Annotated in this window: 53 protein-coding genes; 33 read left to right on the top strand and 20 right to left on the bottom strand. The window is 37.6% G+C overall.

The genetic code is table 11. From position 1 onward, the window contains the following. Nucleotides 1–992 precede the first annotated feature (992 nt). Nucleotides 993–1,277 carry a hypothetical protein gene (locus tag ACI6MV_RS14905; protein ID WP_407271108.1) on the top strand — a complete coding sequence of 95 codons (285 nt, stop codon included), beginning with the start codon at nucleotides 993–995 and terminating at the stop codon, nucleotides 1,275–1,277. Nucleotides 1,278–1,742: 465 nt separating this feature from the next. Here the strand turns inward: ACI6MV_RS14905 and ACI6MV_RS14900 are convergent, their stop codons facing one another. The 3 genes from ACI6MV_RS14900 to ACI6MV_RS14890 form a co-directional block, all read right to left on the bottom strand. Next, the gene (locus ACI6MV_RS14900) at nucleotides 1,743–2,510 is read right to left on the bottom strand and encodes a CsxC family protein (protein ID WP_407271107.1); all 768 of its coding nucleotides are present in this window, start codon (nucleotides 2,508–2,510) and stop codon (nucleotides 1,743–1,745) included. 292 nt (nucleotides 2,511–2,802) lie between these two features. Continuing rightward, nucleotides 2,803–3,399, bottom strand: coding sequence for an adenylyl-sulfate kinase (cysC, locus tag ACI6MV_RS14895; protein ID WP_407271106.1), 597 nt, complete (start codon nucleotides 3,397–3,399; stop codon nucleotides 2,803–2,805). 16 nt (nucleotides 3,400–3,415) lie between these two features. Beyond that, nucleotides 3,416–5,185 (bottom strand): SLC13 family permease, encoded by a 1,770-nt coding sequence (locus ACI6MV_RS14890; protein WP_407271105.1) that lies wholly within the window; start codon nucleotides 5,183–5,185, stop codon nucleotides 3,416–3,418. Between the two features lie 431 nt (nucleotides 5,186–5,616). Here ACI6MV_RS14890 and wecB point away from each other — a divergent pair, with 431 nt between their 5' ends. The 8 genes from wecB to galU all read left to right on the top strand — a co-directional run bounded on the left by wecB (nucleotide 5,617) and on the right by galU (nucleotide 13,186). Further along, nucleotides 5,617–6,708, top strand: coding sequence for a non-hydrolyzing UDP-N-acetylglucosamine 2-epimerase (gene wecB, locus ACI6MV_RS14885; protein WP_407271104.1), 1,092 nt, complete (start codon nucleotides 5,617–5,619; stop codon nucleotides 6,706–6,708). After that, entirely contained in the window at nucleotides 6,701–7,687 is a 987-nt protein-coding gene (locus tag ACI6MV_RS14880; RefSeq protein ID WP_407271103.1) for a polysaccharide biosynthesis protein, read from the top strand. The genes wecB and ACI6MV_RS14880 overlap by 8 nt, the downstream gene beginning before the upstream one ends. A gap of 1 nt (nucleotide 7,688) precedes the next feature. Continuing rightward, entirely contained in the window at nucleotides 7,689–8,516 is an 828-nt protein-coding gene (locus ACI6MV_RS14875) for a dTDP-4-dehydrorhamnose reductase family protein (protein ID WP_407271102.1), read from the top strand. Further along, the gene (locus ACI6MV_RS14870; RefSeq protein ID WP_407271101.1) at nucleotides 8,513–9,412 is read left to right on the top strand and encodes an NAD-dependent epimerase/dehydratase family protein; all 900 of its coding nucleotides are present in this window, start codon (nucleotides 8,513–8,515) and stop codon (nucleotides 9,410–9,412) included. Before ACI6MV_RS14875 ends, ACI6MV_RS14870 begins: the two co-directional genes overlap by 4 nt. Before the next feature lie 67 nt (nucleotides 9,413–9,479). Continuing rightward, the gene (locus ACI6MV_RS14865; RefSeq protein WP_407271100.1) at nucleotides 9,480–10,226 is read left to right on the top strand and encodes a sulfotransferase domain-containing protein; all 747 of its coding nucleotides are present in this window, start codon (nucleotides 9,480–9,482) and stop codon (nucleotides 10,224–10,226) included. Nucleotides 10,227–10,267: 41 nt separating this feature from the next. Beyond that, entirely contained in the window at nucleotides 10,268–11,467 is a 1,200-nt protein-coding gene (locus tag ACI6MV_RS14860) for a glycosyltransferase family 2 protein (RefSeq protein WP_407271099.1), read from the top strand. A gap of 32 nt (nucleotides 11,468–11,499) precedes the next feature. Further along, complete coding sequence (locus ACI6MV_RS14855; RefSeq protein ID WP_407271098.1) at nucleotides 11,500–12,276, top strand: sulfotransferase domain-containing protein; 777 nt, start codon at nucleotides 11,500–11,502, stop codon at nucleotides 12,274–12,276. 31 nt (nucleotides 12,277–12,307) lie between these two features. Continuing rightward, nucleotides 12,308–13,186 (top strand): UTP--glucose-1-phosphate uridylyltransferase GalU, encoded by an 879-nt coding sequence (gene galU / locus ACI6MV_RS14850; RefSeq protein WP_407271097.1) that lies wholly within the window; start codon nucleotides 12,308–12,310, stop codon nucleotides 13,184–13,186. A gap of 297 nt (nucleotides 13,187–13,483) precedes the next feature. On the opposite strand, the gene ACI6MV_RS14845 is transcribed toward galU, so the two are convergent. Further along, a complete protein-coding gene (locus ACI6MV_RS14845; RefSeq protein ID WP_407271096.1) occupies nucleotides 13,484–15,328 on the bottom strand; it encodes a glycosyltransferase in 1,845 nt (614 codons plus the stop codon). Between the two features lie 141 nt (nucleotides 15,329–15,469). On the opposite strand from ACI6MV_RS14845, the gene ACI6MV_RS14840 reads away from it, so the two are divergent. Beyond that, a complete protein-coding gene (locus ACI6MV_RS14840; RefSeq protein WP_407271095.1) occupies nucleotides 15,470–16,216 on the top strand; it encodes a glycosyltransferase in 747 nt (248 codons plus the stop codon). Between the two features lie 57 nt (nucleotides 16,217–16,273). Here the strand turns inward: ACI6MV_RS14840 and ACI6MV_RS14835 are convergent, their stop codons facing one another. Then, complete coding sequence (locus tag ACI6MV_RS14835) at nucleotides 16,274–17,341, bottom strand: glycosyltransferase (RefSeq protein ID WP_407271094.1); 1,068 nt, start codon at nucleotides 17,339–17,341, stop codon at nucleotides 16,274–16,276. A gap of 330 nt (nucleotides 17,342–17,671) precedes the next feature. Between ACI6MV_RS14835 and ACI6MV_RS14830 the strand changes: the two genes are divergently transcribed. From ACI6MV_RS14830 to ACI6MV_RS14820, 3 genes are all read left to right on the top strand, one after another. Further along, the gene (locus tag ACI6MV_RS14830; RefSeq protein ID WP_407271093.1) at nucleotides 17,672–19,201 is read left to right on the top strand and encodes a glycosyltransferase; all 1,530 of its coding nucleotides are present in this window, start codon (nucleotides 17,672–17,674) and stop codon (nucleotides 19,199–19,201) included. 74 nt (nucleotides 19,202–19,275) lie between these two features. Further along, nucleotides 19,276–21,342 (top strand): glycosyltransferase, encoded by a 2,067-nt coding sequence (locus ACI6MV_RS14825; RefSeq protein ID WP_407271092.1) that lies wholly within the window; start codon nucleotides 19,276–19,278, stop codon nucleotides 21,340–21,342. A gap of 46 nt (nucleotides 21,343–21,388) precedes the next feature. Then, nucleotides 21,389–22,090: a glycosyltransferase family 2 protein gene (locus ACI6MV_RS14820; RefSeq protein WP_407271091.1), complete on the top strand. Its 702-nt coding sequence runs from the start codon at nucleotides 21,389–21,391 to the stop codon at nucleotides 22,088–22,090. Between the two features lie 199 nt (nucleotides 22,091–22,289). Here ACI6MV_RS14820 and ACI6MV_RS14815 read toward each other — a convergent pair whose 3' ends face one another. From ACI6MV_RS14815 to ACI6MV_RS14800, 4 genes are all read right to left on the bottom strand, one after another. Further along, nucleotides 22,290–23,543, bottom strand: a complete 1,254-nt coding sequence (locus ACI6MV_RS14815; RefSeq protein WP_407271090.1) for a BclA C-terminal domain-containing protein — start codon at nucleotides 23,541–23,543, stop codon at nucleotides 22,290–22,292. Between the two features lie 486 nt (nucleotides 23,544–24,029). Continuing rightward, nucleotides 24,030–25,661, bottom strand: a complete 1,632-nt coding sequence (locus ACI6MV_RS14810) for a collagen-like triple helix repeat-containing protein (RefSeq protein ID WP_407271089.1) — start codon at nucleotides 25,659–25,661, stop codon at nucleotides 24,030–24,032. Nucleotides 25,662–26,124: 463 nt separating this feature from the next. Next, the gene (locus tag ACI6MV_RS14805; RefSeq protein WP_407271088.1) at nucleotides 26,125–26,481 is read right to left on the bottom strand and encodes a hypothetical protein; all 357 of its coding nucleotides are present in this window, start codon (nucleotides 26,479–26,481) and stop codon (nucleotides 26,125–26,127) included. Between the two features lie 409 nt (nucleotides 26,482–26,890). Then, nucleotides 26,891–27,763 carry a glycosyltransferase family 2 protein gene (locus tag ACI6MV_RS14800; RefSeq protein WP_407271087.1) on the bottom strand — a complete coding sequence of 291 codons (873 nt, stop codon included), beginning with the start codon at nucleotides 27,761–27,763 and terminating at the stop codon, nucleotides 26,891–26,893. Nucleotides 27,764–28,022: 259 nt separating this feature from the next. Here ACI6MV_RS14800 and ACI6MV_RS14795 point away from each other — a divergent pair, with 259 nt between their 5' ends. Then, entirely contained in the window at nucleotides 28,023–28,835 is an 813-nt protein-coding gene (locus tag ACI6MV_RS14795) for a CsxC family protein (RefSeq protein WP_407271086.1), read from the top strand. 103 nt (nucleotides 28,836–28,938) lie between these two features. Here ACI6MV_RS14795 and ACI6MV_RS14790 read toward each other — a convergent pair whose 3' ends face one another. After that, complete coding sequence (locus tag ACI6MV_RS14790; protein ID WP_407271085.1) at nucleotides 28,939–30,189, bottom strand: hypothetical protein; 1,251 nt, start codon at nucleotides 30,187–30,189, stop codon at nucleotides 28,939–28,941. A gap of 111 nt (nucleotides 30,190–30,300) precedes the next feature. Continuing rightward, nucleotides 30,301–31,071: a CsxC family protein gene (locus tag ACI6MV_RS14785; RefSeq protein ID WP_407271084.1), complete on the bottom strand. Its 771-nt coding sequence runs from the start codon at nucleotides 31,069–31,071 to the stop codon at nucleotides 30,301–30,303. A gap of 229 nt (nucleotides 31,072–31,300) precedes the next feature. On the opposite strand from ACI6MV_RS14785, the gene ACI6MV_RS14780 reads away from it, so the two are divergent. Together ACI6MV_RS14780 and ACI6MV_RS14775 are read left to right on the top strand one after the other, a co-directional pair. Then, nucleotides 31,301–32,491 (top strand): ParM/StbA family protein, encoded by a 1,191-nt coding sequence (locus ACI6MV_RS14780; RefSeq protein WP_407271083.1) that lies wholly within the window; start codon nucleotides 31,301–31,303, stop codon nucleotides 32,489–32,491. A 5-nt stretch (nucleotides 32,492–32,496) separates the two neighbouring features. After that, the gene (locus tag ACI6MV_RS14775; RefSeq protein ID WP_407271082.1) at nucleotides 32,497–32,865 is read left to right on the top strand and encodes a hypothetical protein; all 369 of its coding nucleotides are present in this window, start codon (nucleotides 32,497–32,499) and stop codon (nucleotides 32,863–32,865) included. Between the two features lie 836 nt (nucleotides 32,866–33,701). Here the strand turns inward: ACI6MV_RS14775 and ACI6MV_RS14770 are convergent. Then, a complete protein-coding gene (locus ACI6MV_RS14770) occupies nucleotides 33,702–34,874 on the bottom strand; it encodes an ROK family protein (RefSeq protein WP_407271121.1) in 1,173 nt (390 codons plus the stop codon). A 149-nt stretch (nucleotides 34,875–35,023) separates the two neighbouring features. On the opposite strand from ACI6MV_RS14770, the gene xylA reads away from it, so the two are divergent. Together xylA and xylB are read left to right on the top strand one after the other, a co-directional pair. Continuing rightward, nucleotides 35,024–36,349 (top strand): xylose isomerase, encoded by a 1,326-nt coding sequence (gene xylA, locus ACI6MV_RS14765; RefSeq protein ID WP_407271081.1) that lies wholly within the window; start codon nucleotides 35,024–35,026, stop codon nucleotides 36,347–36,349. A 138-nt stretch (nucleotides 36,350–36,487) separates the two neighbouring features. After that, nucleotides 36,488–37,987, top strand: coding sequence for a xylulokinase (gene xylB, locus ACI6MV_RS14760; protein WP_407271080.1), 1,500 nt, complete (start codon nucleotides 36,488–36,490; stop codon nucleotides 37,985–37,987). A 118-nt stretch (nucleotides 37,988–38,105) separates the two neighbouring features. Here the strand turns inward: xylB and ACI6MV_RS14755 are convergent, their stop codons facing one another. After that, a complete protein-coding gene (locus ACI6MV_RS14755; RefSeq protein ID WP_407271079.1) occupies nucleotides 38,106–38,576 on the bottom strand; it encodes a nucleoside deaminase in 471 nt (156 codons plus the stop codon). A gap of 190 nt (nucleotides 38,577–38,766) precedes the next feature. Between ACI6MV_RS14755 and ACI6MV_RS14750 the strand changes: the two genes are divergently transcribed. After that, nucleotides 38,767–38,949: a cold-shock protein gene (locus ACI6MV_RS14750; protein ID WP_407271120.1), complete on the top strand. Its 183-nt coding sequence runs from the start codon at nucleotides 38,767–38,769 to the stop codon at nucleotides 38,947–38,949. Between the two features lie 89 nt (nucleotides 38,950–39,038). On the opposite strand, the gene ACI6MV_RS14745 is transcribed toward ACI6MV_RS14750, so the two are convergent. Then, nucleotides 39,039–39,488: an Lrp/AsnC family transcriptional regulator gene (locus ACI6MV_RS14745; RefSeq protein WP_407271078.1), complete on the bottom strand. Its 450-nt coding sequence runs from the start codon at nucleotides 39,486–39,488 to the stop codon at nucleotides 39,039–39,041. A 494-nt stretch (nucleotides 39,489–39,982) separates the two neighbouring features. Here ACI6MV_RS14745 and ggt point away from each other — a divergent pair, with 494 nt between their 5' ends. The 3 genes from ggt (at nucleotide 39,983) to ACI6MV_RS14730 (ending at nucleotide 42,779) form a co-directional block, all read left to right on the top strand. Continuing rightward, a complete protein-coding gene (gene ggt, locus ACI6MV_RS14740; protein WP_407271077.1) occupies nucleotides 39,983–41,602 on the top strand; it encodes a gamma-glutamyltransferase in 1,620 nt (539 codons plus the stop codon). Nucleotides 41,603–41,673: 71 nt separating this feature from the next. Then, a complete protein-coding gene (locus ACI6MV_RS14735) occupies nucleotides 41,674–42,249 on the top strand; it encodes a chromate transporter (protein ID WP_407271076.1) in 576 nt (191 codons plus the stop codon). Further along, the gene (locus ACI6MV_RS14730; RefSeq protein WP_407271119.1) at nucleotides 42,249–42,779 is read left to right on the top strand and encodes a chromate transporter; all 531 of its coding nucleotides are present in this window, start codon (nucleotides 42,249–42,251) and stop codon (nucleotides 42,777–42,779) included. The genes ACI6MV_RS14735 and ACI6MV_RS14730 overlap by 1 nt, the downstream gene beginning before the upstream one ends. Here ACI6MV_RS14730 and ACI6MV_RS14725 read toward each other — a convergent pair. From ACI6MV_RS14725 to pxpB, 3 genes are all read right to left on the bottom strand, one after another. Further along, a complete protein-coding gene (locus ACI6MV_RS14725) occupies nucleotides 42,755–43,411 on the bottom strand; it encodes a hypothetical protein (protein WP_407271075.1) in 657 nt (218 codons plus the stop codon). The two genes, ACI6MV_RS14730 and ACI6MV_RS14725, sit on opposite strands and share 25 nt — an antisense overlap. Before the next feature lie 334 nt (nucleotides 43,412–43,745). After that, a complete protein-coding gene (locus ACI6MV_RS14720) occupies nucleotides 43,746–44,717 on the bottom strand; it encodes a 5-oxoprolinase subunit C family protein (RefSeq protein WP_407271074.1) in 972 nt (323 codons plus the stop codon). Continuing rightward, nucleotides 44,708–45,409, bottom strand: a complete 702-nt coding sequence (gene pxpB, locus ACI6MV_RS14715; protein ID WP_407271073.1) for a 5-oxoprolinase subunit PxpB — start codon at nucleotides 45,407–45,409, stop codon at nucleotides 44,708–44,710. Before pxpB ends, ACI6MV_RS14720 begins: the two co-directional genes overlap by 10 nt. 393 nt (nucleotides 45,410–45,802) lie before the next feature. Here pxpB and ACI6MV_RS14710 point away from each other — a divergent pair, with 393 nt between their 5' ends. Next, nucleotides 45,803–46,621 (top strand): hypothetical protein, encoded by an 819-nt coding sequence (locus tag ACI6MV_RS14710; RefSeq protein WP_407271072.1) that lies wholly within the window; start codon nucleotides 45,803–45,805, stop codon nucleotides 46,619–46,621. 25 nt (nucleotides 46,622–46,646) lie between these two features. Here the strand turns inward: ACI6MV_RS14710 and ACI6MV_RS14705 are convergent, their stop codons facing one another. Next, nucleotides 46,647–47,684, bottom strand: coding sequence for an aromatic acid exporter family protein (locus ACI6MV_RS14705; protein ID WP_407271071.1), 1,038 nt, complete (start codon nucleotides 47,682–47,684; stop codon nucleotides 46,647–46,649). A gap of 271 nt (nucleotides 47,685–47,955) precedes the next feature. On the opposite strand from ACI6MV_RS14705, the gene ACI6MV_RS14700 reads away from it, so the two are divergent. Both ACI6MV_RS14700 and ACI6MV_RS14695 read left to right on the top strand, forming a co-directional pair. Continuing rightward, nucleotides 47,956–48,399: an IDEAL domain-containing protein gene (locus ACI6MV_RS14700; protein WP_407271070.1), complete on the top strand. Its 444-nt coding sequence runs from the start codon at nucleotides 47,956–47,958 to the stop codon at nucleotides 48,397–48,399. Nucleotides 48,400–48,996: 597 nt separating this feature from the next. Then, nucleotides 48,997–49,989 (top strand): Gfo/Idh/MocA family protein, encoded by a 993-nt coding sequence (locus tag ACI6MV_RS14695; RefSeq protein ID WP_407271069.1) that lies wholly within the window; start codon nucleotides 48,997–48,999, stop codon nucleotides 49,987–49,989. Nucleotides 49,990–50,095: 106 nt separating this feature from the next. Here the strand turns inward: ACI6MV_RS14695 and ACI6MV_RS14690 are convergent, their stop codons facing one another. Then, nucleotides 50,096–50,686, bottom strand: coding sequence for a class D sortase (locus ACI6MV_RS14690; protein WP_407271068.1), 591 nt, complete (start codon nucleotides 50,684–50,686; stop codon nucleotides 50,096–50,098). A 455-nt stretch (nucleotides 50,687–51,141) separates the two neighbouring features. On the opposite strand from ACI6MV_RS14690, the gene ACI6MV_RS14685 reads away from it, so the two are divergent. Continuing rightward, complete coding sequence (locus ACI6MV_RS14685) at nucleotides 51,142–51,291, top strand: hypothetical protein (protein WP_407271067.1); 150 nt, start codon at nucleotides 51,142–51,144, stop codon at nucleotides 51,289–51,291. Between the two features lie 46 nt (nucleotides 51,292–51,337). On the opposite strand, the gene ACI6MV_RS14680 is transcribed toward ACI6MV_RS14685, so the two are convergent. Continuing rightward, the gene (locus ACI6MV_RS14680) at nucleotides 51,338–51,970 is read right to left on the bottom strand and encodes a YigZ family protein (RefSeq protein ID WP_407271066.1); all 633 of its coding nucleotides are present in this window, start codon (nucleotides 51,968–51,970) and stop codon (nucleotides 51,338–51,340) included. 276 nt (nucleotides 51,971–52,246) lie between these two features. Between ACI6MV_RS14680 and ACI6MV_RS14675 the strand changes: the two genes are divergently transcribed. From ACI6MV_RS14675 to hpf, 7 genes are all read left to right on the top strand, one after another. Beyond that, nucleotides 52,247–52,921: a response regulator gene (locus tag ACI6MV_RS14675; protein ID WP_407271065.1), complete on the top strand. Its 675-nt coding sequence runs from the start codon at nucleotides 52,247–52,249 to the stop codon at nucleotides 52,919–52,921. Between the two features lie 150 nt (nucleotides 52,922–53,071). Then, nucleotides 53,072–53,917, top strand: coding sequence for a DegV family protein (locus tag ACI6MV_RS14670; RefSeq protein ID WP_407271064.1), 846 nt, complete (start codon nucleotides 53,072–53,074; stop codon nucleotides 53,915–53,917). 247 nt (nucleotides 53,918–54,164) lie between these two features. Next, the gene (locus ACI6MV_RS14665) at nucleotides 54,165–54,344 is read left to right on the top strand and encodes a hypothetical protein (RefSeq protein WP_407271063.1); all 180 of its coding nucleotides are present in this window, start codon (nucleotides 54,165–54,167) and stop codon (nucleotides 54,342–54,344) included. Beyond that, complete coding sequence (locus ACI6MV_RS14660; RefSeq protein ID WP_407271062.1) at nucleotides 54,344–55,486, top strand: ATP-dependent helicase ComFA; 1,143 nt, start codon at nucleotides 54,344–54,346, stop codon at nucleotides 55,484–55,486. The genes ACI6MV_RS14665 and ACI6MV_RS14660 overlap by 1 nt, the downstream gene beginning before the upstream one ends. Next, a complete protein-coding gene (locus tag ACI6MV_RS14655; protein ID WP_407271061.1) occupies nucleotides 55,486–56,169 on the top strand; it encodes a ComF family protein in 684 nt (227 codons plus the stop codon). The genes ACI6MV_RS14660 and ACI6MV_RS14655 overlap by 1 nt, the downstream gene beginning before the upstream one ends. A gap of 121 nt (nucleotides 56,170–56,290) precedes the next feature. Then, the gene (locus ACI6MV_RS14650) at nucleotides 56,291–56,617 is read left to right on the top strand and encodes a hypothetical protein (protein WP_407271060.1); all 327 of its coding nucleotides are present in this window, start codon (nucleotides 56,291–56,293) and stop codon (nucleotides 56,615–56,617) included. Between the two features lie 160 nt (nucleotides 56,618–56,777). After that, nucleotides 56,778–57,335, top strand: a complete 558-nt coding sequence (gene hpf, locus ACI6MV_RS14645; protein WP_407271118.1) for a ribosome hibernation-promoting factor, HPF/YfiA family — start codon at nucleotides 56,778–56,780, stop codon at nucleotides 57,333–57,335. Nucleotides 57,336–57,671 lie beyond the last annotated feature (336 nt).

Raw genomic sequence — 57,671 nt, 5'->3', positions numbered from 1 at the left:
TGTGCATAAGCGAAATGAAAAGGAGCAGCATATTGGAAAGTAGTTCAAAAAATTAGCTAATTGTTCTTAAAAATCAACGTGTTTCAGTCTATAAATCTACAACTGAAATTGATCCTTCGTCATAAGATAAGGCTGTTGTTGCTAATTGCATAAGATATCTAGTATCCGACGTAAGATTAGGTGCTCGCTGATCTTAGATGTACACCACTCCGTACCTACATTTTGCTTTCCGCGGTGCTGAAGATCTCATGAATATCCCATATGGAGGACGATTTGAGTTACTTCTTGACGGCCACCGCGGACCTTATTTCTGACAGAATGGACATTTTAAGAATTGTGCGGCCATCAGTAAGCTTATTGAAATAAGGTTCTCTGTGGCCGCAAAGTTTATTAGCACCTCAACTACCCACAAACATACTAATTAATTTAAAGATTAAAAGAACGGTATCGTTTTTTTCAATCAACATCAATTTGTCCTCATTTAGAGCTCTAATTTTTTGAAATTTCTACTGCTTTATATAAAAATCCTCTATTTATTTTCATTAGCATCCTTATATGATTCAATTTCATACTACTGTTTTTTCAGCTAGCTGTATAAGGTAAGTCTGAAATTGACACATATATTTGAAAAAAATGGAATCTTACTATGTGAAAATGTCTATAATTTCACACAGTAAACGAGACTAGATTCTGTTTGAGAAGAATTATTATATTTAGGACAACAAAAGCTAGTTATATGAATCATATTCTCTTATTTAACGATAAACAGGCTTATTAATAGGGAAGGCTTAGGATTATTCATTATACAAAATAATATACCTCTACATAAGATAGCTAATAAGAGAGGGGGTGTCTGTAAGTGGGTAATAGTAATTTAGATAATTTTAGTAATTGTGGTTGTAATAAGAGAGAGCATAAAGAAAAATGTTTTATTATTTGTTGTAAAAAAGTAGAGTGTAAAAGTAGTTGTTGTAAGAAAAAAGAAAAGGAACATGAATGCAGCTGCCATAAGAAAAAAGACTTTGAATATGAGTGTTGGTATTGCAAGAAAAAAGAACGAGAACATGAATGCTGTTACCACAAGGAAAAAGACTGGGAATATGATTGCGGTTGCCATAAGAAGAAAAGACATGAATATGACTGCGGATGTTGTGAAAGAGATGGTTGGAAGCATGAGCATAGCTGTAATGAATTTAAGTGGTTCAAGTACGAATGCTATTAATATAACAAGTCATATTATGCCAAATAAATGGACTAGTTTTTTACCTAGTCGCTAATAATTTGCATACTATTAGTTTCCTCTATCTGGGATAGCTTAAGTAAAGGGTTCATAAACTTTAAGAAGAGAGCATTCTTAAATTATGAAAACACATGGACTATTTTAGAGAAGTTAGCGCTTTATGTAGAGAAGGCAACGCCATCATTCTTGAAATGATATGTTACTGCCTTCATTGTATATCAGTTTTCTGGTTGTATAGGAAATTATAAAATATACTAAATGTGGATAACATTAAGCATTAGCCAAGGCCAGCTCCGAGCGCCAGCGACTAGCGAGACTTCCCTCACCTCATGACACGATAAGTCAACATCGGTTCAGGTTTTATGGAAGGTCGACTAAAAGCGGACTTGTCGTCCAACGTCGACATACCCCTTATGCAGGGGCATGTTTCCTTTATCTCCTACGGTTCAGTCCAGTCCGTACGTCGCTAACCGGCGCTCTGCGCTTTTGTTCTTGTATAAAGTTATAAAGCGTTAACTTCTATTTGTTGATTTTGTAGAATTTTTATAGTAAATCTTAAGAACATTTTCTCAACTATTTCCTGAAATGTACCTTCTTCAAATGATTTGTGACCAGGAAGTGGTTTGCGATCAATCGCTTCATCGAATTCGGTAATATGGCTATTTAGTAGCTCACAATATGGTAGTTGATTATAGAATTGAGCGCTCTCTTGATGAAACTGAGACAGATCGCTAGACAAAAGATGGTCTTTTTCAGGGAAGCCTTTGCCTAAATCTTGCTCTCTAAAAAAATCAAATTCACTTCGAGTATTCACCTGAGGTAGTAGAACTGGTGAAAGAAAGTTATCTGTTTCAATTCTTGTAACACACTGAAATGGTATATCGACTGTAAATGATTTCATTTGTGAAGACACAGAATAATCACTTGAATCTGGGCAAGGTGATGCATATTGAATATTTTTACGCACATACCCCTTTAGAAATAACGACAATGGTTCTGTTGAAAAATCTGTACCATTTGAAGCTGGATTTGTTAGTAAACGACATTGAACTAATTTTAAACGTTTTTTGATGTCCTTAATTTCAAGAACAGGATCTGGAAAATGAATATTTGCAACCAAGTTAGAATTTACTTCTACTTCAGCTAATGTTACGGGAACTCGAAGGATTCTGGTTCCTGCTGGAGTTGTTACTGGATCAACATTTGTAACTTCACATTGCTCAACGGAAGCTGACTTATTAACACTTACCCAATTCTTATCTTTGCTCATTATGCTCCTCCTCGGAAATTATGATTCAATCTATCCTATGCCTGCTTAGGGATAAATGTAGTAGTGAAAACGTGGAATTTTGATAGTTTTTTAGATAATGATAGGCATTGGTATATGAGCAATCTATCATCATCGGTACAATTGTCTATTTGAATTTTTAAAAAACAAAGCAAAAGAAAGATGCCGATTTTAGAAATCGGCATCTTTCTTTTGCTTTATACTATTCATTTGCGATTTGATTATTCAAGACAGGACATATATTTGTGAACGCTGAGTGTTCACTCCTCTTTCGTTAAATAATTTCATTATCGATAAGGTAAGTTAAAAGAATCTCCACTGATTCTTCTATAGACATGTTATCCGTGTCGATCGTTATTTCTGGAACTCGAGGGGTTTCATAGCTTTGATCAACACCAGTGAACTGTTTGATTTTTCCTTCGTGAGCTTTTTTATAAAGTCCTTTTGGATCCCGTTTCTCGCAAGTTTTTATTGAACATTTTATATACACCTCAATAAATTCCATCTCGTCGAACAAAGCTCTGGCGTCTGCTCGATCAACTTCAAAGGGAGAAATAAGTGCTGAGAGGACAACAACACCAGCATCTACGAATAGCTTGCCGATCTCAGCCACTCTTCTCACATTTTCTTTACGGTCCTCTTGTGAAAAAGAGAGGTTTTGATTTATACCATGTCGTAAATTATCACCATCTAATAAATAGACGTTAATACCCTTTTCGAATAGTTTCTGTTGTAGAGCGTTGGCGATGGTTGATTTACCTGAACCGGATAAGCCTGTAAACCAGATCATGACACTTCCATGACCATGCAGCTTCCTGCGATCATCTTTTCCTATCAAGGATTGATGCCAAGTAACGAGTTTTTCATCCATTTAAACAGTCTCCTTTCTATTTGATCCATTTTAAATAAGCAACTACTATAGTGATAATCATACATAATAGACTTAATGGAAGCCCTACCTTAAAATAATCAGAAAACTTATAACCTCCTGGACCATATACTAGCAAGTTAGTTTGATAGCCGATCGGAGTTAGAAAACTACACGAAGCAGCGATAGCTGTAATCATACCGAACATCAAAGGGTCTAATTGCAGTTGCTCTGAAATAGAAAAACCGATTGGGAACATTAATGCAGATGTAGCGAGGTTATTAAGTAATTCAGTGAAAAACAGTGTGATCAGATAGAAAAGTATAATAGTACCCATTAGCCCCAATGCAGGCTGAAAGTGAATAAGCAGGTTAGCAACAATTTCTGCTAGCCCTGTTTTCTCAAACGCTTTTCCAATTCCAATTGCACATCCCATCAAAATAATGATGTCCCAGTTAATCGACTTTATTGCATCTGATAAAGTCATTACCCTCGTTAAAATTAATAGTACAGTTGCAAGTAATACCAATTTAAAAATTGATAAAATCTGAAAAGAAGAACAAATAACAATGGAAAGTATAATTCCGATTATTATAAATTTTTTATAAGTTAATCTAGTTTTCTTCCTATTTACTGGAGAAATGAAGTAAAAGTCTATTGTATCCGCCCACGACTTAACAAAATCTTTTTTTGCAAGTACCAAAAGGATATCTCCCGGCTTTAGTACAAATCTACCGATTCCTGAATAAATAACTTTATCTCTTCGTTTAATGGAAATAATAGACGCATTATATTTAGAACGAAAATGACTTTCCTTAATTTTTTTAGAAACTATTGGTGAATTTGTGGATATCCCTACCTCGTAAAGTGATGTCAAATTATGATCACTGTTATGTTTCCCATCTGGAATATAAGGACTAAGACCTAATTGATTTTCTAAGTGACAGATTTGTTCTGGGTTACCGGAGAACACTAAAATATCATTAACTTGAATCTGATCCTCATCTGGATTAGGAATAATGGCATGCCCCGTCCGAACGATTTGAACAAGAAATAATTGGTCTAGTTGACGGAGCATAGCTTCGTTAACCGTTTTACCAACTAAGGGAGAGTCATTATGAACAACAAATTTGTGAATGTAATCTTTTTGTTCTCTTTGAAAAGTTTCTGTGTATTGATCTCTACTAGGTAAGATGAAGTGGCCTATGGTTACAAAATACAGAAAGCAACAGATTGTTATTGGCACACCGAAATAGGCAAATTCAAAAAAGTGAAAACCTTCTAAGCCTTTCTCAACTAGGAATCCCTGGATCATTAAATTGGTGGATGTCCCAACAAGTGTTATGGTTCCCCCGGTAATAGCAGCATAAGATAGTGGAATGAGTAATTTTGATGGTTTAACATGATTGATATTCGCCAAATTTTGAAGCGTTGGAATTAACATGGTTACAATCGGTGTATTACTCATAAAAGCAGACATTGTACTGATTGGTAACATGATTCGAGCAAGCAAATATCGAATATTTCTTTCCTCTCCTAAAGCTTTCTGTATAAACGTATCCAATATCCCGCTTCTGGACACCGCAGAACTTATAATAAAGAGTAGAGCTACCGTGTGAACTCCTGGATTTGAGAATCCTATCAGCGCAACAGATGATTCTAATATCCCAGATAGAATGATCACAACTAATACAAGAAATAGGGTGAATTCAACAGCAAGCCACTCCTTTATTAAGCAAACAAACATAAAAGCGAGAGTTATACATAGAAATAGTGCCTCTAAATTCATAAAAATTCTCTCCAGTTAGTATACATTTTTCCTTTTCATATATGGTTATGTAAATTTATTTTGCCTGTACATAATATTAGCCCTACTCACCATCCATTTTATGGAGCGTATTTAAAAAGTAGTCAATTTTAACTTGTAGCAATTCACAGCCCCATATAGCTATGTAAGCCAATGAAGCATCGACTCAAGTGAAAATAGATTATAGTCCTAAAATAATAGAAAAAGCATAGACAAAATGTTTGGGGCAAAAGCATTAAACAAGATTAAATCCTTTAGTTATAGGCAATTGAGGATAATTTATTTATTCAACAATTCTAATAGTGTTGCCTATAGCAAGTAGAGAAATATAGCATATTGATATAACTAAGGTCGGAATTAAAAAAAAAGAAAAGTAGGACTATAAGCTATGACTTGGAGGGTGTGATTAATAGGTGAAAATCATGACAATATTAGGCACACGGCCAGAGATTATCCGCTTGAGCCTAATAATTGAAAAATTAGATCAATTTGCTGATAAGCATATTGTTGTGCATACCGGTCAGAATTTTACAAAGTCACTAAATGATGTGTTCTTTAAAGAGCTGAAAGTGAGAAAACCAGACTATATCTTGGCAAACAGCCAACACACTTTAGGAGAACAATTGTCTATTATGTACAAAGAATTAGAAAAGGTAATACTAAAGGAGAAACCAGACAAAGTGCTTGTGTTAGGGGACACAAATAGTGGTTTAAGTGCCATATTAGCAGAAAGAATGGGAATTCCAGTAGTGCATATGGAGGCTGGTAACCGATGCTTCGATTTAGAAGTTCCTGAGGAAAAAAACCGTCGTGTAATCGATACTGTATCAAGTCTTAATCTGCCATATACACCTAATAGTAAAGAGAATTTAATACGAGAAGGTTTTTCACCAAACCGTATTATTGTATCCGGAAACCCAATTAATGAAGTGTTACAGCACTATATGCCTGCTATTAATGAAAGCAATATTCTTAAACAGCTTAAATTACAAAAGGGGAACTATTTACTCATTACTGCGCATCGAGCAGAGAATGTTGATTATGAAGAGCGGCTGGAAGAAATCATAAAAGGATTTAATCTCGTTGCAGACACTCATCAGAAAAGGATGATTTGCAGTTTGCATCCACGGACGAAATCGAAAATCAAGGATAACGCAAAACTTAAGGTACATCCTTTAGTTGAATTTCATGAGCCATTTGGATTCTTTGATTTTGTCAAACTAGAGAAAAATGCTTTATGCGTGCTAACTGATAGCGGAACGGTACAAGAAGAGTGTTGCTTATTTCACATTCCTACTGTAACCATTCGTAAGACAACGGAAAGACCTGAAACAATCGCATGTGGAAGCAATATGTTATCTGGAATTGATGCTAATCAAATTGCCAGTTGTGTTCAGGTGATGATTCAACAGGAGAAAAATTGGGCTTATCCTATAGGCTATGACGACAACGACGTGTCAGATAAAGTATTAAAAGTAATACTAGGAGGTATGAAACTTGTTTAAGGATCAAGTCATTTTAGTTACTGGCGGAACTGGTTCCTGGGGATATGAGTTGGTGAGGCAGCTATTAACATACGAACCGAAAGAAATCCGAATATTTTCTAGAAATGAATCAAATCAATTTACGATGCAGCAAGAATTTAATAATAATCCAAAATTGAAGTTCATCATAGGAGATATTAGAGATAAGGATGCCGTTATAGAAGCTTGTCATGGTGTGCAATATGTTTTTCATTTAGCTGCCTTAAAGCATGTACCTGTTTGTGAATATCAGCCAATCGAGGCGTTAAAGACGAATGTGCATGGTACACAGAATGTAATAGTTGCATCGATGCAGTGTAATGTAAAACGTGTTGTCTATATCTCCACGGACAAAGCATCGAATCCATTTAATTTCTATGGTCTATCGAAAGCCATGGGGGAAAGGTTAATTATTCATGCGAACACCTTAGACACAGCGACCAAATTCGTATGTATCCGTGGTGGAAACGTTTTAGGGACCAATGGCAGCGTCATTCATGTATTTAAGAAACAAATTGAAGAGAATGCTAAAGTTGGTATTACTGATATGAGAATGACACGCTTTTTCTTAACGCTAGAAGATGCAATTAGTTTGGTATTTAAAGCAACCTTTGAAAGCGTCGGTGGAGAGATCTTTGTAATGAAGATGCCGGCTTGCAAAATTATTGATTTTGCGAAAGTGTTAATTGATGCCTCGAGCAAGGATCATGTAGATATTGAGATTCTAGGAATAAGACCAGGGGAAAAGATTCATGAGCTATTACTCTCTGAATATGAAAGCGCGAAGGCCATTTCGTATGATGATGAATATTTTGTCATCCTCCCCTTTATTCATATTGACGGACTTGAGGAACGTTATGCAAAATATAAGCCTACCAACTTAGATAATTACAATTCTAGTAAAGAATTAATGTCGAAGGAAGAAATCAAAACAATCCTTCAAAAAGGAGGGTTTATATAGCATGAAGCTATTAATTCTCGGAGGAAAAGGGATGGCTGGCCATGTTATAGTTAGATATTTTCAGCAGAAGCCAGAATATAACGTCTATTACACATCACGAGATAAGGAAGACTTAGGTAGTATTTATCTTGACGTGACAGACCCAACGAGATTAGAAGAAGTCCTAGAAAACATAAAGCCAGACATCGTCGTAAATTGTATAGGGATATTAAATAAACATGCTGAAAATCATCCAAAGCTTGCCTTTCAGGTAAACAGTTTATTACCTCAACAGTTAGTAAAATTAACGGAACGAAATCAAGGGAAATTAATTCACATAAGTACAGACTGTGTTTTTTTAGGAGAAAAAGGCGATTACAAAGAAAATGATACACCAGATGGGACTTCGTTTTATGCGCAGTCTAAGCAATTGGGAGAAGTGATAAGTGATAAGCATCTAACCATTCGAACATCAATTATTGGTCCAGAGCTGAAAGAAGATGGGATTGGATTATTTCTATGGTTTATGCAGCAAAAAGGAAAAATATATGGCTATGATCAAGTATTTTGGAATGGTGTGACCACTTTGGAATTGGCTAAAGCGATTGAAGTCATGTTGAGAAAGGACGTAACGGGTTTATATCACCTTGCCTCTGAAGAGAAATTATCCAAATACACATTATTAAAATTAATCAAAGATGTATTTCATAAAGAAGACGTGGAGATTGTTCCAGATTCAGAAATTTTTCAAGATAGATCGATTTGCAGTACAAGGACGGATTTCCATTATCAGGTTCCCTCATACGAGGATATGCTACAAGCATTAAGAAGCTGGATGGAAGAAGCATGAAGCACGCATTACCTAAAATACTAATAACTGGCGCTAGTGGATTTACGGGACAACATGCGTGTACCCACTTTTTACAAGCAGGATTTGAGGTAATTGCAGTTGCACGAAGTCACTTTCATGCAGATCAAATTCAGATAGAATCATGTGACCTAACAGAAAAAGAAGCTGTAAGAAAGTTAATCCATAAGACGAAACCTCACTATGTACTCCACTTAGCAGGACAAAACCATGTAGGGCAATCGTGGGATGATCCCATTTCCACCATGGAATCGAATGCCTTATCAACTTTATTTTTACTAGAAGCGGTCAGACGAGAAGCACCGAGTGCCAAGGTCGTAGTGGTTGGATCTGCTCTTGAATTCGATACAACAAATATCGCTACGCTAACCCATCCTTATAGTCTAAGTAAGACAATCCAGTCAATTATTGCCCAAGCATGGCAAAGACTGTATGACATGGACATTGTAATCGCAAAGCCTACTAATCTCATTGGACCAGGAGTTTCTACTGGTGTATGCTCTGTCTTTGCCAAAAAAATAGCGGGTATGGAACTCGGTGTCGCCCCCACAGTTCTTAAGGTAAATAATTTGCAAGCACAGCGTGATTTTTTAGATGTTAGAGATGCTATTCGTGCCTATGAATCTTTACTACGAATGGGAAGGGCTGGGGAAATTTATCCGGTATATTCTGGCGAAAATAGATCGCTTGAGGAAATAATTTTCGCGTTTAAAAAACTAACATCGATTGAATTTAAGGTGCAAGCAAAAGTAGTTAATCAACAAGAGCACCCAGAGGAAGTTATTTCGGAAGCGCTCATGCAATTAGGATGGAGGCCACTAATTCCTCTAGAGGTAACGCTACAAGAAATACTAGAATATTGCCGTAATTCAAATTAAACAGAATTAAAGAAGGGTGATTTCCTAAAGATATGCTTCAACAAAGGAAAATAAGGGGGATAGCATGATGGAGAACGCCGTGATACCAAAAGTGTTCATTAATTCAGTACCAAAAAGTGGAACAAATTTATTAGTACAGATCATCCAAGGAATTCCCGGGATTGAAAGGGTGGAGGAATCTGCCTTATTAGATTTGCAAAGTGGTCAATTTACGACTGGGCACCTACATTATAATGAAGAATTATCTAAGCAGCTGCATAGTAAATCTATTAAACAGCTGTTTATATACAGAGATTTACGTGACGTTACCGTATCCTTACGTCACTTTATTAATGATAAATTCCAAGATCATCCACTGTATAAAGTATTTCAGAATCGATTAGTCACAAAAGAGCAACAGCTAAATGCATTAATAGCCGGCACAGAACTAATAGGTGAAGAGAAGAATAATAAATGGGGGCTTATGTCTTATCCTGGCGTCTATGAGGAATTTAAAAACATCTATGAATGGCAAGAAGACCCGAGCATATATAGTATGCGCTATGAAGACTTGATGGAAGGTGAAAATAAAAGGGATGAAGTAATCCTTAAAGCCATCCAATTCTTGGGCGAAGAGTCAGAATTAAAAATGGGACAGCAGCAACTATTAACGCTAATGACGCAGAATATCCATCCCGAAAAATCCTGGACTTTTCGCAAGGGTACTTGTGGCGGCTGGAGGGAAGAATTCAGCAAATCAAATATAGAAACATTTAAAAGTATTGCCGGGAATCTCCTTATTCAATTGGACTATGAAAAGGGAGATGAATGGTAACGAAGGAACGTAATTAATCTGGGTGGTGAAAGGAGATTGTTATGAAAGACGTAGGCGTTGTAATGCCAGTCTACAAGCAGAACCCTGTTTATCTAGAACTAGCTTTGCGATCAGTTCTACAACAAAGTTATCGGGATTTCCACTTTGTGATTGTTTCAGATGGCGCACCAGCAGAAACTGTAGATGTAATTAAACGTGTTACAGCAGGAGACGCAAGAGTAAAGCTAATCATAAAAGAAAAAAATGAAGGTGTACCACCGACATTAAATCTTGGATTTGACTACCTGATGAAGCTTCCTGAGGTGAAGTATCTCACATGGGTATCCAGTGATAATATTTATTATCCGGCATTTTTAGTGAAATTAAGGGCTGCTTTAGAGAAGGCACCAGCCAATGTTGGGCTATCCTTCAGCACGTTTACGCACGTTGATCATAATCGAATTCCGTTACAAGGAGATCAATATAAATACTTTAATAAATATCAGAATCAGCCAAAGGAAAATTTACTAGAGGTTTGTTTTATCGGAGTATCCTTTATGTACAAAAAGAGTGCTGCAGCTAAAATCAGTGGCTACAGACTAGCTCCTGTCGAAGATTATGATTATTGGCTACGGATAACAGAGCATTGTGAAATTGTTTTTGTCCCAACCGTGTTAATGGAATATCGTACCAACTCTCCTGATAGTATATCTGCTCAGCTTAAGAGCTCAAAATCTGAACATCGCAGGTGGCGATATGCGTTTAATTTAGCAAAGCTTGAAGCAAGAAACAGAAGGAATATTCCATTCAAGGTGACCGTGATTTATCCTGTTCAAGATGCATCCGAACAAGTAATGAATAAATTAGATGACTTATATGAACAAACCTTTAGTGTTTTTAAAGTCATTATTATCGATAGAAGCATCAATCAAACAGCAACAAAGCAAATACAAACCATATCTGATCCCCGGGTGAAGATTATTCCATTACCACAGGCAGGGAAACGACAAGCCATTTTAGAAGGACTGAAAGAAGCAAATACCCCTTATACACTAGTCTATGGAGAAGGAGCATTCCCATCTACCCAATTTGTATTAAGTAATATGGTAACGAACTTTGATTTACAGAAAAGAAATAATATTATCTCTCTTTTTGAATTTGGTGGAGGGAATGTGACAGGTCGCTATACATTACAACAAAATGAGCCATTAGCTGGCCATTTATATAGAACGATTAAGCTTCGTGAAATGATGCATGGATAATGCTTGAATATGTTATGGAGGATGTGTGAAAAATGAGTAAGGCACTATTACCCCCTTTTTTGATGACTTCCGTGCCAAAAAGTGGGACCCATTTACTACACCAAATTTTAACTGGAATGCCTACAGTTTCTATGGATATTAAAAACTTACAAAAAAAATTTTTTATGGATAATAAATATGTAGTTGGCCAAGATAAGGCCTTTCAAGATCACTTCCAACGATTAAAGGCACTACCTAACAATCAATTTGGTTTGGGGCATCTTTGGTATACAGCGAATTATAAACAGTTTTTAAAGACATTAAACATGAAGCATATATTTCTCCATCGAGACCCAAGAGATGTACTTGTGTCTATGTCCTATTTTATTCCTAGTTTGTGGCCAGAGCACCCGCTTCATCTCCCATTTCAAACGGTGTATACTACACCAAAGGCGAGAATGATGGCACTTATCTCTGGGGTGAAATGGCCAGACTTTTATCACTATAATATGCCATTCTATGAGTGGCTAATTGATTCAGAGACTCTTCATATCTCTTTTGAAGAATTAATAAAATCAGAGGCTTCCAGAAGATCAGCATTAGTAAAAATAGTGAATTTTTTATGGGCTGATGTAAGCATGCCGTGTTCTGTGGAAGAAATGGTGAATCAAATGGTAGCAAATATTGATAACCAAACCTCTGGAACCTTCCGTAAAGGTGCTATTGGATCATGGAAGCATGAATTTGATGAGGAGGTTAAAGCTGCATTTAAAGCGAATGCAGGAGATATGTTAATACGATTTGGATATGAGAATAATAACGATTGGTAGTATGGTATAAATCCTAGAGGGGGGTGACGTTATGGCAATCAGGAAGGCAGTGATCCCAGCAGCTGGCTTAGGTACCAGATTTTTGCCAGCAACGAAGGCGATCCCAAAAGAGATGATCCCGATTGTAGATAAACCTGTTATCCAATATATTGTGGAGGAAGCAAGTAAGTCTGGAATAGAAGAAATCATCATTATTACTAGTCGAGGTAAAAATACAATAGAAGATCACTTCGATCGCGCATATGAGTTAGAAGAAGCATTGCTTAAGAAAAATAATATTCCATTATATGATGCTGTAAGACACAATGCTGAACTGGCAAATATTCATTATATCAGACAACAGGAACCAAAGGGTCTCGGACACGCTATTTATTGTGCAAAGAGCTTCATCGGGAAGGAACCATTTGCAGTTCTTTTGGGAGATGATGTTGTTGCAGCTAAAACACCAGCATTGCAGCAGTTAATTCAACTATATAACCGTTATCATACGAATGTAATCGGTGTGAAACAGGTAGCGGAGGAACAGGTATCGAAATATGGAATGATAAAGCCTAAAGAACAAGTATTAGAAAAAGGGCTTTATAGCATTGAATCATTAGTGGAAAAGCCAAGGATTGAGGAAGCGCCCTCTAACATGGCAATTATGGGACGATACATCCTAATGCCAGAAATATTTGATATATTGGAGAATTTACCAGCTGGGTCAGGGGGAGAAATACAGCTTACAGATGCTTTAAACATGCTAACGGATACTCAGTCGGTGCTAGGTTATCAGTTTCAGGGAAGTCGATATGACATCGGGGATAAAGCTGGATTCATACGAGCAAATGTAGAATTTGCTTTGCAAAGAGCAGATCTCCGCGACAATGTGTTGAAATGGATGATGGAATTAGTAAAAAGAAATGAATAGACAATTAACGCAAAAGTAGTAACCATAAAGGAATGGTCACTACTTTTTTGTTGCCGGGAAATTACAAAATATACTAAATGTGGATAACGTTAAGCATTAGCCACGGCCAGCTCCGAGCGCCAGGGACTAGCGAGACTTCCCTCACCTCATGACACGAGAGCGAGTAATCGCACTAAGGAAAGCTGTAATGAATATACACCGCAGAAACAAGTGATTTTATTGTATCGAGTCCCAGTCCGTACGTTTCTAAACGATGCTCTGCGGTTTTCTTAGGACTATGGTTGTTTAGTTTGTGTTTTAGTTGTTAGGTGATAATTGTTTCAACATGTTCAAGAAATTTTCTGCATAAGCTTCTGAAGAGAAATGTTGTTCTATATGCTTAACAGCGTTTTTAATAATTGTTTTTCGTAATCCTTTGTTCGTTATAAGATCCTTACCTTCATTAAAAGCTTCATCTATATTGCCGAAAGCATAAAATTTTCCTGTAATGTTATGTGTGAGGAAGCTACGGACACCGTCTGAATCAGTAGACAGAACAGGACACTTACAAATCATCGCTTCTAGCACCGCATAACCAAATCCTTCTACCTTCGATGTTGAGCATAAGAAGCCACCAGAGTCGCCAATTATAGAGAAATGGTCAGCCATTTTAGCATGGGGTTGATTAGTATAAACCGTAAGATTACTACCTAAATGAAGTCGCTTCGTTTCAGCCTTAAAAGCAGCTCTTTCTTCCTTCGTAGACAACGTTTGGTCTTCAAACATCCATAGTTGAATAGTGGGATTATCTTGGATCATTCTAGCACCAATCGCTAGGAAATCCCTCCAGTTTTTATTTTCTTCTAGTCTTCCTACCCATCCAATAATTGGATGGTCTTGTTTCGGAAGGGGACGATAGTGAAACTCCTTCGTATTGAAGCTGTTGTGAAAGCTAAATTGTTTTTTGTTCGGAAAGTATTTGCTAAAAGCCTGGACTAGGTGAGGGGTTTTGGGATATAGGATTGCATCACAGTAATCGTTTATAATCGGATAACCGTGCGTTTGAATATATTCTTCTACATATTCTTTGTTTAAGCCTAACCCTTGGTTTTCATAGATGAGGATCCCTCTGTAACCAAATTCACGTATTTTTTTTAGCAAAGTAAGGTCCGAATTAACGATGATAGCGGAATAGTTACCCTTTACTATGGTGTTTTTGATTACTTTGTCCTTGTTCGTAACAAATACGGGGATATTAGTATTATTTTGCAGACCAGTGCCGGATTGTGTATAAAGGAAATGACAATTAACGCCTTGCTCTTTAAGAGCATAATAGCGTTGCCTATTTAATGTTTCCACACCACCACTTGGAATGAAAAAAGTAAATAAGATATTCATCTGGTTATTCGCTTGATTGTTAGGTGTAGTAGCATTTAGGAGTGGAGCAGGTGTATGATTCACCGTCTTTCTATTTCGTCTCCTTCTTGGCTGAGTGGCTGGATTTGGCGGTGGTACCGGGTTAGGTGCAGCACTCCTTACTGTAATCGTTCCATTATTTTTATTTTTCGTTAGGTCAAAAGCCTTTGTCCCATTTCCTTCATTAAGCCTCCAGTAACCAAATAAGCCAGGTTCACTTCCGGTGAAAATACGATGCATGTTTTGGGCAAGTTGCTCGTGTGTTCTAGCTGTATTCCATATCCGTATTTCTTTGAGATCCCCCATGTAGAAATTATCCGGATCCATTCCGCCAAAGACAGCAGAAGGTACTACTGTATTGTTTGTGCTCGCTGTACTCGTTTTCACAAATTGGCCATCCATATAGAGAGAAGGTACTTTTTCTTGATATACAACTGCGATATGTGTCCATAGTTTTATTGAAGCGGGATGAATCAATGTATGAGACAAACCATTGGTGGTGTGTTCATACACGGTGACCCCGTTTGTGCCGACAGATACACCCAGTTCAGCAAGTGAAGCATCGCCGCCAGATGCTGGTGATATCACAAATCGTCGTTTAAAAGCACCAGCAATACTAACGGCATGAGAGGCTTCTGGCCGTGCCCAAAATTCTATGGTGAATGTATTTTGAATGGTTGAAGATATATGTTTATTTGTAACAATTTTGTCATTGTTCTTAAAGGAATAAAAATCATTGCCAAACATCGTCATAACCCCCTATGAGCTTTATTACTAATATATGAAGGAATGGGGCAGATGTTAACAACAAACAGTCACTCGTTCGAATATGGTGAACTATAAAGCATCGTTATCAAGAATGGATATGACATGTAGGAGGTTTAAATAATGACAGATAACGAAAGTCCTTTTCGAAGCAAGGTATCGATCATCATCCCGTTTTATAACTGTAAATATGTAGGGAAAGCAATAACGAGTGCGCTGCAACAGACCTATCAGAACATTGAGATCATCGTGGTTGATGATGGATCGACGCGATACGTGGATAAAATTGCTCCCTTTAGGAATTTCATTACTTATGTAAAAAAGAGCAATGGTGGTACCGCCACTGCGTTAAATGAAGGGATCAGACGTGCGGCGGGGGAGTACGTGGTATGGTTAAGCTCTGATGATGAATTCCTTCCTGAAAAGGTGGAAACGCAACTAGCTTTCATGAAGAAGCAGGATGCTCAAATATCTTATACGAATTTTAGTCTCATTAATGGTAGAAGTCGCGTAACGATGTCTAAATGTAACGTTAGCTTTCCAAATAAGTTAGCATTTTACAAGAGCCTTAAAGCAGGATGTACAATTAATGGCTCAACGATAATGATAAAAAAAGCACTATTTCAAGATGTGGGCATGTTTGACGATTCATTACGTTATGCGAATGATTATGATTTATGGATAAGGATGATATTAACGTATGCTATTTCCTTCTTAGATCAGCCGCTTACACGGTATCGTGTTCATCGTAATATGGGGACGAACAATTATGCTGCAGAAATTGAGAAGGAAACGCTTCTTGTTCAGCAACGTTATAAAAAAAGCCTAGATGATTTAATTGCGAGGGAGCAAGGTAATCATGGAGCATAATTTGTGAGAAAAATCATGAAGGGGATAAGCTTATAAATCCCCTTCTATTACATATAATTAGAGCTTGCTTTTTAGTAACTGCTTATTGTGTAACACATCCTTATCCTCAGGGCGGAATTTTCGAGCGACCTCATTATGGTCATATGCTTTTTGGAAATCGCCTAAATAATAGTAGCAAATACACAGGTTTATATGAGGCAGCCAGGTGGCATATGCCTCATGGAAAAATCCCCAATTCCCTTCAGGCTTTTGGAATTTTACAGCTTGTTCATACCAAAATATAGCTAAGTGGTATTGTTGTTTACTAAGAAAAATATAGCCTAAACGACAGCAATGCTCTGGGCGTGGTACATCGTAATCAAACGATTTGAAGATAGCGTTTTTCTGTTTTTCAAATTCTCCGACTTTACTGTAACAGTCTGCTAATTTTCCACACGCAGCAATTTTATCCTCCATCCATCCTTCCTCCATGCTGAGAAAGGTATGATACATTTTTATCGCTTTACTATGATGCTGGTTATCAAATAACTCATTTGCATAATAATAGTAATCTCTAGGGGTGAATTTTTCCCCTTGGTCCAATTTACTTTCATATATCTGTAGATTTCTTCCGGATGAATGGTGAATGCGCTTGTGGGTAACGTGAATGTCAGGGTCAATTATTTCCCCCCGCACCGCTAAATATTCATGTACATAGCCATGCCATTTGAATTTTTGACTTCTTTTTACTAAGCGGTTTCTTCGCAGGCTTAATGTCACATTTCCGAATTCATCAAAGCTATAATCGTATATCATTGTTACGGAATCGACAGCGCTGTCTAAGTCCTTCTTAAGCGCAAGAAGCTTCTTTTGGTCATCCTCAAGTAACACATCATCTGCATCAAGCCAGAGGATATAATCCTTTGTTGCTTGTTTGAAGGAATAGTTTCTAGCAGCGGCAAAGTCATTAATCCATTCAAAGTCATACATTTTATCGGTGAATTCACGAGCAATTTCCTTTGATCGATCCGTTGAACCAGTGTCGACAATTATCATTTCATCTGCAATATCCTTAACAGAATGCAAACAGTTTCGTAGGGTATCTTCTTCATTCTTCATAATCATACATAGACTAATTGTTATCACAACATCACCTCTTTTTAAATATAATAATTAGTTATCATTGCTAATATATGACTAGTAAAGGGATGAGTGATTGGTAACGCGTAAATCAAACTTTATCCCATTTATAGAAGCAACTATCCGCTAGATTGCTAGGCTAGCGACCAGTTGTATTAGGAAGACCATCAATGGCAAAAACGGGCTTTCGCTTGCAACACTTATGGTGGGGGCGCTTCATATAATAAAAAAACCACGTGTAAACTAATGAATATCTATCGATAGAATGTAGTAGTAGAATTTTAAAAGGCACTTTTATATAGTTTGGTGACTTTTTTTAAAAGGAGGATCTATGAAATGCGTATTGTTCAAGTATCGACGGATGCTCTACCAGTCCCACCGACTAAATACGGAGGGATTGAAAGAGTGGTATATTGTTTAACGGAAGAGTTGGTGGAGCGTGGGCATGAAGTCTATCTTTATGCGCCTAAAGGAAGTAGGTCAAGCGCCACCGTTATCCCTTATGAGCATGAAGGATCAAATCCTGAACAGATAGCGGATTTTGTGCAAAATACGTTACCCCCCTCCATTGATATTATTCATGACCATACACAATTTTCCGAGCTAGATAAGCTCACCTTATCTGTCCCGACAGTAAGTACGATTCATATCAATTACAGTACATTTCCCCGTTATCCCGTTTACATTAGTAATCGCGCACTGGAGGATGTTGGCAAGGGTAAGGGATATTGTGTGTATAACGGCATTGATTTGCAAGAATATAGCTTTCATGATAAGAAGCAGGATTATCTGCTTTTCTTAGGGGAGGTTAGTGAAAAAAAGGGAATCCATCATGCTTTAGAGATCGCGGTCAAGACAAAGAAGAAGCTCATCATAGCAGGACCAATTTTTAATACGGAATATTTCTCATTAAACGTAGAGCCGGTGATGAAAGCAAATAAAAATATTCACTACATTGGAGAAGTTGGAGGATTAGAAAAACAAGAGATATTAAAGAACGCCAATTGTCTCTTGTTTCCTATTGAATGGAGAGAGCCATTCGGTCTTGTTATGGTGGAAGCAATGGCATGCGGAACACCTGTTGTTGCTTTTAATAATGGCTCTGTTTCCGAGGTGCTAAAGCAATTTCCAGAACTTATTTGTGATAACACGGATATGATGACAGAAAAAGTGCTAAAACAGTCTTTTCCAGAACCGCAAGAGCTTCGTGACTATGTTGCTAAACATTTTTCCAGGGAAATCATGACAGATCGATATGAAAGCATTTATGAAAAAATTGTTAACGAAAAAATCCCGCCCATTTATGATAAATCTTCTGTTCTTGGTTTAGAAAAACAAATCAAAAATGGGGAAAAAGTAAGTTTGAAAGATCGGTTTAGCTATGCGGAATTAATGAGGGATTATAATGAAATGGAAAAATCGGTCGAGCAATTTGAGTCTTGCTTGGCATTAGCTGACAGTAGTTCGTTATACAAGGTAAGAGCATGTTTCGAACTAGCAAAGCTTTATCAACATGCGGGGAATACTAAGAAAGCGATCGATTACATCTTTCGTTCTTTTCTCTATGATATTCCGAGAGCAGAGAGCTGTTGCTTTTTAGGATATTGTAATCGGCTAGAAAATAAGCTGTATCAAGCAATTTTCTGGTATGAACTTGCCGCGGATTTAAATAGACCCACCGAAAAGGACGCCATGTATGATGAAGATAGCTGGACATGGATCCCTCATTTAGAGTTGTGTGTCAGCTATTATCAGGTAGGCGACTTTAAGAAAGCATACAGTCACAACGAGTTAGCACGCCAGTTTGTTCCAAATGATAGCAAAATATTACACAATAAAGTGCTACTTGAGCAAAGATTAATGTGATTTAGTCAATTTCATAATCCTGATTTTGGGTAATTATGAAATTGACTCGATTGGATAAAGAAAGAGGTGTAACTTTGAAAGTTTCTAAAATAACGGCAATGATCGTAATCGATGAAATATCCAATAGCTATCTAGATGATGTAATGGAACATTTAGACCAATATGTCGATGAGATTATTATCGTTCATGACGAAGGTACTAAGCCGAGCATTTCCAGTGAAAAAGTAAAAATAGTGCCCTTTCAAGATAAGTCATTCCAACCTTATTCAGCAAGAAGAAAGCTATGCTGGGAAGAAGCGATGAAGACGAATCCAGACTGGCTTCTAGCGATCGATCCTGATCAAGTATTTGAAGAGCGTATTTTTAAGGAAATAGACAGCTTGATACAGAACGAAAAGATAGATGTATGGGCATTTCGCTATGCTGATTATACGAAAGATCAGGATGACTATCGTTTTAGTAGATCCATCTATCATTGGCCACATCTTATTCGAAATAAAAAAATGTCTGCAGAGTGGTTGGAAACATCATTGCCTATTGGACAACTGCCTTTATATATTTTGAATCTTGAATTTGGCTATAGTGATATTAGAGTGGTTCCTTGTGTATGCAAACAATGGGGAAAGGATCAGGATGGGGCGGCCGCTCTTCCTAATCAAGGAGATTGGGCAAATGAGATGTTGCCACAAGAGCTATACAATCATGCTAATGAACTATATGTGAGAGGGGAGTATGAAAGGTCTATCAAGCTATTTGAAGCATACCTTCTCCAACAGTCAGAGTCGATAAACGATAAACGAGAAGCAACCTTTAGGCTAGCAGATGCGCATGCCTTAAGTGGTAATAGTGAAGAGGCAATTTGGACTTTGCTGCAATCTTTTTATGATGAGCCTCCACACTCTGATGTCTGTTCTATGATTGGCTACTTATGGATGAAGGGCAAGGATTGGAAGAAGGCTGTTTTTTGGTATGAGCAGGCTGTCAAAATGGAGAGCAAGACAAGTGAGAAGGGCAATACGATTTCATTATGGTTTCCGTATTTCCAATTGTTTATTTGTTGTGAGCATTTAGGAGACTCCGAGAAAGCAAAGGAGTATTTTGAAATAACAAGGTACTTCCTTAAACAGGTGCCCGAGACTCCATTGATGGAAAGCTTTCGATCTAGATTCAAGCCGCTAACCATTGTTCAAGTAGCACCAGATATTTATCCGGTTCCTCCCATGGATTATGGTGGTGTCGAAAAGGTGGTTTTTGATTTAACCGAAGAGCTAGTGAGGCTTGGACATCATGTCTACTTGTTTGCACCGAAAGGCAGTAAAACGAGCGCAACGCTCATCCCCTATCAGCACGAGGGAATCTGGAGATTAGATGAAGTGATTAAACAAGTAAAGCTTCTACTACCTCAATCAGTGGATATAATCCACGATCACACGCATCTATCCTCTATAGGAAAAGAAGACTTCAAGCTTCCAACAATTTGTTCCCTCCACAATTACATGAATAATGGTACAAAATATCCTACTTATGTGAGTAATCGTATGCTGCAAACAATAGGCGGTGGAATGGGCTATTATGTACACAATGGAATAGATTTAAAGGAATATCAATTCTCGGAGCAAAAGGAAGAATACTACCTTTATCTTGGTCGACTGGCGAAACAAAAGGGATTGCATTTTGCTTTAGATGTTTGTGAAAAAGCAAATGTGAAGCTGAAAATTGCAGGACCAATCTCCACAAGCAAGGAGTTTGTGGAGGAGTTTCAAGATAGAATAATGAAAAATCCAAATATCGAGTACGTAGGGGCTGTTAGTGGCCAACAGAAGCAGGATTTGCTTAAATATGCGAAATGTGTGCTGTTTCCAACAAATTGCCAAGAAGCATTTGGATTGGTTATGGTGGAGGCCATGGCTTGCGGAACGCCGGTGCTTGGACTTGATAATGGTGCTGTTTCAGAGGTGTTGAACGGCTTTCCAGAATTAGTTTGTAGCTCCGTAGATGAAATGGTAACAAAGGTCTTACACGCACGTTATCCACATCCAAAGCTTCTTCGTGAGTATGTAGCAAATCATTTCACATCAAAAAGAATGGCTTTGGCATACACACAAATATACCGTGATGTTATTAAGGATTACAGAAGCTAGCTAAGATCTCAAAGTGGTAAAAATCGTTAGGTGATAGGAGGAAGGCATGAGTATACAACGAGAAGCGGGACTTGTTAGCATTGTGGTGACAAGCTTCAATAGAGAGCAATATTTAGACGAGTGTCTTGATAGCTTAATAGCGCAAACGTATCAAAATGTCGAAATTATTTTAATAGATGATGCATCAAGTGATAACACGATGAAAGTCTTCGAAGCATTTAGAAGTAAAGTAATAAAAGAAAATGATGGGATGAAGGACCGAATAACTGGTATAGCATTACCTTGGAATATAGGTCATGAAGGCGCAACTACTTTTGGCATGTTCCTGAGTAGGGGTGAATTTATTGCATTACAGGATTCTGATGATCTTTCGCACTCTAAACGAATAGAGAGAGAAATATCTTTTCTTAAAGAAAATCCAAACGTGGATATGGTTGGCGCGCAATATGCTGAATTTATCGATGTAAAAGATGGTGTCCTTCAAGGGTTGAGTGATGCTTCTAACTGGATGCAATATGGAGATGCTATTTTAGAGGTATATAAAAAGGGGTGGCATTGCATGGCCCATGGAACCTTGCTATTTCGCGCACATGCTTTTGATCGTTTAGGTGGCTATACAAGGAATTATGGGAAAGCAGCAGATTATGAGTTTATTAGAAAGTTTATTATGAATGGAGTGAAGGCGGACAATATTCCAGAGGTGTTGTATTATTACCGTAGGCATCATTTGCAGATGTCGCAACAGTAATTGTTAGATCATTAATTCAAATAATCTTATAGTTTAGTCAATTTAATAATACTGATTCTTCGCAATTTATATTCACAATAGTTGGGTTAGAACTTTCCCAAACTATATGTGGCTCTAAACTGATTAATTAAGTAATTATGAAATTGACTTAGTTGAGAAAATAGACCTAAACGCTGCAGTAGCGTTTAGGTCTATGGTCTTAAGGAGTGTCATCAATTTTAATAATTGATAGAGTAGCTCCAGCGCCAGTTTGTAAGGTAGCGGCGCCTAATAATCCGAATAGTTCTAGTGAAACAGTATCGCCGGCTGTAAGTGGTTCAATAAAGCTGCCGCTAAAGCTTGAAATAGAAATAACGGGGTTTATTACTGAAGTGTCAACAGGAGTCCCGTTTACTAGAATTCTAGATCCTAGTAGTAGGCTTGCTGTTGTGTTGATATTATATGATATATAATATCTTCCAGTCTCTGGCACAGTAAACTCCGTATCAGCACCGTTTGCTGTAAACCCATCTAGAGATTGCTCATCAGGTAACGGAACTTGTGTACCACCTAATACAACAGCTATCACAGCTCCACCAGTATTTGCCGCGAAAGCAGATGTTTCCGTAACAGCAGGTCCGGTAGCGCCTTGAAGCCCAGTAGCGCCTTGAAGCCCAGTAGCACCTTGAGGTCCGGTAGCACCTTGAGGTCCGGTAGCGCCTTGAGGTCCGGTAGCGCCTTGAAGCCCAGTAGCGCCTTGAAGCCCAGTAGCGCCTTGAGGTCCGGTAGCGCCTTGAGGTCCGGTAGCGCCTTGAAGCCCAGTAGCACCTTGAAGCCCAGTAGCGCCTTGAAGCCCAGTAGCACCTTGAAGCCCAGTAGCGCCTTGAGGTCCGGTAGCGCCTTGAAGCCCAGTAGCACCTTGAGGTCCGGTAGCACCTTGAGGTCCGGTAGCACCTTGAGGTCCGGTAGCGCCTTGAGGTCCGGTAGCACCTTGAGATCCAGTAGCGCCTTGAGGTCCGGTAGCGCCTTGAATCCCAGTAGCGCCCTGAAGCCCGGTAGACCCTTGAGGTCCAGTGGCACCTTGAATCCCAGTAGCACCCTGAGGTCCCGTAGGTCCAATATCTGATCCCAATAGTTCATCAGAAACAAGACGATGCGCAGTTACTAATTGTCCGGATGAATTTTGCCCCCAAACGGAAATCTCTGTTTCATCTTCAGCCAATCCACCAGTAGTAAATACGAATTCAAGTGCATTGAAGTTTGCGTAATAATTTTTGGAAATAACCTGATTCGGATTAACTACAATTAATTCACTGACATACAAAGACCTAGAACCATTCAAGTAATAACCCTGAATCAATACTGTGGAAGGATTCGTTGCACTTCGATTATCAAGCTTAACCGTCAACTGAGTAGTCGGTCTCACTCCACTTACAGGGTTGTTTTCAATGGGGCCAGTTGATAAAATTGCCAATTTTTTTCTGCCTCCTTTTTGTAATGTTAATTCATACTTATTCTAATGATCAGGTGTATGGGGTTTGTGATGTTTGCGTCGTGTGATGATGCAATTATAGAATTAAGTGAAAACAGATATAATTATGCTAGGTTATGGAGTTCATATAGAATAAGGATGATTTATAAAGATGAGCGAAGATCTTTATTAAAATATCTATCGTTCACCTTCCTTTTTATAATATTAAATATAAATGTTATTGATTGTACATGCGTCCCCGATTATCTGCGGATTTTCTTTTGAGGAATGGTCTAAAAAAAGATTTAATTAATTGCTAATCATTATTACGATTTGATAGCTTAGATTCTATAAACTTTAATAATGGAGAGATAATTTTGATTCTAGTGAATTTAATGATAGAGGCATCCTGTTAGAAAAACTAGGATGCCTTTCAATTAATTGTAAAATTATTAATGGAGTTGTAAGATTGGGAGATAACTTTTGTTATTATCGTTGATCTGAAATATCTGCTAAACTGTTATTCTCGCTTAATTCTGTTAACGGATCATAAGGTGCGCCTGTTGTTGTACCAATTAATAAAGCAATATCGGTAGCATTATCTGGGATACCCCATGAGTTTCCAGAAAAAGTGAAAATCGCACTATCAACTACATATCCTCGGGTGTTGTAAACCACATTATCTACGATAAAGCCTGTGGTATTGGGATTTAAATATGCTGGCTGACGCAATGAATAAAATATGTTGTTTTGAACTAATAAGTTAGTCATATTGCCAGCTTGCGTTACAAACCCCCTATTTACAACCCAACCGGTAGATGGTCCGGCTTGTGGTGGGCCAAAAATAACGTTGTTTGTGATTTTGTGGTTTGTTCCCCCTATTTGAATAAATTCCACTGCATATGGATTATCACTAGTGATTGTCAAGCGATCAATAGTGATCCCATTTCCAGTTACTAAAAAGGCGATAACTGCTGCTTGTAATTCAATAAATGTTCCTGAGTAACCTTGTAAGGTAATACCTGGCTTATTTACTGCTATCGTAGAAGAAATGGGATAAGTTCCTTGTAAAATATGAACTGTTCCGGTTTGTGATACCGCAGCAATTCCTTCTTGAATTGTTGCGAAAGGATTAGCCTGAGAACCATCACCACTTACAACATCAGATTTTACATATACTTGAAATGGATTCGGCTCTACAGATCCCTGAGGACCCGTAGGACCTTGAGACCCAGTAGCGCCTTGAGGTCCCGTGACGCCCTGAGGCCCGGTAGCACCTTGAATGCCAGTGGCGCCTTGAATACCCGTAGCGCCCTGAAGTCCCGTGACGCCTTGAGGTCCAGTAGCACCTTGAGGTCCAGTAGCGCCTTGAGGTCCTGTGACGCCCTGAGGCCCGGTAGCACCTTGAATGCCAGTGGCGCCTTGAATGCCCGTAGCGCCTTGAGGTCCCGTGACGCCCTGAGTCCCGGTAGCACCTTGAATGCCCGTAGCGCCCTGAAGTCCCGTGACGCCTTGAGGTCCAGTAGCACCTTGAGGTCCTGTGGCGCCTTGAATGCCTGTAGCACCTTGAATGCCCGTAGCGCCTTGAGGTCCTGTGACGCCCTGAGGCCCGGTAGCACCTTGAATGCCAGTAGCGCCCTGAAGTCCCGTGACGCCTTGAGGTCCAGTAGCGCCCTGAAGTCCCGTGACGCCTTGAGGTCCAGTAGCGCCTTGAATGCCCGTAACGCCTTGAGGCCCGGTAGCGCCTTGAGGACCAGTAGCTCCAATGTCAGAGCCTAGAAGTTCTTCCGATACAATGCGGTGAGCTGTCACTAGCTGTCCAGACCCACTTTTCCCCCAAACAGACACTTCCGTATCCGCTTCGGCAGCGCCACCAGTAGTGAAAACAAATTCAAATGCGTTAAGATTAGCAAAATAATTTTTTGTGATCGATTGATTAGGTGAAACTGCAATTAATTCACTAACATATAAAGACCTAGTCCCATTTAAACTATAGCCTTGGATTATCACAGTAGAAGAATTCAAGGAATTTTGATTATCAATCTTCACAGTTAATTGCTGAGTGGGTCTCACCCCACTAACAGGACTGTTTTCGATTGGTCCTGTCGATAGTATTGTCATAATTAATCTTTTCCTCCTTTACTATTTTTTGAAAAAACTACTTTATTCGCAACGGATTAATGCTCCTTTTATAAATGAAAAAAGTAGTCTGATCACTTTTTCGGTTATACTTGGACATTAACTATAAAACTGCAAAAGGTATAAACATACTTATAGTGAAAGTTCTCAGTGTTGTCCAATACCGATCTTTAATAGTTTATTCTTGTTTGTGGCTGAACGATTGAGTGTGCGTCCTATACTTTAGAGGGAATTTTATGTTTTTAATTTATTGTTAATTTCTCAGAGACATACTTAACAGCATTAAAGGAATAATTTATGAATAGAAATAAAGAATATAAGGAAGATGTATCGTTAGTATTCGCAAACGATACATCTTCCTACTTTTTATTATATGAACAAAGAGCTAGATAGACTAACTGACTATTTCATAAAAAATATTCAGCGATATCCTCCATACGTAATCCTACTGGCTATCTTCAATCTCATCAGCTACAAGACGGTGTGCATCTACAAGTTGACCAGATGCATCTTTACCCCAAACTGAGACTTCCGTATCAAATTCAGCTGCCCCTCCTGTTGTAAACACAAATTCAAATCCATCAAAGTTTGCAAAATAATTTTTTGAAACAACTTGATTAGGAGCTACTACAAATAACTCACTTACATACAAGGTTCTTGAACCATTTAAATAATATCCTTGTATTAAAATGGAAGAATAATCGACCGTATCCCGATTATCAATCTTAACCGTTACCTGTTGAGTAGGTCTAATACCATTTACGGGATTGTTTTCAATCGGGCCAGTTATTAAAAGTGCCATAAAAAATTCCCCCTTTAATTGGCGTGTAAAAGCACTGCGTTCTATTTGTTTTGTAATAGCTTATTAAATAAACGGCTGATCAATAGGAACAATAACCTGAGATTTGTCCAAAGTTTATGTTAGGAATAGAATGGAGGCGTATATTGAAACATTTGTTGGAAATTTGTTTAATCATTCAATAGACTAGAAAAAAAAGATTTGAGAAATAGTCGCTCTTTGTTCTGTATATACTATTCTTGTTTGAAATGATTGATTGAGTATAAGCCCTATGCGATAGTGGAATTCAATTTTGGAAATTAGCTAGTTGTACACTGCATTATAGTTTCGGAAACGTTTTGCTTCCTTCTTATAGGAAAAGGGAAAGAGAGTGAAGGATAATAGACTATGATGAATGGATATTTTAGTCTTGTTAGAAACTAATTTGAAACCTTTGAAAATACCAGTCATCATCATATTTCCGTTTTTGAAAGTAGACCTCTCGCTGCCGCAATACTCCATCCTTTACTAATTGATTTTCGATCCGGGTTTTCCTCCGAGATTGGATAAAGCTTTTGCATTTTTGTATACGATCGGCATTAAAATGTAAGTAAGCCATTCTTAGTAAATTGTAATAAATATCGTTATTACTGATCCTATAAGGATGACTTTTTCGGAATAAATGTAGGATGGTCACGTCCGGCTGTACATGACAACGGAAGCCAAATAACCATAGCTTTATAGAAAGCTCTACATCCTCATGCCCCCAAGTTTTAAACCTTGTTTCAAATCCTCCAACTGCATCGAAGACTTCTCTGTGCATAGCCAAACAGCCTCCAGGTAATACAGCTGTTTCAAAAAGGCTGGGCTGCTTCTTATTCCATATAGTTCGCAAAGCGCTGGTTAATGTTTGTCCATAGCCAATAACATCTGGCGACTGCATATCCGCTATTGCAGGTGTAACGGCATCTGTCTTTCCAGTAATTAACGGATCAATTAACCGATCAATCCACCAATTCTCAAAATTTAAGTGCGCATCACAAAAAATAAGATGCTCTCCTAAAGCTTTAGCCGCACCTAAGTTTCTTGCGTTAGCCGCACCGATACCATTTGTCTCGATAAGTTGAATTTTTTCTTTATAGGGATAGGTAGGAATAAAGCTACAGCACTGATCGTCTGATGCATCATTCACAATAATTGCTTCAAACAAATAATTCGATTCACATGAAAATAATGAATGTAAAGTACTTTGGACATTTTCCCCTTCATTCTTAACAGGGAAAATTATAGAAACACTTGGTTTCATCAATTTTCACCCCTTTTTTGTTATTTTAATAATGTATGGAAATAGTGAAATATTGTGTATCAGAATAGGTATAAATACTAGTTTAATAGTAAAGAGAAGGTTATTTGTAAAAAAAGGGTGATAGTCTAAGTACACTAGTCCATTCCACATAGTCATTTTTTACATATACCATTATTAGGTCAAAAGAAACCGTACTGATATCTACGCCTAGTAGAATTTGGGGACTTTTGATAATTAAAATTACTAAGGAGTGGAGTATATGAAGAAAAATACGGGCTGTGGCTCGAATAATTATGGTTGTCCACCTGGACCAAAAAATGATGTAGCACATTCAGAAAGCTTATTCAGTGAGTCAGAACAGTTTGCGGTTGCAGATACACTAGAGGATAGAGTTGTTCTTGGAGATGTGTTGATTCAAACTCTGGCAGAAGCAGAGATTCACCTTCCGACATATGCAACTGATATTAAACACATTAGAAAGAATGTACGTCTAACTCAGTGTAAAGCATTGCCTGTTGCAGGAAATCCAAATTTCGTTAAACTATTTGTTAAAGGATTCGTTCACAAAAATATCCAATACGCTGAAGATGGTGCTGGAGTAATTAAAGACTACAGTGTAGATGTTCCATTTGCAGCTTTCCAACAAGTAGAGCTAGCTAGTCCACTAGTATTCCCGTTTGGTGAATTTAGTGTGAAGGGTAACGTTCTTGAAAGAAGAGAAATCTCTAAGGATGGTATGGGTGCGGACCGTTGTAATTTTGGTTCCCTAACATTTGAAGTAAATAATGAGCCAGTAAAATGTAAATTACTTGCTTCTGCAGTAAACCAATGGGATATTCTTGAGCATTTTGATAATTGGGGTCGCTTTAATCAAATTACGGAAAAAATGGAAGTTATTCTTGTTCTTAAATTAACTCAATTACAACAAGATCCAGGAGTACCATTCCCAACTATTCCTCCAACTGGAAATGGTAATGGGGATGACTCTGATGATACAGCATTTTCATCTTCAACAGGAGCAATGTCAGAAACAGTCTATGACAGATTCAGAAGAATTGTCGGTGGACAATAAACAGTTATTAGACTAGTAAGTTAATATTTTCCTTTATAGACAGTTTATCCTGGGTAAAAAGGGTGTCTCAATGAGAGGCACCCTTTTTAAATTTTTTACACATTTAATGTAGTTCATCACCTAAGATTAAAGCAATATTCTGGCACTGCAGTAAATCAATTACTAATGACATACTCCCTTGAATATCTAACATGGATATACCTTTTTTAGTTTCCATTTTTTCATAAGAGACCACGTTAATGTGCTGGAGATTGAATTGAATATCCTGTGCATATTCTTCCGTATATTCGTAATGTGTTGTTTCATTACCGCCTGTAGAGAAGGTATATTCTTTTTCGTGTTTACTAGGCAGATCAGGTTTGTGGATCCAATCAATTTGTTTTGTAGCATCCCAAGGTACATGTAATTGAATCGATTCTAGTTTATTTTTCACATCCTCTGATACGTTATCAATGGTTGCAACTAAGATCCCTTCTAGAAATGCTGTATTAGATGATGTAGGCACATGCACGTTTAAAGAATGAAGTTTCCAACTAATTTTTTCTGCTTTTGAGACTAGTTTACCTAATGGATGGGAATCAAAGATATCGACAGTAACATGTAATTTAGCAAGTGAAATCGGGAGTTTTACATTAATTATTTTGTCTAGAATTTCATTTTCATTCTCAAACTTGTTTTTTTCCTGCTCTGTTTCTCCTATTTGTCCATTAGTAGATACAGCAGTTTCTTCCTCTTCTTCATGATTCATTGTTGCAGGTGGATTTTCCGCATCAACCGGATCATGCTCGCTGAATTCAACCTCGTTTTCCAAATCATCTTCATCTTCATAGTGATTAAATTGTGGTACTTCGTATAAATCGTCTCTGGTTTTTGCATCAGAAGTTATATCTGGCTCGATTTCTTGTTCATCTAATGTAGAATGATCCATTATGGTAGCGTCCTTATTCTGTATCTCATCAATATCATCATCCTGTGTAATGGCCGATTCCATTTCTTCTTCTGTTTGTAAATGAGGATCCGAAAACTCATTTTCTTTAAAATGTTGATCGGACAGGCCATCGGTTTCTTCTATATAATCCTCTTCATCGCTATAACCATTGGGGCAATGACATTCTTCCTGTTTATGTTGAAGAGTTGGATTTTCTGCTTCATTAACCTTAGCTTGTTCTTCTGTATAGGACTCTTCCACACTATACTGGCGGTCATCGACTTTAGGAGGAGGAAAAATTATCGGATTGGACACCTTTTTTTTTCTGCGCTTTTTAAAAGAAGGACAGGGGCGTGGTTTCCTCCTTACCATGTTATCAGTCTGCTGATTACCTCGATATATTTGTTGATTGCGATTTTTCTTCATAAACGTAATGAAAGGCGACGCTATAAGGGTGTAGCTCCCTTTCAAATTCCTCCTTCCTTAAGTCTTGTTTGACCTTATAAAGAGTGGACCAAAATAGTGGATAGTATTTAACTATTCCTCTTCTATATCATGATTATTGCAACAATCATTTGTAGAAGAAGATACGCGTGCTTGCTGATTTTGCAATAATCGTACTTTCAGATCAATTACCATTTTTTCCTCTACCTTTGTGAAATAGCCTTCCCCAACTGGAGCGTCTTTGTGGAGCGAAACACGATCAACTGCTTCATCCCACTCAATGATCTTGCTTGAAATTAACTCGCAAAACGGCAATTCGTTGTAAAATTGTGTGCTTTCCTGATGGAATTGTGAAAGGTCACTTGTTAGCAGTTCATCCTTTTCTGGATAACCTGAAGGCAATGGCTGTGCTACAAAAAAATCAAATTCTTCACGGCTGTTCACTTGTGGCATAACCGGCTTAGATAAAAACTTCTTCACTTCCGTTACACATTGAAATGGAACATCAACAGTATAGGAATGAAGATCTGATGCAATGGATGATTTTGTGTTTTGCTCAATGTCTTTACTTGGACTTGCATATTGGATGTTTTTACGAACAAATCCTTTAATAAAAAGTCTGTTTGTCGGAAGTAAAAGTCGGCATTGTGTTAATTTAACTCTTTTCTTAACATCTTTTATTTCCAAAACGGGTTCTGGAAATTTTATCATAGTATCTAAATCTAACTGTAAAGAAAGCTCAGATAGAACAACCGGAACTTTAGCGACGATTTTTCCAATACTTACATGTGGATGATGCGGCACACTTTCACAATCTTTACAATCAGATAGATGCTGGCTGTTTTCTTCGTATGAATCTGACATTTATCTATATCCTCCCTAAAAATCAAGATAATGCATCCTATGCAGGGCAAATGACTATGTATGGGCGCTTACCCATGGGCATGAGCGGAATTTTGTAATGGAAGCCTATAAACGGGATGAGAATCGTGTTTGAAAGGTAATGATTTGCAAATATTTATAAAAGTTAAGTGGGTACTAGCACAGGTTGCCTATAGTGGTGCATAGGATTGGAACAAGAGGAGGTTTATACATGGAGAAAAATAGTTTTCTTGCTGTCGATGTTGGAAACAGCTGGTATAAAGTGTTGGCTTCAGAAGATGGCATAGTAAATGAATATCAAATGCCAAATGCTGTCGCATTGTTCGATGAAGAATTTTATGAAAAACCATATGAGGAAGAAGATGTAGTTCTAGAAGAAAATCTAATTGTGGAAACTAATAGTCAAGCAATCGTAGATAAACGAGAAATTCATTATATAGGGAAGGCTGCAACAAGACAAAGAAATGTAAGTTTAACATCATTTAACAATCAGAAAGTTGATGAGGATCGGACATATGTTCTTTTGTTTGGAATTGCTGCATATCACGCGCTCCTATCAGCCCCTGATGAAACGAATATTAATTATCACATTGATCAGCTAGCTGTTTCCTTACCGACTACACAATATAAAGAGAAAAAAGAACTGTTGAAACAGCGTCTCATTGGCACACACACCATTATTTTTCACAAAGTTCCAGGCGTTGCTGAGCCGAAAGAAGTAGTAGTAAAGCTAATCATAGAAGATGTTATTGTAGGAGCAGAGGGGGCGTGTGCATTCTTAGGGATGACACGCGACCTGGATACGTTGGAAATTTGTGACGATGCACTGGTCAGGGATTCACGCAAAGGAATAATTATCGGAGACCTTGGCGGGGATTCTGTAGATTTTGTTGGGATTAAAAATAGTAAACCTGTAGCTTCTGTTGAAGGAGAGCCATTTGGCATCAATCAATTTCTAGACAATATAATTCAAAAAATTAGTAAAAATGAATTGTATAAATTTGATTCGAGGACAGAGTTGGAAGAAAAACTTGCTGCAGGACAATCTGAATGGTATGTTGAACCATTTGCTGGTGTCAGAAAAGATATAAGTAAATATGTAACACCACAATTAAAATCGATGGCCATTAAATACCTTGAACTATTCGATCGTGTCCGTAGCAGTTCTACTGAGGTAAAAGGTGCAGTAAGATACATTGCGGTTGGTGGCGCTGCTAAATTAGCACAACGTCAAATTCAGGAAGCGGCTGTGAAATGGGCAGAAAGAGGTCGTCCTATTGAACTATACTTTCCAGAGGATTTAGAAAAATTAAACGTGCTCGGTTTATTAGTATTAGCAAAGTTAAATCATCTAAGAAAGCAGCATACCCAGCCAGCCGAATTAGTATCGAATAAGGGTTGATTGTGATGTCTACTACCTATACTGATTATATTCATAAAGTCGCTGTTACGATGTTGGAAGAATACATTGATGTCAGAACAGGAGAAACCCATGAGGTTACTTCCATTGTACATGATCAAATTGCATATCATGCGGAAAATGGTACTTTAGGACATCTGGTTTTTTCAGCATTACATCACTTTCTTCATGGGAAACAAACAAGTCAAAAGAAAATCGATGAAATACTTTATCAGTTATCAGATATAAGAGCGATGATGGACCAAGGTTATACAACAAGTATAAGACCGACAGGTAAAACCACAAGTGTGCAAAAAAAAATAAATGGAGTCGATATAAAAGAAATTGATGATATATTAGAAGCGTTTGGTGGTTAGGCTTTATAAAAGCAAACAAATCCAATCAAGAAATCATCGGAAAGAGGTATAAAATGCAAGCATTTTATACCTCTTTTTTGTGGGCAAAAATTTAAAGGAGAAATATGAAGGTGTTATTAGATTAACTTAGGTGTGTGTTTTGGAGGGAGGATGTTTATCATACGATCATAGAGAAAATAATCTGTAGGACGGGACACGGATTGTATGGCAGTGCACTAGGTATTATGTACTTATGGGGTAGTAGACGAAAAGGCAAGTGTGTTTGACACCAGTTACCTGTTGATGGCGGGTTTATGGCGTATTCAGGAGTATAAGGTAATAACCTGGAATTGATAATTTAAATAGAGGTGATCACATGATTATTGGAGCGTGAGCGATTTCTACAGCACATATTGAGGCATATTTGAAATTTCCTAATGCGTGTGAAATCGTTGCGTTTGCTGACATTTATCCAAGGTCGTCGAGCCCCGGAAAGGATCGAAGCGGACACCAAGGAGCTTATTTCATTTTAAATTACAGATTTGATGATTTAGCGGACATGAGAGCACTTATCTACTAAAAATAGACAGAATTTCTGTGCCTTTTAGTTAAATAAGCGCGCTGGTGGCCGCACAATCCAAATAATGCCCTTTTTGTCACAAATAAGGACCCTGGAGGCCGCCGAGAATCACCGATCTTGTCTCTCAAGCTTTTTCTCTACTTTGCATCGAGCACTACGATGGATTTCACTTCAAATATGTAATTAAAAAGCAACAAAGTTTACGAAAAGAGCCATAGTTAAAACAAGGAGAAGTTTAGAAAGAATTCTCCTTGTTTTAACTATATGGCACATACATTCACTGTACTAAATCAACTTCTAGAAAATTATCAATCGCAAACGCTGCCACACCTAGAGCTGCCGAATGTGTCGTTAATGATGAAAAATTGATAATTAAATCATCTTGATGGAAGTTCAATGAATAATTGAAAATCCTGTTTTCCATCGAGGCTTTGATCCATGTATTAGAAGCTGCCATTCTGTTTCCAATAATAACTTGCTCTGGGTTAAAAGTATTAATAATATTGTTAATTCCGACACCTAGATAGGATCCAATATCATCGAGAAGATCAATGATTTGACTATGCCCTTGATGAGCTAACTCGTTAATCTTTTCCAATGTAATATCCTGATTATCTAGGATATCAAGTTCTTTGACCCTCTTTACTAAAGCCTGTTCGGAGGCATATAGCTCCCAGCATCCCCGATTTCCACACCGACATGCCAAGCCATTTACTTCTATCGTCATATGACCTAGTTCGCCTGAAAAGCCTTTGTTACCTTTATAAAGTTCACCGTTAAGAATTAAACCAACACCAATTCCGATACCAACACTCACATATATAATATTTTTATAACTTTGGCCAGCACCAAACATCTTTTCACCGTAGGCACCAGCATTTGCTTCATTTTCAATCGTAATTGGCAGGTTATATCTTTGATGGAGCACCTTACGTAAATTAATCTTTTTCCAACCAAGGTTTGGAGCTAGCAAAATAGTTCCTTCATTATCGACAATTCCAGGAACACCGATACCAATACCAACAATTCCATAAGCGCTTTTAGGAGCAGAAGCGATTAGCTCATCAATCGTTGCAAATAGTTTTTCAGTTATTTCTTCGTAAGATAAACTCGAAAATTCTATTTTTCTTTGAATTACTACATCTCCATTTAAATTAGTTAACATACCAAGTAAGTAATTAACACCTAAATCAAGACCTATGGAATATCCAGCAACTTCATTAAATAACAACATCATCGGGCGCCTGCCACCACTAGATTGTCCATGACCTGATTCAGTAATTAACTGCTCACTAAGTAACTCGCTAACTAACGAGGAAACAGTCCCTTTATTTAAACCGGTTACTTGCGCGATGTGCGCGCGAGAAATCGGAGCATGTTCTTTAATTATTTTTAATACAAGCGTTTTATTTTCTTTTTTTACAACATGTTGATTCCAAGTTTGATGCATCTGTAACAACTCACTTTCCTCTCGTTATTATACATTTAATTTATATTATTATAAACTTTGTTTATTCAATAGACAAAGTATCGGTTCGTTGTTATAATAGACTCATAGTTTGATCAATAAATATAATTAATAATAGGAGGTACATGAAAATGGCATACTTTGAAAACGTTAACAAAATTAAATACGAGGGACTAGATTCTAACAATCCACTTGCATTTAAATTTTACAACCCAGAAGAAAAAATCAATGGTAAAACGATGGAAGAATTTCTACGTTTTGGTGTTGCATACTGGCATACATTCACACAAGATTTAACAGATCCTTTTGGAAGTGGAACTGCGATTCGCCCGTGGAATAATTACACAGGCATGGATTTAGCAAAAGCACGTGTGGAAGCTTCATTTGAATTTTTCGAAAAAATTGGTGCTCCATATTTCTGTTTTCACGATATTGATATCGCTCCTGAAGGTGATAACTTAAGAGAAACGAACAAAAATCTTGATACAATCGTTGCGATGATTAAAGATTATCAAAAAGATAGCAAAGTAAAATTACTTTGGAATACAGCTAATATGTTCTCCCACCCACGTTGGGTGCACGGTGCTGCAACTACTAGCAATGCGGACGTATTTGCTCATGCTGCTGCTAAAGTTAAAAAAGGTTTAGAAGTTGGTAAAGAGCTTGGTGCGGAAAACTATGTGTTCTGGGGTGGACGTGAAGGTTACGAAACATTACTTAATACAGATTTGAAATTAGAGTTTGATAACCTTGGACGCTTCTTCCATATGGCTGTAGATTATGCGAACGAAATCGGCTTTGATGCACAATTCTTAATTGAACCAAAACCAAAAGAGCCAACAACACATCAATATGATTTTGATGTTCAATCTGGTCATGCATTTTTACAAAAATATGGCTTAGCAGACAAATTCAAATTCAACATTGAAGCAAACCACGCTACACTTGCAGGTCATACATTTGAACATGAATTACGCTATGCACGAATCAACGGTATGCTAGGTTCTGTTGATGCCAACCAAGGTGATCCATTATTAGGTTGGGATACTGATGAATTCCCTTCAGACTTATACACGATTACATTGGCAATGTATGAAATTATTAAAAATGGCGGTCTAGGATCAGGTGGACTTAACTTCGATGCGAAAGTAAGAAGAGGATCATTTGAGCCAGAAGATCTTTTCCATGCACATGTAGCAGGTATGGATCACTTTGCCGTAGGATATAAAGTTGCTAACAAATTAATTGAAGATCAAGTACTTGAAAATATTGTTGCAGATCGTTATAGCAGCTATAAAGAAGGTATTGGATTAGATATCGTAGAAGGAAAAACAGACTTCAAAAAGCTAGAAGACTATGCACTTAATCAAACAGAAATTAAAAACAAATCTGGTCGCTTAGAAGTTATTAAAGCAACAGTAAACCAATATTTATTACGTGCGTACGCAGGAGAATAATGTAAAGAAGAAATCAACCATCCATATAACCTGATATAGGGTATATGGATGGTATATGTTGTATTTAGATGCCATCGGGTTTAGGGAGTGCCTTGACTGGGTGGCGTTTTATTCTAACGAAAAAGAGGTGGAATTCCAATGAAATATGTAATTGGTGTCGATCTTGGAACAAGTTCTGTCAAGCTATTACTCGTAAATCAGAACGGTGAAGTAGCAAATGAAGTATCAAGATCTTACCCGTTAATTCAAGAAAAAACAGGCTACAGCGAGCAAGATCCGGAGCAATGGGTAAGTCAAACGGTTGTAGGATTATCTGAACTCGTGCGAGCCTTTGATGGTGACGTAAATGACATCGAAGGGATTAGTTTTTCCGGTCAAATGCATGGTCTAGTGCTGCTTGATGAATCAAATCAAGTACTAAGAAACGCAATTCTTTGGAATGATACGCGTACCACGAAACAATGTCAGGAAATCTATGAAAAAGTAGGAAAAGAACGATTTATTTCAATAACAAAAAACCTCGCATTAGAAGGCTTCACACTACCCAAAATTTTATGGGTAAAAGAAAATGAACCTTCCATTTATGAAAAAGTAAAAACGTTCGTTCTTCCTAAGGATTATTTACGTTACCGACTAACCGGAAAGCTGGAGATGGACTATTCAGATGCCGCTGGAACGAGCTTGTTAGATATAAGTTCTAAACAGTGGAGTACTGAAATTTGTGAACTGCTTGATCTTAATATCTCGATATGTCCACCGTTAGTTGATTCACATGAAAATGTTGGCAAAATTACCTCTGACATGTCCAAGCACACAGAATTATCTGAGTCTACAAATGTGTTCGCTGGTGGGGCAGACAATGCATGTGGTGCGATTGGCTCTGGCATCCTTTCAGAAGGGAAAACGTTTTGTAGTGTCGGTACTTCAGGTGTCGTCTTAACGTATGAGCAAACCGGTGATAAAGATTTTGAAGGCAAAGTTCACTATTTTAATCATGCTGCCCCAAATGCCTATTATACAATGGGTGTTACACTATCTGCGGGTCACAGTTTATCATGGTTCAAGGATGTGTTTGCCGAAAATGAAGATTTTGACACATTGTTGAAAGAAGTAGGCGATGTACCAGTTGGCGCAAATGGCTTGTTATTTACACCATACTTAGTCGGTGAAAGAACTCCACATGCAGATGCAACTATTCGTGGAAGCTTTATTGGTATGGATAGTTCACATAGAAAAAGAGACTTTGCTCGAGCAGTATTAGAAGGAATCACCTTTTCGCTACAGGAATCAATTGAGATATTCCGCAATAATGGCAAAACAATTGATAAGGTATACTCGATTGGCGGAGGAGCAAAAAATAAAGAATGGTTGCAAATGCAGGCAGATATCTTTGATGCTGAAATCGTTAAATTATCTAGTGAACAAGGACCAGGCATGGGTGCCGCAATGTTGGCAGCATATGGGTGTGGTTGGTTCCCTTCGCTTGAAGCGTGTGCAGATGTTTTTCTAGAAGAAGCTGAATCGTATCTGCCAATCAAGGAAAATGCGGCGCAATATAAGAAGTTATTTAGTGTTTATAAACAAGTATATAACAAAACATCGGATTTAAATGAACAGTTGATGGAATTTCGGAAGTAGCTAACATTACCTAACACATTTGGCTGAAAGCAAGAAGGTTCAATCAAATGTGTTAGGGAATTTAGATTAGGATGATTCTATATTACTTAAGGGTGTCATTGTACAATTGTGCACTCTATTAATATTCCGTCTTACCCTCCAGCTTTCCCCAAGTTTCAAAAGGAAGATTACGATCGCTTAGGTTAATAGCATAGAATGGGATTTTTCTATCTTCTTGTTTTTTTGCAATCTCTTCATAAATAAATGCGTCATCAAACCCACCGGCTGCGGCCAATTTTTGATCTGCTGCATAATATACTTTTTCTACTCTTGACCAATAAATTGCGCCAAGGCACATTGGACAAGGTTCACAGCTGGTATACAAAACACAATCTTGTAATTGAAAGCTACCGAGTTTTTGGCAGGCATCACGGATCGCTTGTACTTCTGCGTGGGCTGTCGGATCATTCGTCGAAGTGACTCTGTTTTTGCCAGTTCCGACAACTTCACCATCTTTAGAAACGACAATAGCGCCGAATGGCCCGCCCTGGTCTTTTACATTTTCTACGGCCAACGCAATCGCCTTGTTTAAATATTTTTCGTGATTCATTGTAAATCCCCCTTAAATTATGTTTATTTGAATTATCTGAAGACATTATGAGTATATTATGTTAAAGAAATATACATTTTTTTCGCAAAGGAATCATACTATTATAATTGTCGGTTTATTACGGCGATTTTATTTTTTTGCAAAAATAGGATATAATAAGAGTAATACCCAGAAAGGGGACTTGTTTATAATGGCCTACTATAATAATAAAAGAGAGCCTGTACCTGAAGTAAATACAATGGTATGGTCTTGTACCAGTGACTCTTGTCCAGGATGGATGAGAGAGTCATTTTCTTTTGAAGAGGTACCGAAATGCCCATTGTGTCAATCAGAGATGACAAAAGAAGAAAGAGTTCTTCCTAAGATAGACTAAGTCCATTGCGATTAAGAATAGAATAAAAAAGTATAAAGAAATTACCTTGGAGGCTTGTAATCAGAGCCTCTATTTATTTTGTCTTTAGGTTATAGTTTTAAGCCACTTCTACTCTTGAATCTGCGCAGTAGAATGTGACTTTCCACCCGAGTTATCCCTTTTAATCCATATAGTTCTTCATTAATGAATGATTCCAACTGTGCGAAATCCTTTACTAACACATGCATGTGTAAGGTACTAGGTCCAGTCATTTGATAACAGCTAGCAACAACGGGATTGTTCACGAGGCTTTCTGCCACCTCAACAAGATTAGCTGGTTCACAGTCAACTTCGAAAAAGGCAGAGACATTTTTGCCTACTTTTTCACTATTAACGATACAGGAAAATTTTTCAATTACGCCATCCGCGATTAGTTGATTTACTCGTGATCTGACAGCTACACGAGAAAGGCCAAGTTCTTTTCCAATATCGGTGTAAGACATTCTGCCATCTTGGATTAATAAATCTAAGATACTTCTGTCTGTATGATCAAGCTCCATGACGTGTTTATCTCCTTTCTAAATATAAAGGCTGTTTTTAAAGGAATTGCGGAAAATAGCTAATATCAGGCATAACTATATGGATAGTGCTTTCACCCGCTCCAGAAATACACTTTGCTTTCCGCGGGGGGCTTAGTGAGCCTCCTCGTCGCTCCCCGCGGAAAGCGAAGTATTCTGACAGAACGGTGTCAAAGTACGCACCATTATTATTAAAAAGTTACGTCGGATTTCACTTTAATCATGAACTATAAAAAGTACAAACTGTAGAAAGAGCGATTATTAAAAAGATAAAATCGGTTTATTTTTTCTGAATTTTCGATTATAATTTGTATAGCGGACTATCGAAAGTTAATAAAAAACATAAAAATGATTAACAAACGAATTATTTTCTATTATTGTATCAAACATTTGACGTGATTTCACTATTTTTCATTCTTTTGTAATTTTTTTCTGAATGATACAGTATTGGAATAATACCAAGGGGAGTTTTTACGATGAGTAAACCTACATTTGATCCGCATTATTATCCTTATGCATCACAACGTATGATGACCGTAGCAAACCGGGGAATGGTTGCTACATCGCAACCGTTAGCGGCACAGGCTGGGTTGGATATTTTAAAAAAAGGTGGTAATGCAATAGATGCAGCTATTGCAACAGCGGCAGCATTAACTGTTGTTGAGCCAACATCGAATGGCATAGGGAGCGATGCATTTGCTTTAGTTTGGACAAAAGGAGAGCTGCATGGCTTGAATGCGAGTGGCCCAGCACCTCAAGCTATTTCGATTGATAAAGTAAAAGAACGAGGGTATGATTACATCCCAAAACAAGGATGGATCCCGGTGACGGTACCAGGTGCGCCTGCCGGCTGGTTGGCTTTATCAGAACGGTTCGGAAAGCTTTCTTTAAAGGAAACATTAGAGCCTGCGATTAATTATGCTAAGAATGGTTATCCGATCTCGCCAGTATTGGCATACTATTGGAAAAAGGAATATGAAAAGTATTTGCCGTATGCAGATGATGAACAGTTTGCAGATTGGTTTGATGTGTTTGCGCCAAATGGTAAGATTCCGCAAGTTGGCGAGTTATGGAAGTCGCCAGATCATGCAAAAACATTAACCGCGATTGCGGAAACTGGAGCAAAGTCCTTTTATAAAGGAGAAATTGCTGATAAGATCGATGCTTTCTCCAAAAAACACAATGGCTTTCTCACAAAACAAGATTTGGAAAATTACAAGCCGGAGTGGGTAAGCCCGATTAACGTTTCCTACCGTGGCTATGATGTATGGGAGATTCCACCGAATGGTCAGGGACTAGTAGCACTGCTTGCTTTAAATACGTTAAAAGGATTTGATTTTTCTGAGAAAGATGCTGTAGCTACATATCATAAACAAATTGAAGCAATGAAACTAGCATTTGCTGATGGTAAAAAGTACATCACGGAATCGAAGCATATGACTGTTAACATAGATGCGTTACTTTCAGAGCAATATGCGGAACAACGTAGGATATTGATTGGAGATGAGGCATCTATTCCTGAAGCGGGTACACCACCAAAAAGCGGTACAGTATATTTGGCGACTGCCGATCAGGAAGGTAACATGGTCTCGTTCATTCAAAGTAACTATGATGGATTTGGTTCAGGGCTAGTTGTGCCAGGAACAGGTATCGCACTGCAAAATCGTGGTTGTAACTTCTCGTTGGATCCTGATCATGATAATGCACTTCAAGGCGGTAAACGTACATACCACACGATTATTCCTGGATTTTTAACGAAGGGCGATCAAGCGGTTGGTCCGTTCGGTGTAATGGGAGGCTTTATGCAACCCCAGGGGCATGTACAAGTAATTATGAATATGATTGATTTTCAATTAAATCCACAAGCAGCATTGGATGCACCGCGCTGGAACTGGCCAGAAGCAAAGCGTGTGATGGTTGAGCCTGATTTTCCTAAACACATAGCAGATGGGTTAGAACGGTTAGGACATCAAATCGAATATACATTAGATAAATATACGTTTGGAAGAGGCCAGATCATCTGGCGTGATCCGGATACAGGTGTGTTATATGGTGGAACGGAAAAACGCACAGATGGTTTAATTGCAGCTTATTAATGGCGTCAATTTCATAAATTACTCAGCTTTTTAGAAATAAATTGATTAAACGATAAAGGAATTGATTAAGAATGAAACAACAATGGGAAATTTTCTTGGCCTTTTTCCGTGTCGGCATACTCGGCTATGGTGGGGGCCCGTCCTCGATACCGCTTGTTCAGCGGGAGGTAGTGGATAAGTACAAGTGGTTAGATTCTGATGAATTTGCCAATATCTTAGCTTTAGGAAATTCTTTGCCAGGTCCGATTGCAACGAAAATGGCTGGTTACATCGGCTATCGTGTTGCTGGTTACCTCGGAATGATTACAGCTGTGCTCGCGACAATTGTACCAACAATAATTATTTTGATCGTTTTACTTACAACATTGTCTTCGATGAGTGATCAACCATGGGTTCAAGGCATGACAAAGGCAGTTGTGCCAGTTGTAGGTGTAATGCTTGCTGTTTTAACGTATGATTTTTTAAAGAAATCAAAAGCGGGTATTGGTTGGATTAAGACGGGTGTGCTAGTTATCTTATCGCTTGTGTTAATTGAAGGCTTAGGTGTGCATCCGGGGATTTTTATTACGTTAATACTTGTCTTAGCTTTAGTGATGCCTGTGAAAAAACAGAAGAACAACATAGCACAAGAGAAAGGACAATCATGATGACGTATTGGCAAATTTTTATCGCATTTTTTATACCCGGGATTGTTGGCTATGGTGGAGGTCCGGCTTCGATTCCACTTGTGGAAAATGAAGTTGTTGATCGCTTTGGTTGGATGTCTGTTACTGAATTTAGTGAAATGCTGGCGATGTCAAATGCATTACCAGGCCCGATTGCTACCAAGATGGCTGGTTTTATAGGATATCAAGAAGGTGGAGTGTTAGGGGCAGTTGTCGGTGTATTTGCAACAGTAGCACCATCGTTAATTTTAATGATTGCTTTATTGAGTTTGCTGATGAAGTATAAAGATTCCCCTCGCGTAAAAAGAATGACAACATTCATACGTCCAACTATTGCAGTGTTATTAGGTGTAATGGCATTTAATTTTTTTTATAGTTCGTATGATGAATCAGGAATATGGCAAATGCTATTTTTAGTTGTAGCGAGTTTTGTTTTAATGGAAAAATTAAAGGTGCATCCAGCGTTCGTAATTTTAGGTGCATTGGGTTATGGAGCGATATTTTTGGCGTGAAAAGGAGTTCGATGTAACTGTGGATAGGCGGCATAGGGATGCCCATAAATGCTGTAATAGCTCATATTGTAATAGCTTGCTAACATATATACCTGATAATTTGACAGCTTTTCGTTAACAACTTGTTCGTATAAATCAAGTTTATCTCGTTTGGGAATGGCTGGATGATTACATATGAAGTTAACTTGCCAGGTTGCATGTGTCTCAATTGCTCTTTTTTTGTAAGCATCTGGTATCGGATCCTCTAGCATATAGTTAGCAACCCATTTCGTTTCTTTGTGAAGATAACCGGCTATTTTTTCTTTTGATACGTGGTGCTCTTCTGTCAGTTCCTTTATAATGCGCCACTTGAATTTCCAGCTTGTCGGCTCGCCATTCGTTCCTTGAAACAAGATTTTTAATAGTCTATCTTTCTTGTCACTGCTCGTTTGATCTAAGATGAAACAAGGAATATATGATTCTTTGTTCTGTGTTTGTAAGGCATCGTAAAACATAAAGCCGTTCATCAAAAAGTACTTACCATCTGCTTCTTCTAGTGTAAAGAAATGAGAATGCTTATACCATACGAAGTTTCTCCTGATTGCAATGTTGTGCTTAACAGTTTCTTCATGGTAGCTCTTAATTTTATCCAATGGTAAGAATTTAAATTTTACCAAATACACCCATCCCTTCTTCCTATTTGTATTAGCCTATGACGATGATAGGTTGTATCATTACGATAACTTGTGCAACATTTGAAAAGTCACCAGTTGAAGGCTTAAACTGGTGACTTTTATTCGACGCACTAGGAGATATGAGAAGTAAACCCTTTGGATGGTGTGCCTTCACCATTACAATATGTTAAATAAATTCACTGGCATAAACAGGTATCTCCTATTTTTGAAAAATAAGTAGTTTGTCTATACATAATTATCGGCTAAGTACCCAGAATTTGAATAATTGAGTAACTAATATACTCGCTGGAAATTAATTCTCTTTTGACCAACGATATTTAGTAATAGCTTTTAAAGTATCGATTTGACGCCTAATTCGGAACCATTTGCTAGTCGCTTCTTCTAATGTATACTTCTTAAATGTAAAAGCTTGATTTGGTCGCCGTTGACTTAATTTTGGCATATCGGCAAAAATGACTTGTCCGATTTTTGGATAACCACCAGTTGGTTGCCTGTCTGCCATGAGTACAATAGGCTCACCGCTTGAGGGAACTTGGATTGTTCCGTACGATGTTCCTTCTGTGAGCAATTCTTTCTGGTTTATTAATTCAAGCGTAGGGCCTTGCAGTCGATAACCCATTCTGTCTGATCTGCCTGTTATTCGGAAGGACTCATGTTCAAACTTGCTTTTTGACTCCTCGCTAAACCAATGATATTGCCGTCCTTCTATAAAATGAATTACTTCATGACTGCTATTCATATAGTTGAAAAGATGCGGGTCCAGCCTCCAAGAGAAGGCTTTTCTCTGATTACTTGCTGGTGTGTTAATTTCGATCTTATCGCCAACTTGTAACTTACGGCCTTCAAATCCGCCGAATTGGGCATTCATTGCCGTGCTTTTGCTGTTCAGTTTAGCTGGAATGGACATTCCGCCTTGAACTGCAAGATAACTATGCAGTCCAGTCTTTGCTGTTCGAAGTTGTAAGGTGTCTCCACGTTTTACTGGTATAGGCTTGTAAAGTTCAATTGGTTGATCATTAATTTTTGGAGACATATCGGCTCCCGTAAGTGCAATAACCACATTTGCTTCAAAGGTAATACTCGGTCCAAGAAAACTCATTTCAAGCACTGCCTCTTTTTCGTCGTTATTTACGATTAAATTGGCTAGCTGCATTGCCCACGGATCCATCACACCACCAACAGAAAATCCGAAGGCCTGGTAACCTGTACGACCTAAATCTTGAATTGTAGTTAACAGTCCTTCTTCAATAATTTTTAATCCCATGATTGATCCTCCCAAGCTATAAACGCTTCTGCTGAAATCGAATAAAAACGGATTGTATCACCTGGTTGCAATAAAGTTGGAGGTTGTTTATCCACATTTAATAGCGAGACAGGCGTTCTTCCAATTATTTGCCATCCTCCAGGAGACGCTACCGGATAGATGCCTGTTTGGTTACCAGCAATTCCAACCGAGCCAGCCGGCACACTTGTCCTCGGTTCGGATTTTCTTGGGGCACTTATCCTGTCATTTAGACCTCCAAGAAACGGAAATCCAGGTGTAAAACCTAGAAAATAGACGTGGTAGTTACTTGTAGTATGTAACTCTACGACTTTAGCTGGTGATAGGTTATTGACAGATGCAACATCTTCCAAATCTGGTCCATATTCGAGCTCATAGCATACAGGTATGTCTATTATTTTATTATCAGGTGCAGCCTGTGGGTTTGAGTTTAATAAATAGGCTTTTATATAGGAAATAACTTGGTCGTAACTGTTTGTACGGTAATGGAGTGGATTGTAATGAATTGTTAACGTGGTATATGCAGGTACAGATTCAATAAAACCAGGAAATGGATGCTGATGAAGTTTTCGAGATAACGCTAAAATGTGGTTATTTTGTTGTAGTGATATATTGTCGCCAAAATCGATAATAATTGCCGTTTCACTTAAAGGATGGAAGCTAATAGAATTCATCAAAAAATCACCTTCTTTAGTAAGTTAGTCAATTTCAATTGATCCTTTTGTCACCATAGCATATAGCAGTTTTGTGATGGGAAGTAATTAGTAATTGTGAAATTGACTCAAATAGTTTAATAGAAAACATGTATGTAAAGCATTTTATCACAAAAAGAATGGAACCCGAAATTCGAGCGCGTATATTTCAAAATCAAATTTCAAATTTGATTACAAATTTAAAGACCTAAATTCGATTACACCCATCAGGTAATAGTCTGATAGTATCCACCCCATTTACTGAAATTGATATTTGAATCGCGGTAATTTTTTTGTGTTAATTTAATAGAATATAAGTATACAATTATTTGAATCGGGTATATTTAACAATACATTAGTTTAGGAGGTTTAACGTTGAAGATCAAGCTTTGTCTACTAGTATCTTTTTTCTTGGTAATCACTGCCTGTGGCACTGTGGCAGAGTCAAAAGACGAAAAAGGTATGAAAATTGCACAAGAACATACATCAATGTCGACGATCCGGTTGATAAATGCTACGAAGAATACTCCAATCAAGGCTTCTGTGATTTCAGTAGACCGAGCATCGTCAACGCCTGAAGATATCGTGTATTTGTTGGACAGTCTGGATGAGGTTCAAACAAAGGTGGTCACTACAATAGAAGAGCATGGATGGTATGAAATAATTGGAGAGAGTGAACCAACGATAGAAGAGTTTGAAGCAATAATCCGTCCAATACTTGAACCATATTTTACGGATTCTTTTATCAGTAGTGAAATTATAAAGAATGTGGATGCTTTCTTCTGTTATTGTGATGCACCAAGCCCATTACAAGGTGCTATGAAGACAGATGTTTATTCACATAAACAGGTAGATCCCAATACTATAACAGTGGATGCTTACCGACCAGAGGATGTAATTAATAGCGGTGCAAAGTTCAAGGTGACACTGATAAAACAAAACAATACCTGGAAAATTAATGGTTGGGAACAAACAATAAGCTCATATGACGAATCGTTTCAACTTAAACCTGAGATCATTCAAGCATATTATCAAGTGAAAGGTTTACAGGTCACACTTATCGATACTAAAAATGATAAAGATGACCCAGTTTATATTTTTGAGACAAAAAGCACGGCAGACTGGATTGCAGTCGATAGTAAAAGCTGGTTTACAATGGCTGGTCAAAAGGTAGTAGAAGCTTATTACTACTAAACTACTTACCTCAGCCGATGGAAAACTAGGTTGTTATATCTTGATCTGTTAATAGCAATTCAACTAAATTATAAATCGATAACAATTCATAAAGTATAATGATTTCCGATGAGAAGAAAGCTGCCTTTTCATTGTTTTCTTCATTAATTGTTCTTTGCTTACTTGTCCAAAATCGTTGTAACAAATCATGAACCTGTAAGCGATGGATTGCAGGATCAAATTGTTCAGGATTCTTCATTGCATGTGCTAACGTCTCGACAGCAGTTATGATGCTTTGACATTCCTGATTATCCCATGACACCTTCTCCAGCTCCGTATTGATAAGATTTCCGAAATGATAATAGATTAATCGTAAGGAAGAAAGCTTTTCTTGCTCCTGTTGGAATATCTTTTTTCCTTGTTCATCTAAGCGGTGATACTTTGCTTCATCCTTCTGAAATTGAAGTAGCATCTCTGTTTTATCTAGTTTAACTTTCAATTGTGAGAAGGTTTCTTTTACGTATTTTTCTTTACTTTGCTGTGTCACTCCGCCTATAATTACTTTAATAATATTATCTAATTCAACACCATAAGTACTGAGTAAACTATTTATATTGCTCGTGATGTTCTTTGTGTAATTAGGTGGCAATACAAACATATTGACAACTGTTGAGATCAACAAGCCAATCGAGGTTGTTCCCAATCTGATTAAAAATGCAATAAAGAAGTTATCATGTATAACCTCAATCATCGCAACAGAGGTCAAGGTTGCGACTAGTAATCCAGCATGAAGGTTAAGCCGAAAACACGTGATTATTGTAAATAATGCAGCAGCTGTATAGGTAATCGGAGAATTGCCGAATAAAAATATAAACATTACAGCATAAGCCGAACCAATTGCTGACGCTGGTAAACGTACAATGCCTTTTTTGATTGAATCTGATACAGTCGGTTCAATTGTTACGATAGCAGTAATTACTGCAAATACTGCTGGCCAACCGAGCCATTGACAAAGAAGCGAAGTTAGGAAAACCGCAACACCTGTTTTTACTACTCTGCTTCCAAAGAATCGTAATTTTTTCATGTGCATTCACCTTCGTCTTAAAGATACTTCCTTATTATACCGAAACTTGATGCAATTTAACAACAGGTCCCATTGTAGTTTCAGCTTGAAAAAAGTACAATTCCATTAATGAAAGCGTTGCCAAATGCGTTCAAATGAAATATATTTAACTAAATGTTCAAAAGCTATTAACTTTTAGGGAAGTCCTATCATATAATGCAATAAATAAACGTCGTTGGGAAAACATTGCACATAGGTGATTGTCTAAACTTCATTTGAAGGGGGTGACGGGATGCTTTCTGTTAAAATGTTTAAACCTTATTACATCAAAGAAGAAACAGACCATATACGGGTGGTTTTAGCTTATCAATATTTCTCACTATCATTGGACGATCAAGTGTATCAGTTTGTTCCATTAGAAGCCAGGGAGATCCGTATAAACAGAAAGACACAAGAAGTGGAAAATCAAGGCGATGTGTTCGTTTTTCAAAAAGGAAAAGAGTATAGTCGTGTTACCCTTTCCGAATTATTAAAGCTTAAAGATTTTAAAACCCGCTTATCTTCCATAATCCATCCTTATATTAATGGTGATAAGACTCCGATCGAAAAAGATGAAATTAATGAAGTGGTTGAACAACTAGAAAAAGAGAATCTAAAACGATTAATTGATCAAACGCTAGAGGATAGAAATTATCAAGCATTTAAAAAATATACCAAAATACTAAATGAAATGTAGTTTTAAACAGTCTCCATTTGTATTCTAGAGCAAATGGGGACTGTTTAAATTGGTGTAATCTTTTCCTTTCAAGGCTATAGTCGTAAAGTTTGGTGCGGTATAATACTTCGTAAATGAAGTGAATTCCGTCGTAGTAGTGATTGCTAATCCGGCGCTGTGGAAAAATACGCCCTTTCCGCGGGGAACGCTCTACTCCTCCTCCCTCGCAAAGAGCGCTCACTGCGGGGTCTTCAGACTGTTCCTTTCCCGCTGGAGTGGCGTATTTTTCCACAGCTTAGGGTAGTTTTCTGTTACGCACCTTTTATGAAGCGTAGGCCCTCCACTTTGACTCCTGCGGGACTATCGGCGTAAGTGAGACCCCGCAGCGCGAAAGCGCGAGGAGGCTCACTAGCCCCCCGCGGAAAGCAAAGTGGAGGGACGGAGCGGTGCACATGTATGATGAGTGAATACCTAAGCACTACGACGCATACTAGCCATTTTACGCAATAACAACAATCTTTTAGAAATCAGCCTCACTGGTAGCTTCTTCTGTCAATGGCAAATGTAATCGTGTACACTATAAGAAGTTTACAAGATTAATTGGATAGGTGGCTAACTATGGAAAAACTGAATTGGGGTATTATGAGTACTGCAGGTATTGGTCAGACACAGGTTATTCCTGCAATACAACGATCTAATAATGGGATAGTACAAGCAATTGCAAGTCGCGGAGACAAAGCAAGAGAAGTAGCGACCGCGCTTAACATTCCAAAAGCGTATAGCTCTTACGAACAGTTACTTGATGACCCAGAAATTCAAGCTGTATATATTCCACTGCCAAACAGTCTACATAAGGAATGGGTAATCAAAGCGGCTGAGAGCGGAAAACATGTTTTATGTGAAAAGCCAGCAGCTCTAAATCCCGACGAGCTGGTGGAAATGATACAAGCGTGCAGAAATAATCAGGTTATATTTATGGAAGCATTTATGTACCAATTTCATCCGCAACATGGAAAGGTTAAGGAATTAATAGAAAGCGGTGCCGTTGGTGATGTATCATTCATGCGTGCGAGTTTTTCTTACTTTATGCAAGACCGAGATACCAATATACGTATGAACAGAGAGTTGGGAGGTGGCTCTTTATATGATATTGGCTGCTACTCTTTACACTCGATTTGCAACATACTAAATATGAAACCAACTAATATCTTTGCTAGCGCAAAGGTTGATCCACGCAATCAAGTGGATACAAACGTAGCTGGAACTTTATCGTTTAATAATGGTGTACAAGCATCATTCGACTGTAGCTTTGATCTAACATCAAGAAATAGTTATCAAGTTGTTGGTTCTAAAGGGAGTATCGAAGTAAATGGTGCATTTCGACCGGATCAGAATGAAAACGAGGAAGGGCGTATCACCGTGCAGACTGAAGATGGCATGGAAGAGTTCTTTATACAAGCGGATCAATATAAACTCCAAGTAGAAAACTTTGCTAGTGCGATTTTTGAGGGGAAACAACCGAGTTATACAAATGAGATGATGTTAGATCATGCGCTTGTAGTTGATGCTTGTTTGAAGTCGATTGATACTAGAGAAAGTGTGTCACTTTAAACGATGATGTATGTCGATATGTGAATAGCTATTAATCGATAGTAAGATATTGATTAATAAAAAGACGCATGGGATAATAATTGCCCCATGCGTTTTAAAGTTCTATTTAACTAGCCGCTTCCACAGGCTTAGCCGTAATAATATATCGCTGTGGCGCATTTCCTAAATAACCAAAAGGATAACATGTCGTTATTGTTAATATTTCTTCTGGAGCAGTTGATTGAATAACGGTGCGGTCATCTGCCTCCACAATTTTTGAAGCAACCATTTCATAGATAAACTCACCATGAGGAAGTCTTACCACGAAGGTGTCGCCTATTTCAACATCACCCAATTTTCGAAAAACAGTATTTCGATGTCCCGATAAAACGATTTGATCATTTTCTCTAGGATAAGCCGTACCTGTATAGTGACCCACGCCTTTATCCAAATCATCTGGGTCAGTGCCTTCCACAATTGGTAGTTCAGCATCTATTTTGGGGATCTCCAGGATACCAACGGTCTCACCAAAACCAGGTCGGAACTCAGGTACGTCAAGGACTTCCTTATCACCTGCACTATAATCACTTTTTTCTAATAGCTGCTTTGCTTCTAACAAACTGTTTTTTTCAGCAGCATATGTTTTTACAAATTGATATCCACCAACACCTAATAATCCAATTCCAGCCAAGATAAAAATAATGGCAAGTTTTTTCATCCATATCACTCCGTAGGTAAAAGAATTTTTACTTCTGTCATTTATCGTTGTTGGTTTTGTACATGTATATTACTAATTATACTTTCTAAAACGAGTCTTGCCAATACTATGTATCGTAAAAACATCATGCGTTTACAAAAAAATAAAAGTGCTTACATAAATGTACGTCACTATATATCTACTTTTTAATCCAATTAAATATGCTATAATGTAAAAATTAGTAACTTCAGTCTTTTAATAATACTGAATTTTAGCTATTCACATCCACATTTAGTTGGATTAACTCGTCTCCAAACTATATGCTGATGCAAATAGTTATCCAAGGTAATTATGTCGTTGATTTGACTAGTAAACTTTAATCCACAAGATATTATCACAAGTAATGCGTAAACATCATATGTATAAATATACAGGGACGATAACAATTAATTATAGTTTGTCTTGAGGTGAGATTTTTGGAAGAACGTGATGTGTATAAAAAAGTATTAAAAAAAGTAATTGAGCAAACAGAAAGATTACAGATTAACAATTCCGATGAACTAATCCAAAGATTAATTGCGGAATTAAATTATCACGATTTACCGAAATATAGATCTACAACATAAATAATAACGGACCATTTCATAGAAATGGTCCGTTATAAGTATGTAATTATAAAGGTGTTTCAACATATCTTGTGTCTTTGCCGGTAATCGAAACTTGATCATTTGTTAAGTCAATAATCCAACTATAAAATTCATCAATTTCTTCACTACCAACATATACTCTTAAATCTACTTTATCTAAATAGTCGATTTGATCTAAAATATAACTAGTGTTACGGATGGCGTTTTCTAATTTACCTAGTAACGTGTAGTCTGCAATAATTGAGAACCCCGTTACTAAATGGCGTTTTACGATTCCGGTTGTTGCAATTGCCTGTGAGGTAGTTGAGGAATAAGCTCTTATAAGTCCGCCGGCACCAAGTTTTACGCCTCCAAAATACCGTGTTATGACAATGGCGGTATCTTTTAAATGTTTCTTTTTTAACACTTCTAAAATAGGTACTCCGGCAGTTCCGCTAGGCTCACCATCGTCATTGGCTTTTTGATATTCATCGTTTTCCCCAATAATATAAGCGGAGCAATTATGATTAGCATCATGATGCTTTTTCTTAATTCTGTTAATAAATACTTGTGCCTCTTCTTCGGTTTCTACTCGTTTGACATAACCAATAAAGCGAGACTTTTGAATTGTTACTTCATCAGAGCCTTCCCTATTAACAGTATAATAACTTTTCAACATGTACCTTTAGACCTCCTAAAACATTATTATAATTTGTACGGTATAAAGTAGCAAATTGAAGCAATTCGGTAACTTTCTAAAAAATTTAAAACTGAAACTCTATTTATTTTTTTAAGTATACTTCCTTAAGTGAAAGAAGAAAGGTTTAGTTGTATAATGGAATATGCTAGAGTCATACATTCAGATATAAATAGATAGCGAAATTTGCCGAAAAATGTCATAATTCAATAAATGACTATCAGAATTAATATTTGTAGAATAGGGGATACAGATTGTATGATAAATATTGTTTTAATAGATGACCATAAACTGTTCCGTGAAGGGGTTAAGAACTTATTAGAAAATGAACCATCATTTCATGTGGTTGCCGAAGGTGATGATGGATCAGGGGCATTACCTTTAATAGGTCAATATAGGCCTGATGTGGTTTTAATGGATATAAATATGCCACAAGTTAACGGCATCGAAGCTACTATAGAATTAACGAAGCATTACCCGGACATTAATGTTATCATGTTATCGGTACATGATGATCAACAATTTGTAGCAGATTCTTTAAATGCAGGTGCTCAAGGGTACCTACTAAAAGAAATGGATTCTAAATCACTAATTGATGCCATTAAAGTTGTTTCAGATGGCGGATGCTTTTTGCATCCTAAAGTAGCAGACAGTCTAGTTAGGGAATTTCGTAAAATATCACACGAACTAACCAATACGTCCACAATAGACTCTGACTATAAAAAACCCCTTCATTTATTAACAAGACGTGAATGTGAAGTGCTTCAACTTCTTACAGATGGAAAAAGCAATCGTGGTATCTCTGAAGCACTATTTATAAGTGAGAAGACAGTGAAAAATCACGTAAGTAATATATTACAGAAAATGAATGTTAATGATCGGACACAAGCAGTTGTAACTGCTATTCGAAATGGATGGGTTAAAATGAAATAGTTCATACTATGATTGTTAATCCAATTATCTTTATATTGTCTGTGCAATTTGCTTGTTATCATGTAAAATAATGACAAGAGGAATTGAATTTGATGATGGCATAAATTGATTCTCTAGATAAGAAAAAATGGACAAGAAGGGTAGATGCGAATGAAAATAGTAGTAGTTACCGACAGTACCGCCTACATCCCTGCCCAGATTAGAGACAACCTGGCAATTCACATGATTCCGTTAAGTGTTGTGTTTGGGCATGAATCTTACCGAGAAGAAATTGATATAACAGCCGATGATTTTTTCACTATGGTGCATAATGCAGAAGAATTACCAAAGACATCTCAACCGGCACTTGGTGAAGTGATTGCAAAGCTAGAAGAGTTATCACAAACATATGATGCAGTTGTGGCGGTTCATTTATCCAGTGGTATTAGTGGAACATATCATACGATGCAATCGGCTGGAAATATGGTTGATGGAATCGACGTGTATGCCTTTGATTCCGAGGTTAGCTGCCTTGCACAGGGGTTTTACGTATTAGAAGCAGCAGAAATGGCATCGTTACCTGAGATGACGCCTGAAAAAATTATCGCTAGACTTAAGGAAATGAAGCAGACGATGCGTGCTTACTTCATGGCGGATGATTTATCGCATTTACATCGTGGTGGTAGACTAAATGGAGCGCAAGCACTCATTGGAAGCATGTTGCAAGTTAAACCATTGCTTCATTTTGTAGACACAAAAATTGTTCCTTTTGAAAAAATACGGACACGAAAAAAAGCTGTGAACCGTATGTTTGATTTGATCGGCTCGGACGCACAATCTGGTAAAACGATCAAAGCATGTGTGATCCATGCGAAGCGTGAACAAGAAGCTGTACAAATGAAGCAAGAACTAGAGCAGAGATATGATAATGTCGAGGTTACAATTAGCTATTTTGGTCCGGTGATTGGTACACACCTTGGTGAAGGTGCACTCGGAATCTGCTGGTTTATAAAGTAATGGGTAAGTATGCAATTATATTATTTTTTATAAAATAATGTGCCAGGCAGATATGCCTGGCATCTCAAATAAACAAGGAGGAGCTGTTTTTGTGTGTACCAACTGCTTATAGCCTTTCTTAAATCAAAATTCTTCAATTATACTCCTGCACCCGTTCAACCTCATAACTACAACCCGCAAAAAAACGATCGGTCACACGCCATTTCATATAGCGGTAAACTATTATTAAGACAAGAAATTAACCTGGATGAACCAACTTTTCAGCAATTACTATCGAATTACGCTTTTATTCCAGTTGAAGCTATTTCTAAAAGAATATCAGGTCATCAATGTAGAAGGTGTGGTAATACAAAACGCCGATGGTTTGGCAGCCTACCATGTGCAAATTGTAACCAAAATCATGTCTACTGTAGAAGTTGCATCTTGATGGGAAGAGTATTGGCCTGTAAACCATTATATAGTTGGAATGGACCTGAACCTGCTTGGGAAAAACATGTTGACCCATGTAAATGGAAAGGGGAACTTAGTCGTTATCAGCACCACGCTTCGGAACAAATAGCTAGCTATATATCCAAAGGGAATAAGGACCTACTTGTTTGGGCTGTGGCAGGTGCAGGCAAAACAGAAATGTTATTTGAAGGTCTATCTCAAGCTTTACAACAAGGAAAACGAATATGTATTGCAACTCCTAGGACAGATGTTGTTCGTGAATTGCTGCCAAGGCTGCGCCGAGCATTCCCTAATGTCACAATTGAGGGTTTGTATGGAGGAAGTCCAGATAAAGAATCCAGAGCTCAGTTTATTGTTGCCACCACGCATCAGCTCATCCGATTTAACAGAGCATTTGATGTTATTGTAATTGATGAAATCGATGCCTTTCCATTTCATATGGATCAGTCTCTGCATTTTGCTGCACATAGAAGTGCAAAAGAAGCAGCGGCAAAGATTTATTTAACCGCCACTCCTCGCGCAGAACATCAGAAAAAAGTCCAAGCCAAAACACTAGATGTAGTTTTTGTTCCTCAGCGATTCCATGGTTATCCGCTCCCAGTACCAAGTTTTCGATTATGTCTTACATTACGTAAAGCCCTAGCAACACACCATCCACCCAAAGCATTTTTTCAATGGCTTGATAAACGAGAGTATCCAAACAGACATGTTATTATTTTTGTCCCAACGATTAGCCTTTCAGAAAAATTAATGCAATCATTGAGAAACATGGAGATTCTTCAAACAAATAACCACACCTATACGATTGACTATGCTCACTCGGCTGACGCGGAAAGAGAACAAAAAATAAATAACTTTCGTAACGGTAATATAAACATGCTCATTACTACTACGATCCTTGAGCGAGGAGTTACGTTTCCATCCGTCGATGTTGCAGTGCTAGACGCCGGCCATTCCGTATTTGATGATGCAGCATTAATTCAAATTGCAGGAAGAGCAGGAAGGAGTCATATCGATCCTACTGGTGAGGTAGTGTTTTTTCATGATGCTAAGACAGACGCTATGGTGAGAGCTGTGAAAAGTATAGAGCAGATGAATCGCAGAAGGAGGAAATTGTAATGCATTGTTTAATTTGTGACCAAGAAATCTTCCCGATATTAGATTGGAAGCAGTTGTTTGTTCCAGAGAAATCCAAACCACTTTGTGATGGTTGTGACAGTAAATTAGAACTTCTATCAGGAAAAAGATGCAAAAAATGTAGTAGGAATTGTATTGTTAGTATCTGTCCTGACTGTGAGCAATGGGAAAAAATGTCTGGTTCACAAGGAGAGTTAGAATGCAACCAATCTGTGTATCGATACAATTCGATGATTCAAGAGATAATTGCTAATTGGAAGTACCGTGGCGACTATATTTTATGTGAGATATTTCGTGATTCATTTAAAAATCGTTTTCAAACAAATTTTGATTTTTTGAAAAAAACAGCTGTACTGGTGCCAATACCGCTTAGTCCAGAGCGAATGCTTGAACGAGGTTTTAATCAAGCAGAAGCATTGGTACAATTATTAGATCTTCCTTACATGAATGCACTAACCCGTCTGCACGGGGAAAAGCAATCAAAAAAAACAAGAAAACAACGCTTGTCCTCTCAAAATCCTTTTGAAGTAATAACCTCAATAAACCAACCTGTTATACTAATCGATGATATATATACCACCGGCATAACACTGCGACATGCTGCCCGTCAGTTGAAATTACATGGTTCACCATCCGTCTACGCTTTTACTTTGATCCGTGGATAAAAATTGGTTTAACTATGCTAAGATTCGGGAATTTATTACTATCAATTTTAAAAAGCAAAACACATTTAACTTTATAAATTTAATCCAAACAACATAACATATTGATAAGGAGTAATTTCTGATGAACAGGTTAGAAAACTTTTATAAAACAACGTTAAAACTACATGACCAATTGAAGCGAGTTAGAAATAATGAAAAAAAAGCAGATAAATTAGCAAGGATCAATATACTAATTGAAAAGCGTGCACATTTAATGTCACAAGTAGCACCCCCTTTTTCTAAGGAAGAAAAAAAGATGATCAACGAATTAATTAAATTCAATGAAGAAATACAAAATACCCTGAACGAGCTTTTAACTGATGAATCGGCTGAAAAGGGAGACGTATACGCTTATCAAACACATTCACCTCGTCCAGAAAAACGACAAGAAATGTTCATATATCGTTAATAAAACGCTTTCATAATATTGTTTTTTTCGGTATACTTACTTATATACTCCTTACCAGTCCTGTAAAAATTTCGACAAACAAATTGTTTTGTTTAAGCAGGATTAGGACAGGGTACTCTAGAAATATACTGTATAAGGATGAAAGGAGGACACTTTTATGATGAAGTATAACATCCGAGGTGAAAATGTTGAGGTGACAAATGCAATAAAAGAATATGTCGAAAAGAAAATCGGAAAGTTAGAGCGCTATTTTGATTCTCCACCTACATCGGAGGTACATGTTAATATAAGTGTCTACAATGATGAACAGCAAATTGAAGTTACGATTCCAATGACAAATTTATTATTACGTGCAGAGGAACAACATAATGATTTGTATGCTGCCATTGACCTTGTTGTTGATAAGTTAGAGCGTCAAATTCGAAAATATAAAACAAAAGTTAACCGAAAATTCAAGCAAAACGGTTCTCCTAAACACATTTTTGCTGAAATGGAGAGAGAAGTTCAGGCGGAGAAACAGGCAGAACTTGATGAAGATGAGTTGGATATTGTTCGTACGAAGCGATTTGATTTAAAACCAATGGATTCAGAGGAAGCCGTGTTACAAATGGACATGCTAGGCCACGCTTTTTATGTATTTACCAATTCCATTACTGGTAGCACAAGTGTGGTATATAGAAGACGTGATGGTCGATATGGTTTAATCGAGCCTAGCTAAGTTAACATAGTAGTGCACATATAAAGGGTAATTCCAATTGTTATATTGGAATTACCCTTTTTTATATTTAGGTGAGAGAGTAATCGCACGAAGGAAAGCTACAAAGAATATACAGTGCAGAAGCAATAGGTTTCAATTTGTAAGTCGATGACGGACGCTCTGCTCTTTATATTTCAAGTCTATTAGTTAGCTGAAGCCGAGCCTGTTTAAAGAAAATCACTTTATACTAGCGAAAAGCGACTGCCTGGAGCGGAAATCACGAGCACTACGTTACGAAGCATTTTATTTCAATTATGTCGTTTTAAAAAGCAATGAAATTTATAAGAGAGCCTTTTT

Source organism: Radiobacillus sp. PE A8.2, assembly GCF_045635475.1.
GTDB lineage: Bacteria > Bacillota > Bacilli > Bacillales > Amphibacillaceae > JBJGXI01.
The sequence above is the reverse complement of the archived record's forward strand: the minus strand, read 5'-3'. Positions and strand labels throughout refer to the sequence as shown.

Bases quoted from the DNA above. Each gene is read 5' to 3' on its own strand.
- ACI6MV_RS14755 (WP_407271079.1), bottom strand. From the start codon at position 38,576: ATGAATCACGAAAAATATTTAAACAAGGCGATTGCGTTGGCCGTAGAA.
- ACI6MV_RS14810 (WP_407271089.1), bottom strand. From the start codon at position 25,661: ATGACAATACTATCGACAGGACCAATCGAAAACAGTCCTGTTAGTGGG.
- ACI6MV_RS14785 (WP_407271084.1), bottom strand. From the start codon at position 31,071: ATGTCAGATTCATACGAAGAAAACAGCCAGCATCTATCTGATTGTAAA.
- ACI6MV_RS14705 (WP_407271071.1), bottom strand. From the start codon at position 47,684: ATGAAAAAATTACGATTCTTTGGAAGCAGAGTAGTAAAAACAGGTGTT.
- ACI6MV_RS14820 (WP_407271091.1), top strand. From the start codon at position 21,389: ATGAGTATACAACGAGAAGCGGGACTTGTTAGCATTGTGGTGACAAGC.
- ACI6MV_RS14695 (WP_407271069.1), top strand. From the start codon at position 48,997: ATGGAAAAACTGAATTGGGGTATTATGAGTACTGCAGGTATTGGTCAG.
- ACI6MV_RS14690 (WP_407271068.1), bottom strand. From the start codon at position 50,686: ATGAAAAAACTTGCCATTATTTTTATCTTGGCTGGAATTGGATTATTA.
- xylA (WP_407271081.1), top strand. From the start codon at position 35,024: ATGGCATACTTTGAAAACGTTAACAAAATTAAATACGAGGGACTAGAT.
- ACI6MV_RS14805 (WP_407271088.1), bottom strand. From the start codon at position 26,481: ATGGCACTTTTAATAACTGGCCCGATTGAAAACAATCCCGTAAATGGT.
- ACI6MV_RS14680 (WP_407271066.1), bottom strand. From the start codon at position 51,970: ATGTTGAAAAGTTATTATACTGTTAATAGGGAAGGCTCTGATGAAGTA.
- ACI6MV_RS14660 (WP_407271062.1), top strand. From the start codon at position 54,344: ATGGGAAGAGTATTGGCCTGTAAACCATTATATAGTTGGAATGGACCT.
- ACI6MV_RS14800 (WP_407271087.1), bottom strand. From the start codon at position 27,763: ATGAAACCAAGTGTTTCTATAATTTTCCCTGTTAAGAATGAAGGGGAA.
- ACI6MV_RS14745 (WP_407271078.1), bottom strand. From the start codon at position 39,488: ATGGAGCTTGATCATACAGACAGAAGTATCTTAGATTTATTAATCCAA.
- ACI6MV_RS14795 (WP_407271086.1), top strand. From the start codon at position 28,023: ATGAAGAAAAATACGGGCTGTGGCTCGAATAATTATGGTTGTCCACCT.
- ACI6MV_RS14775 (WP_407271082.1), top strand. From the start codon at position 32,497: ATGTCTACTACCTATACTGATTATATTCATAAAGTCGCTGTTACGATG.
- hpf (WP_407271118.1), top strand. From the start codon at position 56,778: ATGAAGTATAACATCCGAGGTGAAAATGTTGAGGTGACAAATGCAATA.
- ACI6MV_RS14870 (WP_407271101.1), top strand. From the start codon at position 8,513: ATGAAGCACGCATTACCTAAAATACTAATAACTGGCGCTAGTGGATTT.
- ACI6MV_RS14735 (WP_407271076.1), top strand. From the start codon at position 41,674: ATGAAACAACAATGGGAAATTTTCTTGGCCTTTTTCCGTGTCGGCATA.
- ACI6MV_RS14655 (WP_407271061.1), top strand. From the start codon at position 55,486: ATGCATTGTTTAATTTGTGACCAAGAAATCTTCCCGATATTAGATTGG.
- ACI6MV_RS14860 (WP_407271099.1), top strand. From the start codon at position 10,268: ATGAAAGACGTAGGCGTTGTAATGCCAGTCTACAAGCAGAACCCTGTT.
- ACI6MV_RS14650 (WP_407271060.1), top strand. From the start codon at position 56,291: ATGAACAGGTTAGAAAACTTTTATAAAACAACGTTAAAACTACATGAC.
- ACI6MV_RS14790 (WP_407271085.1), bottom strand. From the start codon at position 30,189: ATGAAGAAAAATCGCAATCAACAAATATATCGAGGTAATCAGCAGACT.
- ggt (WP_407271077.1), top strand. From the start codon at position 39,983: ATGAGTAAACCTACATTTGATCCGCATTATTATCCTTATGCATCACAA.
- ACI6MV_RS14890 (WP_407271105.1), bottom strand. From the start codon at position 5,185: ATGAATTTAGAGGCACTATTTCTATGTATAACTCTCGCTTTTATGTTT.
- ACI6MV_RS14900 (WP_407271107.1), bottom strand. From the start codon at position 2,510: ATGAGCAAAGATAAGAATTGGGTAAGTGTTAATAAGTCAGCTTCCGTT.
- ACI6MV_RS14665 (WP_407271063.1), top strand. From the start codon at position 54,165: ATGAACCAACTTTTCAGCAATTACTATCGAATTACGCTTTTATTCCAG.
- galU (WP_407271097.1), top strand. From the start codon at position 12,308: ATGGCAATCAGGAAGGCAGTGATCCCAGCAGCTGGCTTAGGTACCAGA.
- cysC (WP_407271106.1), bottom strand. From the start codon at position 3,399: ATGGATGAAAAACTCGTTACTTGGCATCAATCCTTGATAGGAAAAGAT.
- ACI6MV_RS14875 (WP_407271102.1), top strand. From the start codon at position 7,689: ATGAAGCTATTAATTCTCGGAGGAAAAGGGATGGCTGGCCATGTTATA.
- ACI6MV_RS14865 (WP_407271100.1), top strand. From the start codon at position 9,480: ATGGAGAACGCCGTGATACCAAAAGTGTTCATTAATTCAGTACCAAAA.
- ACI6MV_RS14700 (WP_407271070.1), top strand. From the start codon at position 47,956: ATGCTTTCTGTTAAAATGTTTAAACCTTATTACATCAAAGAAGAAACA.
- ACI6MV_RS14750 (WP_407271120.1), top strand. From the start codon at position 38,767: ATGGCCTACTATAATAATAAAAGAGAGCCTGTACCTGAAGTAAATACA.
- ACI6MV_RS14905 (WP_407271108.1), top strand. From the start codon at position 993: ATGAATGCAGCTGCCATAAGAAAAAAGACTTTGAATATGAGTGTTGGT.
- ACI6MV_RS14720 (WP_407271074.1), bottom strand. From the start codon at position 44,717: ATGGGATTAAAAATTATTGAAGAAGGACTGTTAACTACAATTCAAGAT.
- xylB (WP_407271080.1), top strand. From the start codon at position 36,488: ATGAAATATGTAATTGGTGTCGATCTTGGAACAAGTTCTGTCAAGCTA.
- ACI6MV_RS14780 (WP_407271083.1), top strand. From the start codon at position 31,301: ATGGAGAAAAATAGTTTTCTTGCTGTCGATGTTGGAAACAGCTGGTAT.
- pxpB (WP_407271073.1), bottom strand. From the start codon at position 45,409: ATGAATTCTATTAGCTTCCATCCTTTAAGTGAAACGGCAATTATTATC.
- ACI6MV_RS14830 (WP_407271093.1), top strand. From the start codon at position 17,672: ATGCGTATTGTTCAAGTATCGACGGATGCTCTACCAGTCCCACCGACT.
- ACI6MV_RS14845 (WP_407271096.1), bottom strand. From the start codon at position 15,328: ATGTTTGGCAATGATTTTTATTCCTTTAAGAACAATGACAAAATTGTT.
- ACI6MV_RS14855 (WP_407271098.1), top strand. From the start codon at position 11,500: ATGAGTAAGGCACTATTACCCCCTTTTTTGATGACTTCCGTGCCAAAA.
- ACI6MV_RS14730 (WP_407271119.1), top strand. From the start codon at position 42,249: ATGACGTATTGGCAAATTTTTATCGCATTTTTTATACCCGGGATTGTT.
- ACI6MV_RS14840 (WP_407271095.1), top strand. From the start codon at position 15,470: ATGACAGATAACGAAAGTCCTTTTCGAAGCAAGGTATCGATCATCATC.
- ACI6MV_RS14675 (WP_407271065.1), top strand. From the start codon at position 52,247: ATGATAAATATTGTTTTAATAGATGACCATAAACTGTTCCGTGAAGGG.
- ACI6MV_RS14770 (WP_407271121.1), bottom strand. From the start codon at position 34,874: ATGCATCAAACTTGGAATCAACATGTTGTAAAAAAAGAAAATAAAACG.
- ACI6MV_RS14670 (WP_407271064.1), top strand. From the start codon at position 53,072: ATGAAAATAGTAGTAGTTACCGACAGTACCGCCTACATCCCTGCCCAG.